Origin of the sequence: Kribbella antibiotica, assembly GCF_004349055.1 — a bacterium.
Lineage (GTDB): Bacteria > Actinomycetota > Actinomycetes > Propionibacteriales > Kribbellaceae > Kribbella > Kribbella antibiotica.
The window spans coordinates 1-40,861 of the sequence record NZ_SMKX01000066.1 but is presented as its reverse complement, the minus strand read 5'-3'; the positions used below and the strand labels follow the sequence as shown (position 1 = coordinate 40,861).

General features: G+C 67.1%; 41 protein-coding genes. 25 read left to right on the top strand and 16 right to left on the bottom strand.

Annotation, left to right across the window (positions count from 1 at the left end; translation table 11 throughout):
- Positions 1-1,076 (bottom strand): glycosyltransferase family 39 protein (locus E1263_RS22325; RefSeq protein WP_132170451.1); only part of this gene is annotated, 1,076 nt, incomplete at its 3' end.
- A gap of 107 nt (positions 1,077-1,183) precedes the next feature.
- Here E1263_RS22325 and E1263_RS22320 point away from each other — a divergent pair.
- The 4 genes from E1263_RS22320 to E1263_RS22305 all read left to right on the top strand — a co-directional run bounded on the left by E1263_RS22320 (position 1,184) and on the right by E1263_RS22305 (position 6,345).
- Complete coding sequence (locus tag E1263_RS22320) at positions 1,184-2,278, top strand: GntR family transcriptional regulator (protein WP_238161411.1); 1,095 nt, start codon at positions 1,184-1,186, stop codon at positions 2,276-2,278.
- Between the two features lie 46 nt (positions 2,279-2,324).
- Positions 2,325-3,911, top strand: coding sequence for a histidine kinase (locus tag E1263_RS22315; RefSeq protein ID WP_132170449.1), 1,587 nt, complete (start codon positions 2,325-2,327; stop codon positions 3,909-3,911).
- Positions 3,908-4,564, top strand: coding sequence for a response regulator (locus tag E1263_RS22310; protein ID WP_132170447.1), 657 nt, complete (start codon positions 3,908-3,910; stop codon positions 4,562-4,564). Before E1263_RS22315 ends, E1263_RS22310 begins: the two co-directional genes overlap by 4 nt.
- A 224-nt stretch (positions 4,565-4,788) precedes the next feature.
- Positions 4,789-6,345 (top strand): MinD/ParA family ATP-binding protein, encoded by a 1,557-nt coding sequence (locus tag E1263_RS22305; protein WP_238161410.1) that lies wholly within the window; start codon positions 4,789-4,791, stop codon positions 6,343-6,345.
- 52 nt (positions 6,346-6,397) lie between these two features.
- On the opposite strand, the gene E1263_RS22300 is transcribed toward E1263_RS22305, so the two are convergent.
- The gene (locus E1263_RS22300) at positions 6,398-7,048 is read right to left on the bottom strand and encodes a DedA family protein (RefSeq protein ID WP_132170443.1); all 651 of its coding nucleotides are present in this window, start codon (positions 7,046-7,048) and stop codon (positions 6,398-6,400) included.
- Between the two features lie 158 nt (positions 7,049-7,206).
- Between E1263_RS22300 and thrS the strand changes: the two genes are divergently transcribed.
- Positions 7,207-9,228, top strand: a complete 2,022-nt coding sequence (gene thrS / locus E1263_RS22295) for a threonine--tRNA ligase (protein WP_132170441.1) — start codon at positions 7,207-7,209, stop codon at positions 9,226-9,228.
- Positions 9,225-9,797, top strand: coding sequence for an HIT family protein (locus E1263_RS22290; protein ID WP_132170439.1), 573 nt, complete (start codon positions 9,225-9,227; stop codon positions 9,795-9,797). The genes thrS and E1263_RS22290 overlap by 4 nt, the downstream gene beginning before the upstream one ends.
- 96 nt (positions 9,798-9,893) lie before the next feature.
- Here E1263_RS22290 and E1263_RS22285 read toward each other — a convergent pair whose 3' ends face one another.
- Positions 9,894-10,175: a hypothetical protein gene (locus E1263_RS22285; protein ID WP_132170437.1), complete on the bottom strand. Its 282-nt coding sequence runs from the start codon at positions 10,173-10,175 to the stop codon at positions 9,894-9,896.
- Between the two features lie 214 nt (positions 10,176-10,389).
- On the opposite strand from E1263_RS22285, the gene E1263_RS22280 reads away from it, so the two are divergent.
- Positions 10,390-11,442, top strand: coding sequence for a hypothetical protein (locus E1263_RS22280; RefSeq protein ID WP_132170435.1), 1,053 nt, complete (start codon positions 10,390-10,392; stop codon positions 11,440-11,442).
- 9 nt (positions 11,443-11,451) lie between these two features.
- Here E1263_RS22280 and E1263_RS22275 read toward each other — a convergent pair whose 3' ends face one another.
- Positions 11,452-12,396 (bottom strand): hypothetical protein, encoded by a 945-nt coding sequence (locus tag E1263_RS22275; RefSeq protein WP_238161409.1) that lies wholly within the window; start codon positions 12,394-12,396, stop codon positions 11,452-11,454.
- A 92-nt stretch (positions 12,397-12,488) separates the two neighbouring features.
- On the opposite strand from E1263_RS22275, the gene pgsA reads away from it, so the two are divergent.
- Both pgsA and E1263_RS22265 read left to right on the top strand, forming a co-directional pair.
- Complete coding sequence (gene pgsA / locus E1263_RS22270; RefSeq protein WP_132170433.1) at positions 12,489-13,151, top strand: phosphatidylinositol phosphate synthase; 663 nt, start codon at positions 12,489-12,491, stop codon at positions 13,149-13,151.
- A gap of 3 nt (positions 13,152-13,154) precedes the next feature.
- Positions 13,155-14,024 carry a phosphatidylinositol mannoside acyltransferase gene (locus tag E1263_RS22265; RefSeq protein ID WP_132170431.1) on the top strand — a complete coding sequence of 290 codons (870 nt, stop codon included), beginning with the start codon at positions 13,155-13,157 and terminating at the stop codon, positions 14,022-14,024.
- Here E1263_RS22265 and E1263_RS22260 read toward each other — a convergent pair whose 3' ends face one another.
- Positions 14,025-14,804 carry an NAD(P)H-dependent oxidoreductase gene (locus tag E1263_RS22260; protein WP_132170429.1) on the bottom strand — a complete coding sequence of 260 codons (780 nt, stop codon included), beginning with the start codon at positions 14,802-14,804 and terminating at the stop codon, positions 14,025-14,027. It abuts the gene before it with no gap.
- A gap of 139 nt (positions 14,805-14,943) precedes the next feature.
- Between E1263_RS22260 and E1263_RS22255 the strand changes: the two genes are divergently transcribed.
- On the top strand, positions 14,944-15,744 hold the full coding sequence (locus tag E1263_RS22255; RefSeq protein ID WP_132170427.1) for a helix-turn-helix transcriptional regulator: 801 nt from the start codon (positions 14,944-14,946) through the stop codon (positions 15,742-15,744).
- Between the two features lie 10 nt (positions 15,745-15,754).
- Positions 15,755-16,849 carry a glycosyltransferase family 4 protein gene (locus E1263_RS22250; protein ID WP_132170425.1) on the top strand — a complete coding sequence of 365 codons (1,095 nt, stop codon included), beginning with the start codon at positions 15,755-15,757 and terminating at the stop codon, positions 16,847-16,849.
- Here E1263_RS22250 and E1263_RS22245 read toward each other — a convergent pair.
- Positions 16,846-17,280 carry an RICIN domain-containing protein gene (locus E1263_RS22245; protein WP_132170423.1) on the bottom strand — a complete coding sequence of 145 codons (435 nt, stop codon included), beginning with the start codon at positions 17,278-17,280 and terminating at the stop codon, positions 16,846-16,848. The two genes, E1263_RS22250 and E1263_RS22245, sit on opposite strands and share 4 nt — an antisense overlap.
- Positions 17,281-17,378: 98 nt before the next feature.
- The gene (locus tag E1263_RS22240; protein ID WP_132170421.1) at positions 17,379-17,786 is read right to left on the bottom strand and encodes an HIT family protein; all 408 of its coding nucleotides are present in this window, start codon (positions 17,784-17,786) and stop codon (positions 17,379-17,381) included.
- A 51-nt stretch (positions 17,787-17,837) separates the two neighbouring features.
- Here E1263_RS22240 and E1263_RS22235 point away from each other — a divergent pair, with 51 nt between their 5' ends.
- Genes E1263_RS22235 through E1263_RS22220 form a run of 4 tightly spaced genes read left to right on the top strand, consistent with a single transcriptional unit; the run spans position 17,838 to position 20,843 of the window.
- On the top strand, positions 17,838-18,272 hold the full coding sequence (locus E1263_RS22235; RefSeq protein WP_132170419.1) for a hypothetical protein: 435 nt from the start codon (positions 17,838-17,840) through the stop codon (positions 18,270-18,272).
- Entirely contained in the window at positions 18,269-18,715 is a 447-nt protein-coding gene (locus tag E1263_RS22230) for a hypothetical protein (protein WP_132170417.1), read from the top strand. The genes E1263_RS22235 and E1263_RS22230 overlap by 4 nt, the downstream gene beginning before the upstream one ends.
- Positions 18,712-19,587, top strand: a complete 876-nt coding sequence (locus tag E1263_RS22225) for a tetratricopeptide repeat protein (protein WP_132170415.1) — start codon at positions 18,712-18,714, stop codon at positions 19,585-19,587. The genes E1263_RS22230 and E1263_RS22225 overlap by 4 nt, the downstream gene beginning before the upstream one ends.
- Entirely contained in the window at positions 19,584-20,843 is a 1,260-nt protein-coding gene (locus E1263_RS22220; RefSeq protein ID WP_132170413.1) for a tetratricopeptide repeat protein, read from the top strand. Before E1263_RS22225 ends, E1263_RS22220 begins: the two co-directional genes overlap by 4 nt.
- 701 nt (positions 20,844-21,544) lie before the next feature.
- On the opposite strand, the gene E1263_RS22215 is transcribed toward E1263_RS22220, so the two are convergent.
- Entirely contained in the window at positions 21,545-23,611 is a 2,067-nt protein-coding gene (locus E1263_RS22215; protein WP_132170411.1) for an elongation factor G-like protein EF-G2, read from the bottom strand.
- Between the two features lie 104 nt (positions 23,612-23,715).
- Here E1263_RS22215 and E1263_RS22210 point away from each other — a divergent pair, with 104 nt between their 5' ends.
- Positions 23,716-25,614: a DUF2207 domain-containing protein gene (locus tag E1263_RS22210; RefSeq protein WP_132170409.1), complete on the top strand. Its 1,899-nt coding sequence runs from the start codon at positions 23,716-23,718 to the stop codon at positions 25,612-25,614.
- Between the two features lie 6 nt (positions 25,615-25,620).
- Positions 25,621-27,462 (top strand): DUF2207 domain-containing protein, encoded by a 1,842-nt coding sequence (locus tag E1263_RS22205; protein ID WP_132170407.1) that lies wholly within the window; start codon positions 25,621-25,623, stop codon positions 27,460-27,462.
- 10 nt (positions 27,463-27,472) lie between these two features.
- Here the strand turns inward: E1263_RS22205 and E1263_RS22200 are convergent, their stop codons facing one another.
- The gene (locus E1263_RS22200) at positions 27,473-29,017 is read right to left on the bottom strand and encodes a glycoside hydrolase family 88 protein (RefSeq protein WP_132170405.1); all 1,545 of its coding nucleotides are present in this window, start codon (positions 29,015-29,017) and stop codon (positions 27,473-27,475) included.
- A 152-nt stretch (positions 29,018-29,169) separates the two neighbouring features.
- Here E1263_RS22200 and E1263_RS22195 point away from each other — a divergent pair, with 152 nt between their 5' ends.
- Positions 29,170-29,658, top strand: coding sequence for a GNAT family N-acetyltransferase (locus E1263_RS22195; RefSeq protein WP_132170403.1), 489 nt, complete (start codon positions 29,170-29,172; stop codon positions 29,656-29,658).
- Between the two features lie 29 nt (positions 29,659-29,687).
- Here E1263_RS22195 and E1263_RS22190 read toward each other — a convergent pair whose 3' ends face one another.
- On the bottom strand, positions 29,688-30,935 hold the full coding sequence (locus E1263_RS22190; RefSeq protein WP_132170401.1) for a hypothetical protein: 1,248 nt from the start codon (positions 30,933-30,935) through the stop codon (positions 29,688-29,690).
- Positions 30,936-31,171: 236 nt separating this feature from the next.
- On the opposite strand from E1263_RS22190, the gene E1263_RS22185 reads away from it, so the two are divergent.
- Positions 31,172-31,708 carry a hypothetical protein gene (locus tag E1263_RS22185; protein ID WP_132170399.1) on the top strand — a complete coding sequence of 179 codons (537 nt, stop codon included), beginning with the start codon at positions 31,172-31,174 and terminating at the stop codon, positions 31,706-31,708.
- 55 nt (positions 31,709-31,763) lie between these two features.
- Positions 31,764-32,399: a mobile mystery protein B gene (locus tag E1263_RS22180; RefSeq protein WP_238161413.1), complete on the top strand. Its 636-nt coding sequence runs from the start codon at positions 31,764-31,766 to the stop codon at positions 32,397-32,399.
- A gap of 78 nt (positions 32,400-32,477) precedes the next feature.
- Here E1263_RS22180 and glnII read toward each other — a convergent pair whose 3' ends face one another.
- Positions 32,478-33,497, bottom strand: coding sequence for a glutamine synthetase (gene glnII / locus E1263_RS22175; protein ID WP_132170395.1), 1,020 nt, complete (start codon positions 33,495-33,497; stop codon positions 32,478-32,480).
- A gap of 110 nt (positions 33,498-33,607) precedes the next feature.
- On the bottom strand, positions 33,608-35,932 hold the full coding sequence (locus E1263_RS22170) for a polysaccharide lyase 8 family protein (RefSeq protein WP_132170393.1): 2,325 nt from the start codon (positions 35,930-35,932) through the stop codon (positions 33,608-33,610).
- A 107-nt stretch (positions 35,933-36,039) separates the two neighbouring features.
- Between E1263_RS22170 and E1263_RS22165 the strand changes: the two genes are divergently transcribed.
- The 4 genes from E1263_RS22165 (at position 36,040) to E1263_RS22150 (ending at position 38,283) form a co-directional block, all read left to right on the top strand.
- Positions 36,040-37,065, top strand: coding sequence for a GntR family transcriptional regulator (locus E1263_RS22165; RefSeq protein ID WP_165956712.1), 1,026 nt, complete (start codon positions 36,040-36,042; stop codon positions 37,063-37,065).
- A 26-nt stretch (positions 37,066-37,091) separates the two neighbouring features.
- Positions 37,092-37,577 carry a TspO/MBR family protein gene (locus E1263_RS22160; protein WP_132170389.1) on the top strand — a complete coding sequence of 162 codons (486 nt, stop codon included), beginning with the start codon at positions 37,092-37,094 and terminating at the stop codon, positions 37,575-37,577.
- Positions 37,578-37,657: 80 nt separating this feature from the next.
- Positions 37,658-37,870 carry a hypothetical protein gene (locus E1263_RS22155; RefSeq protein ID WP_132170387.1) on the top strand — a complete coding sequence of 71 codons (213 nt, stop codon included), beginning with the start codon at positions 37,658-37,660 and terminating at the stop codon, positions 37,868-37,870.
- 53 nt (positions 37,871-37,923) lie between these two features.
- On the top strand, positions 37,924-38,283 hold the full coding sequence (locus E1263_RS22150; protein ID WP_132170385.1) for a VOC family protein: 360 nt from the start codon (positions 37,924-37,926) through the stop codon (positions 38,281-38,283).
- Here E1263_RS22150 and E1263_RS22145 read toward each other — a convergent pair.
- The 4 genes from E1263_RS22145 to E1263_RS22135 all read right to left on the bottom strand — a co-directional run bounded on the left by E1263_RS22145 (position 38,276) and on the right by E1263_RS22135 (position 40,610).
- Positions 38,276-39,181 carry a cyclase family protein gene (locus tag E1263_RS22145; protein WP_132170383.1) on the bottom strand — a complete coding sequence of 302 codons (906 nt, stop codon included), beginning with the start codon at positions 39,179-39,181 and terminating at the stop codon, positions 38,276-38,278. The two genes, E1263_RS22150 and E1263_RS22145, sit on opposite strands and share 8 nt — an antisense overlap.
- Positions 39,182-39,200: 19 nt before the next feature.
- Positions 39,201-39,734: an MOSC domain-containing protein gene (locus tag E1263_RS22140; protein WP_202868994.1), complete on the bottom strand. Its 534-nt coding sequence runs from the start codon at positions 39,732-39,734 to the stop codon at positions 39,201-39,203.
- A 29-nt stretch (positions 39,735-39,763) separates the two neighbouring features.
- Positions 39,764-39,895, bottom strand: coding sequence for an MOSC N-terminal beta barrel domain-containing protein (locus E1263_RS43310; RefSeq protein WP_202868993.1), 132 nt, complete (start codon positions 39,893-39,895; stop codon positions 39,764-39,766).
- Positions 39,896-39,983: 88 nt separating this feature from the next.
- Positions 39,984-40,610, bottom strand: a complete 627-nt coding sequence (locus E1263_RS22135) for an alpha/beta hydrolase (RefSeq protein ID WP_132170381.1) — start codon at positions 40,608-40,610, stop codon at positions 39,984-39,986.
- Positions 40,611-40,647: 37 nt separating this feature from the next.
- Between E1263_RS22135 and E1263_RS22130 the strand changes: the two genes are divergently transcribed.
- A partial coding sequence (locus E1263_RS22130) for an SDR family NAD(P)-dependent oxidoreductase (protein ID WP_272949682.1) occupies positions 40,648-40,861 on the top strand: 214 nt, incomplete at its 3' end.

The window sequence follows — 40,861 nt, the reverse complement described above, 5'->3', positions numbered from 1 at the left end:
AGTTGTTCGCCTTGCTCCTGGTTGACGGGGATGACGAGGTTGACGGCGGAGGTGGGGAGGACGGGGAGGGTGAAGATCGCGGAGGTGACCGCGGTGAAAGCGAGTGCGGTGGCGGCAAGCGGTTTGTGAGTCACCACCCAGGTGAGGGTGGGCTCGGCGCCTGCGGCCATGAGGACGTAGAGGAGCGGTAGGGCGTAGTAGGACTTGCCGCCGGTGGCCAGTACGGCGATACAGAGCACGGGGTAGGCGAGTGCTACTGCTCTTGGCCACTGGAGCTTCCACAGTCTGCGGAAGCCAGCTACCCAGACGGGGAGTAGGAGGGGCGCTAGCTGGAGGACTTGCAGGGGGATGAACATGATGCGGTTCTCGGTGCCGTCGTCTTCGCTGATGCCGGTGGCGACCGTCAGCTGGGGCCAGCCGTGCTGGAACTGCCAGATGACGTTGGGCAGCGCCACCACACCGGCTATGACCAGGCCGGCGGGGAACCACCAGGTGCGGAGCACCGAGCGTGGGCCCACCAACAGGAGTGCCACGAGGAGCGCCGCGACGGGCAGGACGACGAGGTACTTGTTCTCCAGGGCAACTCCCGCGGTTAGGCCGAGTGCTAACCAGTAGCGGGTGTCGTGGGTGCGCAGGAGCTTGACGGCGAAGAGAGCGATCAGCATCCAGGCCAGCAGGTCGAAGGTCGCTGTGGAAACCATGTGGCCCACGCCGGGCAGGAAGCCGGAGACTGCGGCGCACACGGCGGCCACTTGCTGGCCAGAGCGCGCACTGCCGAATTCGCGGGCCAGTAGGGCGATCACGATGACGGTGGCGGCGCTCGCGAGCGTGGCGACTACGCGGAGCCCCATGGGGGTGTTGCCGAAGAGCTCCGTGGAGATGCGCGCCAGCAGCGGCGTTAGGGGCGGCTGATCGACGTACCCCCAATCCAGCTTCTGGCCGGCGACGAGGAAGTAGAGCTCGTCGCGGTGATAGCCGTACCGGCCGGACAGAACAGTCAGTACGACGGCCAGTCCGGCGGCGACTGCGGCGACCGGGCCAGCGGCGAAGGGGGACACGGGGCGTGGGGCGTCCATGGCCGAAATGCTGGCAGCCGGAGAGGGCAAGTACCAGGTTCAACTCCTGGTATGCCTGTGAAGATGCTTTGATATGCCAACCGGACAGCGTGAGGGAGGTCGGTCGGGTGCTGCTTTACGAGGAGATCTGTGCACGGCTGCTCGACCAGATCCGCCGGGGAGCGCTGGGGCCGGGCGATCGGGTCGCGTCGGAGATGGAGCTGGCGGCGGAGTTTCACGTCAGCCGGATCACGTCGAAGCGAGCCCTCGAGGTGCTGCGCGAGGCCGGGCTGGTGGAGCGTGTCCGCGGCAAGGGCACGTTCGTGGTGCAGCAGTTGCCCGATCTGTCCGACTTGACGATGCCGCTCCGCGGCCGGGTGGCGGCACCCCGACGTGAGGCTCGGACGATCGCCCTCGTCGTACCGGATGTCTCGGACTCCTACGGCCTCGAGCTGATGTGCGCGATCGAGGAGCGGTGTGCGGAGCACGAAACGCACTTGATCGTACGGCGGACGCACGGCCGGCAGGTCGATGAGGAGAAGGCCGTGGATTCGCTGGTCGCGACCGGCGAGGTGGACGGGCTGATCGTGTTCCCGGTGCACGGGGACTTCTACAACGCGAGCCTGTTGCGCCAGGTGCTCGACGGCTATCCGATCGTGCTCGTCGACCGGCACCTGTCGGGGATCCCGGTCGCCGCGGTGCACACCGACAACGTCGAAGCGGCCCGCGCGCTGACCACGCAGCTGCTCGACCAGGGTCATGAGCACATCGCGTTCGTCTCGCCGCCGGCCGTCAACACCTCGTCGATCGAGGAGCGGCTCGACGGGTTCCGCTCGGCCTTTCAGGGGCGTGGGCAGGCCTACGAGCTGACCGACCTGCGCAGCACGCTGCCCGGCTCGATGGAGAGCGTTCAGGGCGACATCGACGCGATTCGCGCGTTCCGCGACCAGTTTCCCGAGGTGACGGCGTACTTCGCGTGTGAGTACAACCTGGCCCGGATGACGGATCGGGCGCTCGGCGGCGAGCGCGTGGTCGCGTGTTTCGACTCTCCGGGGGACTCGATCGGTGGTCCGCCGTACCTGCATGTGCGGCAGAACCAGCGCGAGATGGGCCGGATGGCGGTGGATCTGCTGATCGCGCGGTTGAGCGGTGAAACGGTGCCGAACCTGAGCTATGTGCCGTTCGAGATCGTTGATGCCGAGAGCAACAGATCGAGGACCTGACTTTCGGCAGTGCTGCGCGGACCGGCGGCTGTGTAGCGTCGGTGCAATGAAATGGCGGCGCTGGGGTGATGTCGGCCTGTGGGTCGCGCTGAGCTTGCCCGTGCTCGCGGAGAGCGGTGCTCGGGACGATCCCTGGTGGATGCGGATTGCGTGCCTGCTGACGGTGGGTGCGGCGGTGGTGTTGCGGCGGCGTCGGCCGTTGCTGGCGCTGGCGCTCGTTTCTTGGGCAGAGAGCGCGATCTTGGCGTTCTCGATGGGGACTCGGGCCGGCGTCCCGATCGCGTTGGTGTTCGCGATCATCGTGCTGAGCTATTTGGCCGGGCGGCGTGAGACGCAGCTCAAGCACTTCGTGATGTTGTGCAGCTGGACGTTGCTCGGGGAGTTGGCGCTCTCGCTGGTCGTGCAGCCGGAGGTTCCGAAAACGGAGTCCGTGCTGACTTGGCTGCTCGTGTTGTTGCTGGCGCTGTTGCTGGTCGCGCTGCCCTGGCTGATCGGGCGGTATCGCGCGCAGCAGGCGCTGCTGGAGTCGGCGGGCTGGGAACGCGCTGAGCGGATCGAGCGCGAGCAGCGGATGGCTGTTGCGCAAGAACGCCTCAGAGAGCGCTCTCGGATCGCTCAGGACATGCACGACTCGGTCGGCCACGAGCTGAGCTTGATCGCATTGCGGGCTGCGGCATTGGAGCTCGATCCGGCGCTGGGTGACGAGCAACGACAGGCGGCGAGTTCGCTGCGGGAAGCGGCGGCGACGGCGACTGAGCGGTTGGGCGAGATCATCGGCGTACTGCGAGAGGCCGAGGCCACGACCGTCCCGCGGGACGAGTCGGTGGCAGCCTTGGTCGAGCGTGCGGCCGCGTCAGGGCTCGAGGTCGAGTTGGTCGAGGAAGGCGATGCCGAGCTGGCGCCGATGGTCGACCGGGCCGTGCATCGGGTGGTGCAGGAGTCGCTGACGAACGCGAGTAAGCACGCGCCCGGGGGAGCGGTCTCCGTGACCGTGCTCCGCGAGGACGAAGTCGTCGTGACTGTGGTCGACACCGGCGCGCAACGGCCGGTCCCGGCGCCGCTCCCGTCGAGCGGTCGCGGACTGGACGGTCTGCGAGAGCGCGTCCGGCTCGTAGGCGGAAGCCTGTACGCCGGTCCACGCGCGACCGGCGGATTCGAAGTACGAGCGACCATCCCGCGGGCAGGTGGTCGCCCCGAGCACGCAGCGGACGACAAACCGGGTGAGCTCTCCGGTGTAGCTGGTGAGCGGGATCAGGTCCGGCGGACTGCGCGGCGGGGGCTGGTGACGGCAGTCGTGGTGCCGTTGGGGTTGGGGGCAGTGATCGGGGTGGTTGCTTTGGGCTACTACCTCGTGACCGGGTACAGCTCGATCCTGCGGCCCGCCCAGTACGGCGAACTCACGCTCGGGCAGGCGGAGAGCGACGTACGCCGGGCGCTTCCGGCGATGGAGATGATCGATGCGCCGACGGAATCGTTCGTGCCACCGGCCGGTTGGTCGTGCCGGTATTACCGGCCGGCCGAGCCGTTCTCGATCACCTTTGCGTACCGGCTGTGTTTTGCGGGTGGGGTGCTGGTGGACAAGGCAGCTGTGCAGACCGGTTCGGTGCAACCAACTCCAGAGAGCACGAGATGACGATCAGAGTTCTGCTGGCCGATGACGAGCTGATGGTTCGGGCCGGCGTCCGGGCGATTCTTGCGACCGATGACGCCATCGAGGTGGTGGCTGAGGCGGGTGACGGGGTGGAGGCGGTCGAGCTTGCCCGCAAGCATCGGCCCGATGTCGCCGTACTGGATATCCGGATGCCGCGGATGGACGGGCTCGAAGCCGGTGCTGAGATCCGGCGGACCGTGCCGGAGACAGCGGTCGTGATGCTGACGACGTTCTCGGAGGACGCCTACATCGCCAGGGCATTGGGGGATGGCGCGAGTGGGTTCCTGCTGAAGTCCGGGGATCCACGGGAGTTGATCGCGGGGCTGAAGGCTGTCGCGGAAGGCGCCGCCTATCTGTCGCCGCGTGTTGCGCAACGGGTGATTGCCGAGCTGAGCGGCGGATCGATGGCGCGAGCCACGGCGGCCAAAGAGCAGGTCGATGTCCTGAGCCCGCGGGAACGCGAGGTGCTCGCGCTGGTTGGCGCAGGGCTGTCGAACGCCGAGATCGCCCGGCGACTGTTCCTGGTCGAGGGAACCGTGAAGGCTTATGTCAGTGCGATCCTGCTCCGGCTGGCCGTGAAGAACCGGGTGCAGGCCGCGATCGTTGCTTATGAAGCCGGTTTGGTGACGCATTGATCGCTGCGCGTGGCAGGAACCTGCGACGCTCCGGGTCGTGACATGGGATGGACACCGGGTCATGGGATAGTGGGACTTCCCGGGGACCTCACCTCCGGATCGACACCAAACCTGTGGGGCGCACCGCCGCCCCTTGCACAGAATCGGGGACCCAGGTCGTGACCGACTCGCACAACTCCGGACAACACAAAGACCGGGAAGCGGCGGCGGCCGAGGTCCGGAGAATGTGGCAACCGACGCCTTCCTGGACCCAGCCGGACGAGCCCGCCACCGACGAGGAGACTCAGACGGCGGAGGAGACCCCGGACGCGCTGTCCGAGGAGTTCCCCGGCGACTCGTGGTCCCGTCCCGCGGCCCAGTCCGTTCCGGGCCAGCCTGCTCCCTGGGAGAAGCAAACCCCTGCCGTGAGCCCGACCCCGGAGCCGCAGCCGACGCCTGCCCCGGCCAAGCCGTCTACTCCGTCGTGGACGCAGCCGGCCGCCGAGTCCGGCGCTTCCTGGACCCAGCCTGTTGCGGAGAAGCCTGACTTCGACGACGAGAGCGTTGACGACGTCAAGGCGACCGACGAGGTGGCCCCGACCGTTCACGGCAGCCACGCTGCGCCGACAGCCGACGTACCGGCTGCTCCTGCGCATGACTCCGGTCCGGCCGGTGCGCCGGAGCCGGTGCCCACTCCTGTGTTCGGTGGTCAGTCGTTCAGTGTCTCCCCGCCGCCCTTCGGTCAGGCCGCGCCGAGCACTCCGCCTGCGCAAGCTCCCCAGCAGGGTGGCCAGCCGCTGTCACCGGCCGCTCAGCACTTCTTCCCGCAGGGTGTCCCGGGGCAGAACGTGCCGCAGCAGCAGCGCGAGGTCTCGTACCGGACCGACGAGCTGATGCAGGCGCTGCCCCTCCCGCGGGAGGCTCCGGCCGAGCGCGGTGTCCGTAGCGTCCTACGGCTTCGCCCGGGCACCTCCGAGCGCTCGGATCGCATCGCGCGGGCGACCGCGGCGACTGCCTTCCGGCGTCCGGTCACGATCGTTGTGGCCAACCCCAAGGGCGGCTCGGGCAAGACCCCGACCACGCTGCTGCTGGCGGGTGCGCTCGGTCAGGCACGCGGTGGCGGTGTCGTGGCCTGGGACAACAATGAGCTCCGCGGCAACATGCACCTGCGCACGCACGACACGAACGCGCGCTCCACGGTGACCGACATGCTGCAGGCGATGGCCATGCTGACCCAGCCGGATGCCCGGCTCGGCGACGTCGCGGCGTACCTGCGGCACCAGGTCTCCGGCCAGTACGACGTTCTGACGTCGGCGACCACGACGTATGCGCAGATCGAGGCGAAGGACTTCGACCAGATCCACCGCCTGCTGAGCCGCTTCTACAAGGTGCTCGTCATCGACACCGGCAACAACGAGGGCTCCAGCAACTGGCGCGAGGCGATGAAGGCGGCCGACGCCCTCGTCATCCCGATCAAGTGGAAGAGCCTGTCCTGTGCGGCCGCCGTACAGATGCTGGAGGAGCTGGACAACCAGGGTCCCGAGGCGCAGCGGCTGATCCGGCGCGCGATCATCGCGGTCTCGAACGGTCCCGGCGACATCAACCGCGAGGTGGAGAAGCAGCTCCGGCCGTACTTCGAGTCCCGCGCGGCCGCGGTCGTCGACATCCCCACCGACCAGCACATCGCCGCTGAAGGTGCTCTCGATCACTCCGCTCTGCAGCCTGCCACCCGTCGCGCCGGCCTGGAGTTGGCCGCTCGGGTGTCGGAGCAGATCTCGATCGCGCTCAACGTCCCGCGCTAACTGAACGAACAAAGCGCCCCGGCTCATCACGAGCCGGGGCGCTTCTTTCGTTCTAGGCCTTCTCACCCACAAGTTCAGGCTCAAGCTCAGCCTCGACCACAGGTTGACGCTTGCGGCGGTAGTGGCGGACGACCTCGACGATCAACGTCACCCCGAGGGCCAGCCCGATGCCGAGGACGACGCCCTTGAGCGGGTTGTCCTCGAAGGCCTTGCCGCCGATGTAGCCGACCAGGCTGCAGTAGATACCCCAGGTGATAGCTGCCAGGGCCGCGTACGGCGTGAAGCGGCGGAGCGGATAGCGGACGCTGCCCATGGTGAGCGTGACGGCGGTGCGGCCGCCGGGGATGTAGCGCGCGACGATCAGGACCAGGCCGCCGCGGTCGGCGAGCGCTCGTCTGGACCACATGATGGCGGTATGGCGTTTGGTGCCGGGCTTGACGCGGTCGAGCATCCGGCCGCCGGCACCGCGGCCCAGCAGGTAGGACAGGTGGTCGCCGACGAAGGCGCCGAGGGCGGCGACGACGATGACGACGTACAGGTTGGGTTGGCCGATCGAGGCGGCGAAGACGCCGGCCGTGATGACCAGGGTCTCGCTCGGGACCGCGGGGAAGAAGCCGTCCAGCGCGGCGAACCCCCAGACCGCCAGGTAGATCCACCAGGAGGACATGAGTTCTTCGGCGAAGTGCAGCAGGGCGTCGGCCATGAGACGACGGTACGAAGGACAGACCCCTGCCCACATCGGACGACAGACCTGACTGACCCCCTACTTTCGTCAGGGGTCGGCGTCATCCAATAAAGCCCGGCGCCGATACCATTCGTGCGGGACCGGCAGTGGGCCGGTCGTCAGGCGAGGAGTTCACCGTGTCGGAAGTCAAGGTCCATCTGGTCGGCGTCGAGGGCGAGGCTGAGCGGAGTGTGACCGAGACGACGACGATCGGGGAGCTGTTCGCCGAGCTGTTCGGTCAGGACCGCTCCGCCATCGCCGCGAAGGTCAACGGCGAGCTGCGCGATTTGTCCAAGGTGATCGAGGACGGCGACGAGATCGAGCCGGTCAAGGCTGCCTCGGACGACGGCCGCGCGATCATCCGGCACTCGACCGCGCACGTGCTGGCGCAGGCGGTGCAGGAGCTGTTCCCATCGGCGAAGCTCGGCATCGGCCCGCCGGTCGAGAACGGTTTCTACTACGACTTCGATGTCGAGACCCCGTTCACCCCGGACGACCTCGGCAAGCTCGAGAAGAAGATGCAGCAGATCATCAAGGAGCGGCAGCGGTTCAGCCGCCGGGTGGTCTCCGACGACGACGCGCGCAGCGAGCTTTCCGCCGAGCCGTACAAGCTTGAGCTGATCGGCATCAAGGGTTCAGCGGCTGAGGCCGCCGAGGGTGCCAGTGTTGAGGTCGGTAGCGGCGAGCTGACGATCTACGACAACATCCGGCGCGACGACACCGTCGCCTGGAAGGACCTGTGCCGCGGCCCGCACGTTCCGGCGACCGGCTACTTGGGCAACTTCAAGCTGATGCGGACGGCAGCGGCGTACTGGCGTGGATCTGAGAAGAACCCGCAGCTGCAGCGCATCTACGGTACGGCGTGGGAGTCGCGCGACGAGCTGAAGGCATACCTGACCCGTTTGGAGGAGGCCGCCAAGCGCGACCACCGCAAGCTGGGCACGGAGCTCGACCTGTTCAGCTTTCCCGACGAGATCGGCTCCGGCCTCGCGGTCTTCCACCCCAAGGGCGGCCTGCTGCGCAAGGTGATGGAGGACTACTCCCGCCAGCGTCACGTCGAGGACGGCTACGAGTTCGTCTACTCGCCGCACATCACCAAGGGACAGCTGTTCGAGAAGTCGGGCCACCTGGACTGGTACGCCGACGGCATGTACCCGCCCATGCACCTCGACGAGGAGCGTGGCGCGGACGGGCAGATCCGCAAGCAGGGCCAGGACTACTACCTGAAGCCCATGAACTGCCCGATGCACAACCTGATCTTCGCCGCGCGGGGCCGCTCGTACCGCGAGCTGCCGTTGCGGCTGTTCGAGTTCGGCACCGTGTACCGGCTGGAGAAGTCCGGTGTCATCCACGGCATGACCCGGGCCCGCGGCTTCACCCAGGACGATGCGCACATCTACTGCACGCGTGAGCAGATGCGTGACGAGCTCAAGAACCTGCTGACCTTCGTGCTCGGTCTGCTGGCTGACTACGGTCTGGACGACTTCTACCTGGAGCTGTCCACGAAGAACCCGGAGAAGTTCGTCGGGTCCGACGAGGTCTGGGAAGAGGCGACCAACACGCTGCGCGAGGTTGCCGAGGGCTCCGGCCTGGAGCTGGTCCCGGACCCGGGCGGCGCCGCGTTCTACGGCCCGAAGATCTCGGTGCAGGCCCGCGACGCGATCGGCCGCACCTGGCAGATGTCGACGATCCAGCTGGACTTCAACCTGCCGGAGCGGTTCGAGCTGGAGTACACCGCGCCGGACGGTTCGCGTCAGCGCCCGGTGATGATCCACCGCGCGCTGTTCGGCTCGATCGAGCGGTTCGTCGCGGTCCTGGTCGAGCACTACGCCGGCGTCTTCCCGCCGTGGCTCGCCCCGGTTCAGGTGACCGGCATCCCGATCACCGACGGCCACGTCGACTACCTGTACGACGTCGCCAAGCAGCTGAAGTCGCAGGGGATCCGCATCGAGGTCGACGGTTCGGACGAGCGGATGCAGAAGAAGATCCGCAACGCGCAGAAGTCGAAGGTGCCGTTCATGCTCATAGCGGGTGACGAGGACATGGCCGCCGGCTCGGTCTCCTTCCGCTACCGCGACGGCACGCAGAAGAACGGCGTACCGGTCGCGGATGCGATCGCCGAGATCGTCGAGGCCGTCGCAAAGCGCGTGCAGGTATGACGGAGACCCCGGAGTCGCCGTACCAGCCTGAGGAGCTGGTGCGGCAGGACGGGGTCGGGGTGGCCGATCCGTTCCTGCGGCTGTGGACGCCGCATCGGATGGCCTATATCGAGGGCGAGAATAAGCCCACGAGCAAGGACGCCGGTTCGGGCTGCCCGTTCTGCCGGCTGCCGGGGGAGCCCGATGCCGACGCGTTGATCGTGCATCGGGCCGAGGCGGCGTACGCCGTACTGAATCTGTATCCGTACAACCCGGGGCACCTGATGCTGGTGCCGTTCCGGCACGTGGCCGACTACACCGAGCTGACGCCGGCTGAGGTGTCGGACATCTCGGCGTTGACGCAGCAGGCGATGCTGGCGGTCCGGGCAGTGTCAGATGCGCATGGGTTCAACATCGGTATGAATCAGGGCGAGATCGCCGGGGCGGGGATCGCTGGTCACCTGCATCAGCATGTCGTGCCGCGCTGGTCCGGCGACGCGAACTTCATGCCGGTAATCGGCCAGACCAAGGTGTTGCCGCAGTTGCTCGCCGACACCCGCGCGCTACTGGCAAAGGCCTGGCCAAGCTAACCGGGCGAGGTTGGCCTTTGTGGTACTTCACTGCCGCTCGGTGGCAGTGAAGTACCACAAAGAACGTCGATGGCCAGGTGAAGATGGGCCGCCGGCTCAGTGCACCCAGATTGCGCCGTTGTCGTACTCGATGCACTCGGTATGATCGCGTTCGCATGGCCAGATATCAGCCGTATCGATCCATTTGATCGTGGCCCGCTCGCCGCTCCCGTGGACAGCGAGCAGGTCCTCGAGCGATGCCCACTGCGACGTTGCCAGGGGTTGGCCGGGCCAGTGCACGGCGAGTTGCCCGCTCGACCAAACGATGCCCTCAGCAACGATTCCGGCCTCGTGTTGCACAAGCCAGAACCGGCGCGGCGGTGCACTTGAGATTGACATAGGTGTTCCCCAGAGGTGTGGACGGCGAGTGGAACGGCCAGGGCGACAGGGCAGGGGAGACGGCGCACCGCCCTGCGCGCTCGGGGCTCACCTGCCGCCCTGGCCTGCCCCCAACTCTGCTGGCAAGCACGCAACGGAACCACCGAGGCAACCGATGATCATTTCCGCCACACCTCCCCGTCAGGCAGGGACATTTCGTGGCACCATGATTACCGTGAGTACCAATCCAGCGGTCCGGCCGAGCGCGGGCGGGAGCATGCGCCAGGAGCGACGGCAGTGGGCCGCCGAGTTACGTGGCCAGGGATCCACCTGGGCTGAGATAGCAGATGCATTCGCCGACCGGTACGGCGTCAATCGGCGGGTCGCGTTCCGCCTGGTTCGGGATTGGAGCCAGCGCGATGCCGCGGACCGGTGGAACCACCGGTGGCCCGCCGATCCGAAGACTTTCAAGAACTTCTCGTACTGGGAGCAGTGGCCGGCGTCGAGTGGATACGCACCTTCGCTCGACGTGCTGTCCAGGCTCGCCGAACTCTATGACTGCTCGATCGCTGACCTGGTCGCAGATTGCGCCGACTTCCGCTCAGCCGACCCGAACCACCACGCCACGTCGCAACTGGCGAATCTAGCGGTCGGCCTCGCCCCTCCGGCTGACGAGGACGCCGGGCGCCGCGTCGCCGACGAGGTTGAGAACACGAGTCCCGAAGTACTGGGGCGTACTGTTGCGGCCTGGCTCAGCAAGGCCGATCCGCGACTGGGCCGGCGCAGTCTGCTCACGAAGTTGTCCGCTGCGCTCGCGTTCGCCGCAGCAACGCCGACGGTCGCCGCCGCGGCGGCCGACGAGCCGACACCGATGTCAGCCAACCAGCATGATCTGAGCGGCATCTGGCACTCGCGATACATGTACTACTCGTCCGGCAGACAAGGCGAACTCGCCTGCGAGCACTACATCGTCCTTCGGCAGCGAGGTGACCAGTTGGTCGGTGAGAACGTTCCGGCCCGCAACGACTCACTGGTCCGGCTCGATCTCACACTGCGCGGGACTGTTGCAACCGGCACTTGGTCTGAACGCACGAGCACCGACGGCTACTACCACGGTCGCGAATACCACGGCGCCATTCAGTTGGTCATCGACCCGATGGGCAAGGCGATGACCGGCCGCTGGGTGGGGGTCGACAGGCAGTTCACTGTCGGCAGCAACGTGTGGGAACTCCAATGGATTGACACCGCCTCCGCCACGACCCAACGCGAGTACCGCAACCTCGTCTAAACCGGGTCTTTACCTCAGGAACAGCGGCTTCATCGGGTCGACGATGTCCGACAGCGCGGTGAGGCTGACCTCTCGTGGCGGACTGGTGAGCGCCGTTACCCGTACGACGCGGCGGCCGACTCGGAAGACGAGTTCGCCTTCTTCGGGGAGGTAGTAGCCGGGGCGACCGATCGGGGCGCTGCGGGGTGGTGGGACGCGCTCGGTTTCGGGGATGCTCGGCTGGTCGAAGGCCTCGACGATCGAGACGGTGGCGTCCGATGTGCCCCAGATGCAGGTCAGGGCGCCGTGCACCCGGTAGTCCCGTCGCAACTGCGCGGCGGCGCCGATGAATTTCTCGGCGGTTGAGTTCGACAGCTGACAGGTCGGGTCGGTTTGGCGGGCAGCCCGCAACACAGCCGGTACGGCGTCCTTCGCGGCCAGCGCGATGATGACGGCCTTGGCGCGGTCGACGCCGTCGGCCCGGCCTTGGTCGATTCCGCCGGCCGGGGTGACGCGGACGGCGTGGTCGGCGGTGATGAAGACGATTCGGGACTCGGTGATCTGCGCCTCGGGTCCGAGCTCGGACAACGGGGAGATGTGTCCGGCGCCGTTCAGCAGGCGGCCGAGAGAGTCGGGCTGGCGGGGGAGAGCGCTCACTCCGATCGTGACCGAGCGTCCTTCGACGAGCAGGGTGCAGAGATCGAGTGCGGGGAGACCGCCGTCGTTCCAGGCGCCCGGGTTCGCCGTGACCGGCACGCCGAGACGCACGGTCAGGTCGCGAGCGATCGTCGTACAGGCTTGTGGGCCTGGGGCGCCGGACCGGCCGTCGAGGCCAGTGGGCTGTGGGGGAGCGATTGCAGTCGGCGCACCGGCGGGCGGAGGCGCGACGGAGGGCCGGGGCTGATCGGCGTTGCGGGCGACCGAACAGGCGGGTATCAGCAGTGCGACGAGCACGGCGAACAGGGCGATTCGCATGCTTCACCTCCCAGGCGGATGAGTCCAGGATCACCTCTCGCAGGGTGGCTGTCATCCGATGGTGATCAGGAGCGGCTACGATCACCGACGCCATGCTTAACAGATTCCGGCACTTCTGGACCTTGGTGATCGCGCCGATCGCCAACCTCCTGCTCAAGCTCGGCGTGAGCGCCGACATGGTCACGCTCGTCGGCACCGTTGGGGTGTCCGCCGGAGCGATGATCTTCTTCCCACGCGGTCACCTCTGGGTGGGCGCGCTGGTGATCACCTGTTTCGTCTTCTCCGACCTGATCGACGGCTACATGGCCCGCACCTCGGGTACGTCGTCGAAGTGGGGCTCCTACCTGGACTCCACGCTGGACCGGATCGCCGACGGTGCGATCTTCGGTGCCCTGGTGCTCTTCTATGCCAATGTCAACGCGGGTGACTCGACGCTGATGGCGTCCGTCACGCTGTGGGCGCTGGTGATGGGCGCGGTCACGTCGTACGCGCGGGCCAAGGCCGAGAGCCTCGGGTACAAGGCGAGCGGCGGGCTCGCGGAGCGCGCCGACCGGCTGGTGTTCGTGCTGGTGACGGCGTTCTTCTCGGACCTGTTCAACCTGCCGATCCTGCTCGAGATCGTGATCTGGTACATCGCGGTCGCCAGCACCATCACGGTCGTCCAGCGGTCGCTGTCGGTTCGCAAGCAGGTGCGCGCGAACCCGGAGAGCGCTGGCCTCGACACCCCGCCACCCCCGGCCGACCCGAAGAGCTGACCTGTGGAAGCCGCTCGGCAGCGGGCTGTGGACTTGGCGTTCGCGCTCGCTTGGACCGTCGTACGCCGCCTGCCGGAACGAACTGTGACTTGGTTGTTCCGGCGAGTGGCGGATCGCACCTACCGCGGCAACGGCCGTGGGGTCCAGCGGTTGCGGAGCAATCTCGCGGTCGTCCGGCCCGAGGCGAGTCCGGCTGAGCTGGATGCTTTGACCCAGGCCGGGATGCGGTCCTACCTGCGGTATTGGCAGGAGGCGTTCCGGCTGCCGGACTGGACCGATGAGCAGATCATCGGCCGGGTCCGGACGGTCAACGAGAAGCTCCTCCGGGACGCCCATGCTGCGGGCAAGGGCGTCATCTGCGGGCTGCCGCACCTGGCGAACTACGACCACGCAGGGGCTTGGGCCGGCCGTACGGGGATGCCGGTGTGGACGGTCGCGGAGCGTCTGAAGCCGGAGTCCCTGTTCGACCGGTTCATTGCCTACCGCAAGCAGTTGGGCATGGAGGTGCTTCCACTCACGGGCAGTGACGTGGATGTCACTGCCGTGCTCGCGGAGCAATTGCAGGCCGGTCAGTTCGTCTGCCTGGTCGCCGACCGCGACCTGTCCGAGCGCGGCGTACCGGTCACGTTCTTCGGCCGGCCGTCGCGGATGCCGGTCGGTCCGGCCGCGTTGAGTCTCAAGACCGGCGCCCCCCTGATCCCGGCCACCCTGCACTTCGACGGTCCGGACCTCGTGATCACGTTCCACGATCCGGTCGGGACCGAGGGCGGGGCTGCCGCCATGACTCAGCGCTGCGCCGATGCCTATGCCGAGGGGATCGCTGCGCATCCTGAGGACTGGCACATGCTGCAGCGGATCTTCCTGGACGAGTGATCAGGCCCGCACATGCAGCCCGAAACCGGTCCGGCCTGCGGCTTCCAGCCCCTCCTTCAAATGCAGTGAGGGGATCTCGTAGTCGCCGAAGTTCTGCTTGCGGAACGCGATCGGCTCGGTCGAGTCCAGCGTGAGCAAGCGGTCCGTCCACGCCTTGACGACATCCGGGTAGTTCTCGGCGGACATCCGGTCGGTGCCGTAGAGCACGAACGGCGGCAGCACCTCGATCCCGGGGTAATAGAGGATGCCGTGGTGGATCGGGAACAGCAGATCGTCGATCGGTCCGTTGATCCCGCGCTCGGCGTAGTGCGCCTCCGGGCCGCCAGCCGTCACCGACAGCAAGGCCCGGCGGCCGGCGAGAGTGCCTTCCCCGAAGCGCTCGCCGTACTGGGTGTCGTTGTGCGCACCGACGCCGTACGCGAAGTGGTAGGTGAACACCCGGTCGACCCAGCCCTTGAGGATGGCGGGCATCGCGTACCACCACAGCGGGAACTGGAAGATGATCGTGTCCGCCCACATCAGCTTCTCCTGCTCGGCGCGCACGTCAGGGGTGAGGATGCCGGCGTCGAAGGCCCGGCCGGAGTCGCCGGGGATCTGCAACGGGCTGGAGGCGGCGGCGCCGAAGTCCGCGGCGTCCAGGACAGCTTTCCAGTTCATCGCGTACAGATCACTGACCAGTACGTCGTGCCCTGCGCTCTCGAGCGTGGTCACGGCGAGGTCCTTGAGCGAGCTGTTGAGCGACTTCTGCTCGGGGTGGGCGTAGACGATCAGCGTCTTCATCGGAACTCCTTCGGATCGGATGCCGACGATTCTGCGCAGCGCGGCGCGCGTTGTTCAGGGGCGCGACTTCCATCGGCCGGGACTTCCTGGTGTTGGCAGGGCCACCCTCGCTGGGCCGGGTTCCGGCGATACTGAGGACATGGATGATCTCGCGGGGTTCCTGCGGACCAGGCGGTCCCGGGTCGTTCCGGCCGCGGTCGGGATCGTGACCGACAGTCGCCGCCGGGTCGAGGGGCTGCGCCGCGAGGAGGTCGCCCACCTGTCCGGCGTCAGCGTCGACTACTACATCCGCCTGGAGCAGGGCCGCGCCACGCAGCCCTCCGAGCAGGTGCTCGACGCCTTGGCCCGGGTCCTCGGCCTGGATGAGACCGAGCGTGAGCACCTCGACCGGCTGAGCCGCCAGCCGCGCCGGAAGGCGAAGGCTCCCGGCCGCGAGGTCCGGCCCGAGCTGCTCCGCCTGCTCGACCTGGTCGCCGGCGCCCCCGCACTGATCATGGACCACCGGCTGGAGGTGCTCGCCGGGAACCGGCTGGCCCAACTGCTCTTCGGCCGGCCGATGCCGGGCCTGAACATCGCCCGGCACATTTTCCTTGAGGAGGACGAGCGCGGCCTGTATGCCGAATGGGACGAGTGCACGCTGGACGTGGTCGGTCACCTGCGGTTGTCGGCGGGCCAGTATCCGGACGACCGGCGGTTGGCCGAGCTGATCGGTGAGCTGGCGATCAGCAGTGAGCGCTTCCGCCGGCTGTGGGCCCGCGCCGAGGTGCGCGCTCGTACGCACGGCCGGAAGGCTTATCGGCATCCGCTGGTCGGGCTGCTGGAATTGCACCAGGAGAACCTGGCGCTGCCGGGCGATCCGGGCGTCGAACTGGTCGTGCTGTCCGCGCTTCCGGACAGTCCGGCAGAGGACGGGCTGCGGCTTCTGACCGGCCTCGGGTGACAATCATTCCGTGAGGATCGGCGTGGTGTGCCCGTACTCGCTGGGCATGCCCGGCGGTGTGCAGAACCATGTCCGCGACCTGGCCGAGGCGCTGCTCGACCTCGGCCACGACGTCTCCGTCCTCGCCCCCGCCGACGACCACGAAGCGCCCCCGTACGTCGTTTCCTCCGGACGAGCCATCGGGGTTCCGTACAACGGGTCGATCGCCCGCGTCACTTTCGGGCCGCGGACCGCGGCGCGCGTGAAGAGTTGGCTGGCCGACGGCAACTTCGACGTCGTGCACGTCCATGAGCCGACTACACCGAGTGCGTCGATCATCGCGCTCTGGTCGGGAGGCGGCCCGTTCGTGGCGACCTTCCACACGTGGCAGGTCCGATCCCGGGCGATGAGCGCAGCCTCCAGCCTGCTGCGCCCGGCGCTGGAGAAGATCGACGCGCGGATCGCAGTCTCGGAGAACGCGCGCTCGATGATGGTCCAGCACGTCGGCGGCGAGGCCGTCGTGATCCCGAACGGCCTCTACACGTCACGGTTCAAAGGCAGCCCGCGCCGCGAGTGGCAGGGCGACGGCACGATCAGCTTCCTCGGCCGACTCGACGAGCCGCGCAAGGGTCTCGGCGTCCTGCTGAAGGCCGTGCCGGCGCTCGTCACGGCGCGACCCGGGCTGAAGGTGCTGGTCGCCGGTGCCGGGCAGGCCGATGAGGCGCGGCGGTCGTTGCCGTTCTGGTGCCGCGACAACGTGCTGTTCCTCGGCCTAGTCGACGACGAGGCCCGAGCCGACATGCTCGCCGGCTCAGACGTGTACGTCGCTCCCCACCTGGGCGGCGAGAGTTTCGGCATCGTCCTGCTCGAGGCCATGGCGGCCGGTGCGCCCGTTCTCGCCAGCGACCTGCCCGCCTTCCGCCAGGTCCTGGAAGGCGGCCGGCTCGGCGATCTCATCGAGCCGGGTGACGTCGGCATGCTCACCAACCGCGTGCTGCACCTCCTGGCCGCACCGGCTGACCGCGAACGGCTGCGGTCCGCCGGACTGACCGCCGTACAGGCTTATGACTGGTCGGTGCTGGTGCCTGAGCTGGTGGCGGTCTACGAGTTGGTGGCCCGGCTTTAGGCGCGGCCCCACAGCTGGTAGCGGTTGCCGCTGTTGCAGGGGAGCGTGTAGGCGGCACCGTTGTGGTTGCTGTCCAGACACAGTCCGGTGGCTACGTTGCGGATGAGGCCGGAGCGTTCAAGGACCCACTGCTGGTACGCACCGCCGTTGCAGCCGAGTACATAGGCGCGGCCGGCACTGTTGCTGTCGAGGCATTGGTTGGTGCCGTTGCTCCGGAGGCCGCGGCTGTCGCTGGTCGGGTACCAGGTCTGGTTGGCGCCGTGGTTGCAGGGGAGCGTGTAGAGCGATGTCCCGTTGTTGTCCAGGCAGCGGCCGGTCTGGATGTTCGGGAACGAGTAGTCGAACTGCACACTGGCGTTGGCCGCCGTCGGGGCGACGGTGAGCGCGAGGCCGGCGGTGAGCACTCCGAGCAGGGCACGAGCGAACGGCATGGGTTCTCCTCCGTGAGGTCAGCGCAGTCACGCTAGGGAGACGGCGCGTGCTCCGGCAATGTCATCGTTGAGATCCCGTGGTCAAACCACAGGCTGCCTCAGGCGAGCTGGGCGCCGACCGCCTTGATCGCGTCCATGTCACCCGCGTGCGGCTGCCACGGGAGGACCAGCGGGTCGTTCGGGTAGCGGGGGATGACGTGCAGGTGGGTGTGGAAGACGGTCTGCCAGGCGTCGGGGCCGATGCAGCTCAGCAGGTTGGCGCCGGTGGCACCCTCCAGCCGGTCAACCACGCGGGTGATCAGGGACTGCGCCAGCAGCGTGACGGCGGTGAGGTCTTCGGGGGCGGTCTCGCGCAGGTCGGTGGAGTGCACCCGCGGAATCACCAGCAGGTGACCGGGCGTCGCCGGCGCAATGTCCATGAAGGCAATCGCCCGCTCGTTCTCGCCGACCTGCGTCGACGGAATGTTCCCGGCCACGATCCCGCAGAAGAGACAGTTCTCGCTCATCGGGCCAGGCTATACACTGCGGTCGCCGAAGCTGTCACCCCGAGGAGCCCGATGCCGGACGATGTCGTACGCCCGAGCGCGGCGACCGAGGTGGCGCCTTGGACGCTGCTGCGGTTTGCCTATCTTGCTGTCCTGGGTGGGGTGCTGCCGGTGACCTGGCTTGCGTTCGTGAGCAGCGGGCGGCTGGGGGTTGGCGACGCGAAGCGTGGGCTGATCGTGGTCGTCGGGCTGGTCGGCGTCGTGGCCGAGTTCTTCGCCGTCGGGTTGTTGATGCCGGATGGCGGTGAGTGGTGGAAGGCCCTGCTGCCGATGCGGGTCGTTGCCGTGCTCTGTTACTCCCTGCAGCACCGGATACAGCGGCAGAGCGATCGGTTGTTCCAGCTGAGTGGGCGGGAGTACGGCGTGCAGGTCGGAGCCGGGAACCTGGCCATGGTGGCCATCGGCGTGTTCACGGAGTTGTGCATCGCGGTGGTGGCGAGCTCATGAGTGACGATCTACTGCGGCCGACGATCGGGGATCGCGTCGACCCCACGGTGCGGCCCTGGCGGCTGAACTCGCAGGCGTACGTCGCCTTCTTCGGCGGCGTGATGGCCGCGACGATGATCGCCTGGCTGAACAGCGGCCGGCTCGGGCTCGACCGCGGTAAGCGCTGGCTGATCGTGGGGACCGGTGTCGTCGGGCTCGCTGCGGTGGTGGCGATGTTCGCGCTGCTGAACGCCGACGGGGAGCGCACGCAGAATCTGCGCATCCTCGTGCGGGTTGTCGCGGTGGTGTGCATCCTGCTGCAGATGCGCTGGCAGCGGCCGATGGACCGCGCGTTCCAGTTGCGCGGGGCCGAATACCACTCGATGTGGGTGCTGGGCCCGATCCTCGTACTCGTCTTCGGAATCCTCGAAGCCGTCCTTCTCGCTGTGGTGGTGTTGCTGTGAACGAGCCGACCGAATCCCGGCTGCGGATGGCTGGGCACTGGCTCCAGATCGGCCACCCCGAGCGGACGCTGGACGAGCTTCAGGGACTGTGGGGCGACGCGGCCGTCGACTACCGCGCCTACCTGTTCCGCGGCGCCGCGCTCCACCAACTCGATCGGAACGCGGAAGCGATCGACGTACTGAAGGATGGCCTGGCGGTGCACGGGCCGTTCCTGCCGCTGCTGCAGGTGCTTGGGTCGGCGTTGCGGGCCGAGGGACGGTTACCCGAGGCCGAGGGTGTGTTTCTGCAAGGCTTGAGCCTGGATCCGAACGATCCGGATCTGCTGATCGGGTATGCCCGGGTCTGCCTGACGGCCGGCCAGGCTGAGAAGGCGAGTGCGCTTGTCGAGCGGGCCGCGTCGCACGCGCCGGAGAGCGCTCAGGTCTCGGCCGCTCGGGCCGAAGTTTCCTTTGCGCTCGGCAAGGACCGCGACATGCAGCGGCACAGCAGCGAGGCTCTCTCGCACGATCCCGAGGACCCGCATGCGCGGGCACTGCACGGTACGGCGTCGATGCTGACCGGTGACTCGCGGTCGGGCTACAACTCGTTCGCCTCAGCCGCAGCCTCCCAGCCCGGCGACCAGGACCTGCGCTCGGCCGCCCGCGAAGCGAAGTTGATGAACCACCCGCTGATGCTGCCGCTGCGCCCGTTCCAGCGCCTCAACCCGCTGATCGTCTGGATCGGCGCGGTCGCGATCATCTACGGTCTCCGCGCTGCCGGCCTCGCTCCGCTGTCGTTCGGCTTCGCGATCATTTGGTTCGCGTTCTGCGTCTATTCCTGGGTCGTCCCGCCCTTGGTCCGCCGCTGGCTCAACCGGAAGTGGGGAGCATGAGCAACGAGCGCATCGACGCCCTGCGCAAGGCCGTCGACACGAACCCGGACGACGTACTGCTGCGGCTGGTCCTCGCCGAGTCGCTGGTGACGGCCGAGCAGGTCGAGGAAGCGCTCGACCAGTACGTCGTACTGCTGGACAAGGACGGTTTGCCCGAGGACCAGTTCGTGCCAGTGGGGGAGTTGGCCGCGGCGAACGGGCGACTCGCGCTGCTACGGAGCCTGCTCGAGACGGCGCGGCAGAAGGGCGTGGTCGAGGGGACCGGCCGGTTGCAGCAGCTCGTCGACACGATGATCTCCGAGCGCAGCGGTGTGAAGATCAAGGTCGGTCCGGAGGAGCAGACTCCGTTCGAGGCGGACACTCTGAAGGAGACCACGACCTTCGATCAGGTCGGCGGCATGGAGGAGATCAAGCGGGTCATCCACCGCATGGTCATCCTGCCGCTCAGCCGCCCCGAGCTGTACGAGAAGTACGGCCGCAAGTCTGGCGGCGGCGTGCTGCTGTACGGCCCGCCCGGTTGCGGGAAAACCCTGCTCGCGCGGGCGACCGCGGGGGAGTGCGGTCTGCCGTTCATCAACGTCCGCATCGAGGACGTGATGGACCCCTATATGGGTGTCTCGGAGCGGAATCTGCACGCTGTCTTCGAGCGCGCTCGCGCGAATTCGCCCTGCGTGCTGTTCCTCGACGAGCTGGACGCGCTGGCCTTCGCTCGGCACAAGCACGGTGGTTCTGAGGCGCGCCGGCTGGTCGATGTACTGCTGCAGGAGCTGGATGCGATCGGCTCCGACAATGACGGACTATTGGTGCTGGCAGCAACTAACGCGCCCTGGGATGTTGACGAGGCCATGCTTCGGCCTGGGCGCTTCGATCGCGTCATCTTCGTGCCACCACCGGACGAGCCGGCTCGCGCTGACATCCTGTCGGTGCTGGTCAAGGACGTTCCCGCGACTGGGCTTGACCTGAAGGCGCTCGCTGGGCAGACGCCGATGTTCAGCGGGGCGGATCTTCGGGCTCTGATTGAACGCGGGGTTGACCGGGTTATTGACGAGGCGCTGGCTAATGGCGGCGAACCGCCTTTGGGCATGCACCACCTGGCTGATGTCCTCGGTGCGGTGAAGCCGTCGACGTTGGACTGGCTGCATCGGGCTCGGTCGTATATCGAGTTCGCGAATCAGAGTGAGCGGTACGACGATGTTGCGGCGTACCTGAAGTCGCGGGATGTTCGGCGTCGGTTGAATCGCGACAGCAAGAGCTGAATTTCTGGTACGGCGGTGCATGGTTGGTCGCCGCTCCGGACAAGCCGGGCACGTTGTCTTTGGCTGGTCGCCGCGGCGGCCGCGTTAGAGAAAGAGCTTGGCTGGGCTCGGCGCGGGGCTGAGGTACTGGCGAGGTCGGCGATCGCGTGACCGCCGATTGAGGTGCTCGCTATGGTTGCGGCCGATAGCGAGGGAGCCTGGAAAGTGACGCTCTTCGGTGGTGAAAAGCGCTGGCAAGGAAGCTGAGGGTGACGCCGCGCCCAACTGGCCCTTGCTGCGTCGTTGCATGTGACTTTTTCGGCGCATAGACCCGAAAAATTCACGTGCTATGCGAGGCGTGATCCGGGCGCCCGTTAATTGGTGGATTTTCGTCACCGAGTCCCCACAAATCACCAATTAGCGCCAGCTTACCCGCGTTCCGGTCCGCCGAGGCGTTCAGTGGAAACTTTTTCGCAGATAGCGTCGAGGAATTACCACTGAACGCGAATTGCCCCGACTAGCGCAGATCTTGGGCCTCAGCCATAGCGGGCACCTCAAGCAACCGGCACGCGATCGCCGACCTCGCCAGTACCTCAACCACCCGCCGGGCTCAGCCAAGCTCTTTATGTAACGCGGCCGCCGCGGCGACCAGCCACAGGCGACGTGTCCGGCTTGTCCGGAGCGCCGAGCAACCACCCCGCCGTACCGGACAGGCCGCACCCCTAGCTGTGCTTCGAAGCGGCAGATTCCGGCATCGCCTCATACCGAGCGAACTCCCGCGTAAACGAAGCCGAGCCATGTGAGATCGAGCGGAGGTCGATCGTGTAGCGCGCCATCTCGACCTGCGGCACCTCGGCTTTCACGACAGTACGGTCGTCGCCGACTTTGTCGGTTCCGAGCAACCGGCCGCGGCGACCGGACAGGTCGCTCATCACCGTGCCGACCAGTTCGTCCGGCACTAGGACCGACACCAGGTCGACGGGCTCGAGCAGGCTGACCTTTGTCGCGGCGGCGGCCTCGCGCAGGGCGAGTCCGCCGGCCATTTGGAAGGCCATGTCCGACGAGTCGACACTGTGCGCTTTACCGTCCAGCAGGGTGACCCGGATCCCCACCATCGGGAATCCGGCCGCGCACCCCTTCTCCATCTGCGCGCGCACACCCTTCTCGACGCTCGGAATGAATTGCCTCGGTACGGCGCCTCCCACGACCTTGTCGACGAATTCGAACTCCGATCCGCCGGGGAGCGGTTCCACCTCGATGTGGCAGACGGCGTACTGACCGTGCCCGCCGGATTGCTTCACATGCCGGCCATGGCCTTTCGCTTTACCGCCGAATGTCTCCCGCAGTGGCACGCGCAATTCCACGGTGTCGACGGTGACGCCGTACCGGTTGGCGAGGGCATCCAGTACGACGTCGGAGTGCGCCTCGCCCATGCACCACAGCACGATTTGATGGGTCTCGGGGTTCTGCTCGATGCGTAGTGTCGGGTCCTCGGCAGCGAGCCGTTGCAGGGCGGCGCCGAGTTTGTCCTCGTCGGTTTTGGCGTGGGCCTGGATGGCGATCGGCAGCAGCGGTTCGGGCATCGTCCACGGTTTGAGGAGCAGCGGGTCGCCCTTGTCGGAGAGCGTGTCGCCGGTCTCGGCGCGGGTCAGGCGCCCGATCGCGCACAGGTCGCCCGCGATCACCGCGCCGGCGGGGCGCTGTTGCTTTCCCTGTGGAAACGACAGCGTGCCGATCCGCTCGTCCTCATCGTGGTCGTGATGGGAGTTGCGCTCGCCGAAGAAGGACGTGAAATGGCCCGACACGTGCACTGTCGTGTCGGGCCTGATGGTGCCGGAGAAAACTCGCACCAGGCTGACCCTGCCGACGTACGGGTCTGAGGTCGTCTTCACCACCTCGGCGAGCAGCGGGCCGGTCGGATCACAGGCGAGCGCCTTCCGCGGTACGCCGTGGGGCGTAAACACGTCGGGGAGTCGGTGCTCGGGTGGTGACGGGAACGCGCTGGTCGCGACCTCGAGCAGTTCGTGGGTGCCGACCCCGGAGCCGCTGCAGACCGGGATCACGGGGAAGAACGAGCCCCGCGCGACGGCCCGTTCCAGGTCCTCGATCAACACCTTCTTGTCGATTTCCTCACCATCGAGATAGCGCTCCATCAACGACTCGTCCTCGGACTCCTCGATGATCCCCTCGATCAGCGAACCACGGACCTCCTCGTACGACGCCTCTGTCGCCGAAAGCAATCCGACCAGACCGCCCTCGGTCGGCAGGTAGAGCGGCAGCACCTTGTCGCCGAACGACGCCTGGGCCGCAGCGAGCGCGTTGCCGAAGTTGGCGCGGGCGTGGTCGAGTTTGGTGATCACGACAGCGCGCGGCATCCCGACCTGATCGCACTCCTGCCAGACTGCCTTGGTCGGCTCGTCGACGCCTTCGTTGGCTGCGATCACGAATAGCGCGCAGTCGGCCGCTCGGAGCCCGGCCCGCAGTTCGCCGACGAAATCGGCGTACCCGGGGGTGTCGATCAGGTTCACCTTGACGCCGTCGTACGGGAGTGAGGCCAGAGCGAGCCCGACCGATCGCTGCTGCCGGACCTCGGCGTCGTCGTAGTCGCAGACCGTCGTTCCGTCCAGGACGGTGCCCGGTCTGGTCAGCACGCCGGAGGCCACCAGCAGGGCCTCGACGAGAGTGGTCTTCCCGGACCCGGAAGGTCCGACGAGCACCACGTTGCGAAGGGCGGCCGGGCTGTCCACAGCGGGCGCGGCGCCAAGTGCGGCATGAGTCTTGTCTGCCATGACGGTTCCTCCTGGGCCAACCACCATTCCCCTAACGGTCTCTTTGCACAAGACCATCGGGCGCCTCCCACGTCCGGACCCCGGTGATCGCTAGTGTCGCGAGCATGCGTAAGGCACTCGGGGTCCTCATCAGCCTGTTCGTCACCACGCTGGCGTTAGCCGGCTTCGCCCTGCCCGCCTCGGCGGCCGCGGGGGACGAGGTGCGCGCCTTCACCATCGACTACACAGTCGGTACCGACGGCGTACTGAAGGTGAAGGAGACGATCGCCTACCACTTCGGTAGCACCGGCCGGCACGGGATCTTCCGCACCTTGGTGACCCGCGAGCCGTATGTGGACGCCAAGGGGAACGACACGGGGAAGGACCAGAAGTACGAGGTCTCGAACATCAAGGTCGCCAGCCCGACCAATGCGCCGGACGCGTTCGAGACCGAGACGAAGAAGACGAACGGCGACCGTCAGCAGAGCATCCTGATCAAGATCGGGGACGAGGACAAGACGGTCTCCGGCCGGGAGGCGACGTACGTGATCACGTACGACGTCCGCGGTGCGCTGCGGCATTTCGACGACCACAGCGAGCTGTACTGGGACGCGACCGGTGCCGGCTGGGAAGCGCTGATCAAGACGGTCACCGTCAACGTGTCCGTGCCGGAGAACGTCCAGGACACGGACTGTTTCGCAGGTCCGCGCGGCTCCACCGCTGAGTGCCCGCAGAAGTCGATCGTGGCCGGCAAAGGCGTCTACCAGGCCACCGACCTGTCGCAGGGCGAGCAGTTGACAGTCGTCGCTCGGATCAAGGCCGGCGTGGCTCAGAACGACACACCGATCGTCGTCGACCCACCGACCTGGCTGCAGCGCAACGGCCTGAACATTCCGGCGATCATCGGGTCCGGCATCGTCAGCCTGTTCGCGCTGGTCGTGGCCGCGGTCTACGCGAAGAACGGCAACAAGGACCAGCGGTTCGCCGGGATGCCCCCGGGCACCTTCCCGCCGAACGGCCTCGATGCTGCGTCTGAGAAGAACACGCTGAACGACGACCAGATCCCGGTCGCCTTCGGCCCGCCGAACATCCCGGTGGCCGAGGCCGGTCTGCTGATCGACGCCAAGGCGAACACGACCGAGGTCGCCGCGACGCTGATCGACATGGCGGTCCGCGGTGGCGTTCGCATCGAGAACGACGGCACCGAGCGACGCGCCGTACTGGTCGATCCGAATGTGGCCACCGCGCCGCATGAGCAGGCGCTGATGCTGGGGATGTTCCCGGGCCTGGTGCCCGGTACGTCGCTCAAGCTCGAGCGACGAGCCGTCGGTGACTCGTCGATGGCGGCGACGGCCACCGCGATGCTGAACGCGCTGCGCGACCAGATCGCGGCACGCCAGTGGTACTCCCGGCTGCCGTCCAACATCGGCAGCCGCGGCACTTCGGTCTTCAAGTCCGGCTGGGGCTGCGGCTGCGTCGCGCTGATCGGCCTGTGGATCTTCGGCGGCGGAATCATCGGCACGGTGACCGCCGCCAACACCGGCGGCTTCGGCCGCGCCGTGATCGTCGCCGTACCGGTCGCGGCAGTGATCTTCGCAGTTCTGGCCTGGATCCGCATCCGCACTCGCGGCCAGCGCACCCCGGCCGGGCGCGCGGTCACCGACCAGGTGATCGGCTTCCGGAAGTACCTGGCCACGGCCGAGGCGGACCAGCTTCGCTTCGAAGAGGGCGAAGACATCTTCAGCAAGTACCTGCCGTGGGCGATCGCGTTCAACCTCGCCGACCGTTGGCAGAAGGTGTGCCAGCGACTCGTCGAGTCAGGCCGCCTGACACCCGATCCCTACTGGTACGTCGGTCCGTCGTACTACAGCTCGGGGTGGACAGCAGGCGCGGTGAGCTCGACCGTCGCGCAGACGTTCTCGCCGCCGCCCCAGCCGTCGGGTGGTGGCGGCGGTAGCTCGTCCGGCTTCAGCGGTGGCTCATCAGGTGGCGGTGGCGGTGGAGGCGGCGGCGGTTCCTGGTAGTCGGCCATGCGCAGAGCACTAGCGCTGCTGGCGTGCACGCTGCTGTCAGTGGTCTGGTTCGCCGCGCCGGCTGCGGCGGTACCGGGTGACCGCGTCACCCGGCTTGCGATCGACTACACCGTCACGCCGGACGGTGTGCTGCGGGTGCAGGAGACGATCGACTACCACTTCGCTGAGACCGGTCGGCACGGGATCTACCGCGACCTGGTGATCCGTGAGCCCAATGGCTCCGACAAAGATCAGCGGTACGACGTCTCCAACCTGAAGGTGTCGGACACGTTCACCACGGCCACGACGAAATCCAACGGTGACCGCAACGAGGTGCTGCGGATCAAGATCGGCAGCGCGGACAAGACGCTGCGCACGCAGGACACGTCGTACCGGATCAGTTATGAGGTCCGCGGCGCGCTGCGGCACTTCGCCGACCACAGCGAGCTCTATTGGGACGCCACTGGCTCGCGGTGGGACGCGCTGCTGAGCCAGGTCAACGTCACCGCGACCGTTCCACGCGGCGTGCAACGCGTGCGCTGCCTGGCCGGGCCGACCGGATCGACCCAGCCGTGTACTTCGGCCCGCGTCACTGGCGGCAAGGGCCTGTACGCCGAGTCCGGCGTCGGACGCGGTGAGCAGGTCACGATCGTTGCGGCGATCGCGGCCGGTGCGGTTGTCAACGACGGCCCGATCGTGGTCGACAAGCCCGGATTCCTCGACCGCAACGGGCTGAGCCTGCCCGCGGTGATCGTGTCGGCGCTGACCACGGCCGCCGCCCTCGTCATCCGCAAGCTGTACGTCGTCCGCGATCTCCGGTACGACGGTCTGCCGCCGGGCACCCAGTCGCCGTCGGCGCGGACCGTCAAGGACACCCTGACCGAGGATCAGCTCCCAGTCGCCTTCTCGCCACCGCGCATCCCGGTCGCCGAAGCCGGTCTGCTGCTCGACGCGAAGACCGGCACGACCGAGATCGCGGCGACGCTGATCGATCTCGCCGTTCGCGGCGTGCTCCGGATCGACAACAGCGGCAAGAAACGCAAGGCCGTCCTGCGCCACCCGGAACTTGCGACGGCTCCACACGAGCGGCGCTTGCTGAAGGGCCTGTTTCCCGGGCTCAAGCCAGGTAAGGAGGCGCTGCTCGAGCAGCGGAGGGCCGGCGACAGTTCACTCGCGATGGCCGCGAACCGGACCGTCACTGCGATCTACAAACAGGTCTCCGATCGCGGTTGGTACGTGCGGATGCCGAAACCCTCCAATCTCGGCTCGTCGTCCGTAGGTGTCTGGTTGTTCGTCGGCGTGTTCGGGCTGATCGGTTCGATCATCGGGATCGTTGCGCTCGTGAAGCACGGTTTTCCGAGCTGGACCGGGCCCGTGGCAGCTGTCGGTCTGCCAGTGATCGCCATGCTTTCGTTGTGGATCACCCTGGCCCGCAAGCGCGCCAAGGGACAGCGGAGCGCCGCGGGCCGCGCGGTGACTGACCAGGTGATCGGCTTCCGGAAGTACCTGACGACAGCCGAGGCGGATCAGCTGAAGTTCGAGGAGGGCGAGGACATCTTCAGCAAATACTTGCCCTGGGCCATCATCTTCGGCATTGCCGACCGCTGGCAGCAGGTCTGCCGCCAGCTCGTCGCCGCCGGCCAACTGACACCCGACCCAGGCTGGTACGTCGGTCCGTCGTACTACGACTCGGGCTGGTCGGCCAACCTCGTCACCAATACCGTGGCGAGCACCTTCAGTGATCCGCCCAGCCCGTCGACTAGCAGCAGCAGCGGAGACGGCGGCGGCTCGTCGTCGGGCTTCTCCAGCGACAGCTCCTCAGGTGGAGGCGGCGGCGGAGGTGGCGGCGGCTCCTGGTAACGCGCCGGCCTCAGCTTCGGAGTTGTTCGTTCATGATGAGGAACGCGCCGAGGCCGTGGAAGTCGTTCGTCGCGCGGACGCGGTCGATGTAGTACTGGTAGTTGCCGACGTTGGTGCCGACGCTGATGTCGTTGAGGTTGGTTCGCCCGTCGTTGCCGAGCGAGATCGTTGCCAGGACACCTTGGTAGCCGCGGTCGGCGGTTGCCTTGTACGACGTGTCGACGTACCCGCGTTGGACGGCTCGGGAGATGGCAAAGGTGTACATCGACGAGCAGGAGGTTTCGGTCCAGTTGTCGGTACGGTTGCCCTTGTCAACGACCTGGAACCAGCGGCCGGTCTTGGGGTCTTGGTGTTGCGCGTAGCCCGCTACGAGTTTGCGCAGTACGGCGATGAGGTCGGCTCGGCCGGGCTGGTTGGTGGGGACCACTTCGAGGACGTCGATGACCGCCATTCCGTACCAACCTTCGGCGCGGCACCAGACCTCCGGCGACAGGCCGGTGTTCGGATCCGCCCAGGTTTGCGCGCGAGCCTCGTCGTACGCGTGGCGTAGCAAGCCGCTGGGCTGCTGCAGGTGCTTGGCGTAGGTGAGTAGTTGGGCGACGGTTTCTTTGCTCGTGTACGTCGAGTCGCCGAACTCGCGGCCGTATTCGGCGAGGAAGGGGTCGACCATGAAGACGCCGTCACCCCAGAGTTGGTGCTGGCGGTAGGTCGCGGCGTGCCAGAAGCCTCCGTCGGAGGTGCGCGGGTAGGCGTCGAGCCTGGTGCGGATCTTGCCGGCGGCAACCTTGTAGCGGTTGTCGTTGGTCTCGTGGTGAAGCAGGACGAGGAGGCGGCCGGAGAGCATGCTGTCCAGGTCGTTGAAGCTGTTGTTGATGTTGCCGGATGAGTCGACGAACCTGTCCACCCAGGACTTGATGTAGGCAAGGTACTTGGGGTCGTGGGTGCGTTGGTAGACCAGGTACTGGCCGTAGAGGTAGAGGCCGGTCGGATAGGACCACCCGCCGATCGTGGTCGGGGTGTAGCGAACCATGGTGGAGTCGACCATCGCTTTCGACCAGTCCGTGGTCGCTGTGGTGACGTCTAGGTAGTCCAGGTTCGCGGTGCCGTCGGCGGTGGTCGCTGTGACGCGGATGGTGTTCGAACCGGCGTTGAGATTCGCGGTGGTCACGCGGGTTTTCCAGACCGCCCAGCCGCCGGTGGACGCGTAGGGGACGCTCTTGGCGACCACAGTGCCGTTGACGGTGATGTCTACGGCACGGATGGCGCTGGTGCCGTTCGCGTGGCCGAAAGTGAGGGTTGCGGGGCTGGCCTGGGCGCGGCTGACCTGCCACTGCACGTAGCTGCCGACTGTGTTGCTCGTGTTGACGAAGCCGCTCCCAGAGAAGCCGGTGTGGTTGCTCTCCACCAAGCTTCCGGCCGAGTACGTCGCCGACTCCGCCTCGTACCGGGTCGTTGGACCGGCGTCGGGGGTCTCAGCATCGACGGTCGACGGGGTGCTGAGGAGGGAGAGGGACAGGAGCGCCGCGAGGGCGCGGCGCAGTGTTTGTGCAGGCATCTTGAGCTCCAAAACCGGGGGCGGTCAGAGTTGGATCCAACGCCTCGACTCTGACCGCCGCCGGCAGCTGCGGTCAAGATGCTAATGCGTATTAGTCAAGCGATCTGGGGGAATCTGCGAGAAGCCAAGGCCGACGGGTTTAGTCTGAGGAGATGCCCGATGAGCGCAATCTTCGCGTCGACGTCGCGACCGTCGGCGATCTCGACGACTTGGTCCGCCTCGAGACCAACCTCTTCAATGAGGACGCGGGTTCCCACGACGCCCTCGTCGACATCAGTTGGCCCGACCGCCACGCGCGACAAGACTTCGCCCGATTGATGGCGAACGAATCCGCCCTCGTGCTCGTCGCCAGGTACGACGAGCGAGTCGTCGGACACCTGGTCGGCTACCTGACAGGTCCGTCGCCGACGCGTTTCGACCGCCGTACTGCGGAGATCCGCAGTCTCTACGTCGATGCCTCTGCTCGTTCCGCCGGCGTAGGCCAGGAACTGGTCCGGCACTTCACGAGCTGGGCCCGCTCCCACGCCGCTGCGGCCATCGCGGTCACCGCCTACGCAGCCAACCACTCCGCCCGCACGTTCTACGACAAACTCGGCTTCACCGAGCAAAGCGTCGTACTGCGTGCTGCTATTGATCAGTAGGGCCCGCGACCGACATCACCGGAGTGAGGTCAGGCTTGCTCGTCGGGTTTCTCGTCCTTGCGTTGACGGAGGGCTCGTTCGGTGAGCCGCCCTAGCTTGCCGGTTGCCGATTTGGCGAGGCCGAAGGTTTCGTTGCCTAGGCGGAGGGCTGCGTCGACGCCGTCTGCTCCGGCCTCGCGTGCCTTGTCGGTGACCTCGGTGGCAGCGTCTGTCCAGCGTTTCGCCTGCAGCGACTGGCGATCGTGCTCGATGCCGAGCCGGCCCTGGAAGTCGACGACGGCCGTCGCGACCTTGTTGCTTGAATGCACTACGTCTCGGGAGGCGGTGGGGTGGAGGAGGACTTTGGTGTTGGCGAGGCCGGCGGCCGTGTCCATGCGGGTCATCAGGCGCTCGGTGCTGCTGGTGATGAGTTCCAGCCGCTTGTGACGGGCAGCTCGCAGCCCTAGTCGATGGCGGTCGAGCTCGTCGGGTGATGCGTCCAGGACTCGGTCTAGTTCCAGTACGGCGATCGCGTCTTGGAGCCGGAAACAGTTGGCGAGGACCGCGAGCCATTCCTGGACCTTGGACTCGGCGTCCTTGATGGTCTTGGCGAGCTCACCGACCTTCGCTTCGTTCTCGAGTTTCTCTGCCAGCGCATCGAGTTGCCGCAGGGCGTACACCTGAGTCCGGGCGAGCGCCATCGTCGTGGATTGGACCTTCGACCAGGTGACCTCGGAGACCCGGCCGACCTGCTCCCGGATGGTCATGGCCTCCTCGACGACGAAGTCCACGCTCACCATGTCGGCGAAGACAGCGTCCTTCTGGGCGCGGATCACGTCGTCGACCTTCTTGTCGATGACTGCCAGGTAATCGGTGATGTCGTCCATAGCCTGCTGCATCGCCAGTTGCGCCATGATGCCGGCAGCGCCTGCCAGGAGCGCCGGATTGGCCAGGTGCGCAGCAGGAGCTTTCGCGAATTGGACGAATCCTTTGATCTGGCCGTGGTTGCCCTTGAGCACTCCGGTGCTGAGACCAGTCTTGGAGCTTTCTCGGAGTCCGTGCTTCTGGATGAGCTGTGCCGTCTCCTTGGACAGCTTCACCCAGCGCCCGGAGTTGGCTGCGATCTCGGAACCGGCCTGAGCGACTGTTGCCCCGCCGCTGAGAAGAGAGCTGAGCCGCGGCAGTCCCAGGTCCTTCGACGGGAGGCCCTCGGAGACGAGGAAGCGTTCGACGGCCGCCGGATCGCCGATGACCGCCAGCCCATCGCCGTCACTGATCAGCTGAATGTCGTGGTCCATTGTCAGACAACCTTGAAGTTGAGAGTTTCGGCGGGCTCGACCCGCTTGGTGCCAGACATCGGTGGTCCCCCCACGTGATGCGCCAACGGCTCACGCCGTCCCTTTGAAGAGCCAAGAATGGGGTACGGCGCAAGCCGGCGTCCATAGCAGAGAGTGATCTTCCGCTGGAGGCAAAGTTCGAGTGGGTGACCGAGTAGGCCTGTTATCATTCAGATTGAATGAGAAAGGTGCTGCTGATGCCTGTCCGTAAGTCTGTCCTGAGCGAGCAAGCCCTGCTGGAGGCTGCGCGGGTGCGGGCTCGGCGCGAGCTTGCTGATTTGGATCTGCGTCGGTTTGCGGTGGAGCAGGTGAAGACTGGCCGCAGTCAGGATGCTATTGCTGACGCGCTGGGGACCTCGCAGGCGCAGATTTCACGGTGGGTGGCGGAGGTGGTGGCTCATCCGCGGTCGCTGGCGGTGACGGTTGACGAGTTGGTGAACCGCACGCTGGTTGGTGAGATCTCAGCGCCGGATCTGGTGACTCGGTTGGACGAGGTCAAGGTGGCCTATGTGAACCCGGACAAGCGGCCGCACTCGCCTTGGGCGAAGCTGCGTGATGCGCATCGGAGGGGTGTGCTGAGCGATGCGGATACGCGGCTGATCGCTCGGCGGACGGCTGAGCGCATGGTTCACCGTGTGAATCGGCACATGGACCTTGAAGCGCAACCCGTCAGTGATGGGGCTACTGAGCGCTCCGTGGATGAGGCGACCGAACGGCTGCTCCGGACTCTGTGACACGCGCAGCAACCTGGAGCGAGACGATGACGATGAAGGTGTACTGCCGGTGAGCATGTTCGATCCGCTGAATCAGCCCTACGGAGCGACGCCGGTCGACGAGGACGATCGGCAGTACCTGCTGGATGTTCACCGCGACATCGCGACGATGGCTGAACTCAATGACGCGGAGAGCAGCAACATCGCTGATGCCCGGTTCTGGATTCGGGACGAGGCATTCGAGGTGGCCGAGCTGCTGTCGCTCGGCGTGCAGTGCGACGTTCACCGACGGATGTTCGACCGGGTGTGGGACTGGGCAGGGCGTATTCGCACCCGGGAGCTGAGCATCGGTGTTGAGCCGTACCGGATTCGCGAGGACTGGCCTGGTGCATTGGGCGATGCGAGCTACTGGGTGGAGCACCGGACCTACAGCCCGGCTGAGGTGGTTCTGCGGCTGCATCACCGGACGGTTCAGATCCACCCGTTCCAGAATGGCAATGGCCGGCACGCTCGCATGCTCGCAGAGGAGCTTGCGCTCGGTCTGGGGCTGGAAGAGGACTGTTTCTCCTGGGGAGGACATCTGGGCGTGCCGCTTGAGCAGCAGCGCGCGGCCTACCTCGATTCGCTACGCCGGCTCGACAAGAACCCGGGTGACGTCGAGCCGCTGCTGCAGTTCGCTCTGGATCCGCAGGCCGACGACAGTTGGCCGTGAACTGACCGCGTCGTCGTGTCCTGAGCAGGAACGAGCAAGGCGGCCCACTCGAGAGTGGGCCGCCTTACGTCGTACAGGTCAGACCTGGCCGGCCTTTTCGAGGGCGGCGCAGCAGGTGCCTACCATGAGGCGGGCGACGTTGTAGGGGTCGATGTTGGCGTTGGGGCGACGGTCTTCGATGTAGCCCTTCTTGTCGACCGCTACCTGCCAGGGGATGCGGACCGAGGCGCCGCGGTCGGAGACGCCGTACGAGTAGACGTCGTGGGGGGCGGTCTCGTGGTTGCCGGTGAGGCGCTCTTCGATGCCGTGGCCGTAGCCGGCTACGTGCTCTTCGACCTTGCCGGGGGCGCCGAGGGACTCGCAGGCGGTGATGATGGCGTCGTAGCCTTCGCGCATGGCGCGGGTGGAGAAGTTGGTGTGGGCGCCGGCGCCGTTCCAGTCACCCTTGGCGGGCTTGGCGTCGAGCGTGGCGGCTACGTCGAACTCTTCGGCGATGCGGTAGAGGAGCCAGCGCGCGACCCACAGGTGGTCAGCGACCTCGAGGGGGCCGGCCGGGCCGATCTGGAACTCCCACTGGCCGGGCATGACCTCGGCGTTGATGCCGGAGATCGCCAGGCCGGCGTCGATACAGGCGTCGAGGTGCTTCTCGACGATCTCGCGGCCGAAGACCTCGTCGGCGCCGACGCCGCAGTAGTACGGGCCCTGCGGGGCGGGGAAGCCGACGGCCGGGAAGCCGAGCGGGCGACCCTCCTGGAAGAAGGTGTACTCCTGCTCGATACCGAACCAGGACTCCTGGTCGGCGAACTGCTCGGCGACGGGGGTCAGCGTGGCGCGGTGGTTGGTCGGGTGCGGGGTGCCGTCGACCAGGTAGACCTCGCAGAGGACCAGCTTGTGGTCGCCGCCGCGGATCGGGTCGGGGCAGGTGAAGACGGGCTTGAGGACGCAGTCCGAGTTGTCACCGGGTGCCTGGTTGGTGCTCGAGCCGTCGAAACCCCACTCCGGGAGCTCAGCGCCGTCCGCGAGGATTCTCGTCTTCGAGCGCAGCTTCGCGCTCGGCTCGGTACCGTCGATCCAGATGTACTCGGCCTTGTACGTCAACCGTCCGTCCTCCCTCACAGCGGTGGCCCGGCAGATCCCGGGCCTTCCGCTGTCGACAGTCTCAACAACCCATTGCGCTCCTGTTACTCATTTGTGAACGGCGTGTGACGTCAGGCGCGGATGCGGAGGTTGTGGCTGGTTCCGGCGGTCCCGCCGGTGCTGACAGTGATGTCGAGGCCGGCATTGGTACGGCGAGTGGTCACAGTGTCGCTCGCGGTGAGCACGCGTGCGCCGGGCAGGAGCAGGCGGAGACGGATCGTGTCGGCCCGTTGAGTCGGGTCGGAGAGCGCTATCTCGTGATCACTCCCGCGGCGGCGGATGATCACGGAGAGCGGTGTCTCGGCGATCAGCGAGCCGACGCGGGTCGGCGCCCAGAAGTTGGCGAGGGTGAGACCTGACGCGGAGACGGCTTGGGCGTCGGAGCTGTTGGAGAGGATGCGGACACTGCAGGAACGCGCGATCTGCTGGGTGCGGGCGAGGCTCGCACCGGGTGCGAGCAGATAGCTGTACGACGCATCCACCGGATCGACGCCGTGATCCAGCCACAGGGTGAGATACCGGCGAGTGACCGGCGTGGTGGTCCCGCCGGTGTTGATGTCCCGCCAGGAACCGGTGCGCTCCTCACGCTTGGCCCGTACGGCGGTCGCATGCGGGAACACGTATCCGCCGACCCCTTCGAGATGCGCCCAACGCGCCCGGGGGAGCGCGGCCGTGTCGCCCAAGGCGGGAACAACGGCGGCGCCATCGACGACCAACCCGGAAACACCGTCAGCATGCAGATTGCGGTTCTCGACGACGGTCTCCACGGCATGGCCGCTCGTACCGGTGATACCCGCGCCCAGCGCTACGACGTACTCGTCGAGGCAGAACCAGGACTTGCGCGCCCGCATCGGCGACGACGGCGCTTCGAGGTCCTGCCCGATCGCGGCGTACCCGCCGAGCGTGCTGCCACCGACCCAAGTCGCGCTCAAAGGCCGGGCGGCGCCCCATTCGCCGCCGGCCTTGGCAGGCAGCGGCAGGGTGTCGACGGTGATGCCGGGGAGCCGATAGCGGTCGACGGTCGGCCAGAATGCGTCGGCGTACTGGCCGTTGTCGCCGTCGTACAGATAGGTCATTCCGGAGCCGGTGTGGAAGCCGCAGTTGTTCTCGCCGTTGCCGGCTTCGTAATGCGCGATCCGGGTGCTGGCCATCGAGATCGCGTACGCCCAGCCGCGGCGGCGATGGACAGCGCGGTCCATGCTCGCGAAGAGCGTGTGTCCCGGCGGTTCGGCGGCCGGAGAAACCCCAGAGAGCGATTTCACGAGCGCCACCCGGGGGATCGTTGCCCCGGACAACATGTTGCCGAAGGTAGCGCGCGCGAGCCAGCCGGCGACCGCGGATCGCCAGTGCGCGGCCAGCGCCGGATCGACCCCGTTCGCGAGCCGCAGGATCGCCTCGGCCGCGGTGTAGCCGTCGTCGTGGTCGGTAGCGTTCCAGCGGGAGACAGCCCGACCGCGGACGAAGTCCATCATCCGCAGGTCGTGCACAACCGGCAGGTAGGTCGCGGCCACCGAGTCGAACAGGATCTGGCGCTTCGGATCGGTCACCTCCCAGGGCGATCCGGCGAGCAGCGCCAGGAGCTTGCCGATCCCGTTGAGCAGCACGTGGCCGTACGTCCCCGTGTAGGCGACCCACGTGTGCTGCACGAACGACCCGTCCCGGTAGAACCCGTCGCCAGCCGTCACGTATTGCCACGTGTCGCTCAAACCGTCCCGCGCGTGCACCAACTTGGCTTCGTCGTCGGTCACCAGCGCCCGGACGATGATGGCCTGGCACAGGTCGACCCGGTTCGCCCCGGTCGACAATGCCTTGCGGGCGGGCGGGAACATCCAGTACGGGTCCGGCACGAAGTGGTCGATCGCAGCGCAGTACCGCGCACGTGCCTCGGCCGGGATTTCGTCGTACAGCAAGACCATTGTGGAGGCGAGCGGCCGCGTTGCGCCGATCTCCCACGACCACCAGTTGCCGAATTCGGCGACGCCGGCGCGATAGATCAGTGTGTTCAGAGACTCCAGAGCAGCCAGTACGTCGGCCAGTAGCGCAGCCGACCGGTAGTTCGCCGAACCGGGCGTCGCCCAGGCGGTCGCGAGCTGCTCGAGCCGCACGTAGGAGTTGGCGACCGAGGCGTCCGCACTCAACGGCTGGTCGGTGAAGGCCGCCTTCCGGCCGGCGGACCGGTCGAGCTTGGTCAGCGACGAAACGACCGCAGCGTCGAGTCGCGTCAGCGCGGCTTGATACGCAGGGTCGGCCGGCTCGATGACGTCGCTGCCGGTGAGCGCAGCCGCCCAGCGTGCGCGAAGGGCGGCGAAGTCGGTGGGAGCGGCGGCTGCGGGGCTTGCGACGGTGGCGGCAGCAGCGGTGGCGGTGGTCAGGGCAAGGAAGGTCCGGCGCCTCACAGCGTCTCCTCGGGGTCGGCGGGAGGGACTGTCGAATGAGTTTGAGTTGAATACCGGCCACGGTCAAGAGATTCATAGCAATGACTTTGTGTTCTACGCTCTACGACGTGAGCACTGCAGAGGGGGCCGCGCACGGCCAGAAGGCGCGCCATCTGGCCGACGAACTACGCCGCGGCGTCGCCGAACTGCGGTGGCGCGGGAAGCTCCCGACCGAGCAGCAGTTGGCCGACGAGCAAGGCGTCAGCCTCAGCACGGTCCGGCGAGCTGTCGATCTGCTCGTACAAGACGGGTTGGTCTACCGCCGGCAGGGATCCGGCATGTACATCGCGGATCAGGCCACCGGGCCGCTCGTCGGCGTCGCCGTACCGTCGATGACGTACTACTACCCCCGCATCATCGTCGGGATCGAACGCGAATTGGCCGCGCACGGCGGCCAGATGATGCTGCGCAGCACCGAGTGGGACCCGGTCGAGGAGCGCCGTGCGATCGAGAGCCTGATCGGTGCCGGCGTCGCCGGGCTGATTCTCGCGCCGGACCAGCCCGCGCTCGCCGAGATCGACCTGCCGGTCGTGCTGCTGGAACGTGGTCTCGAGGACCCGGCGACGACGTACGAGTTCGTCGGTACGAACCACGCGGCCGGCGCGCGGTCCGCCGTACGGCATCTGCAGGCGCTCGGTCATACGCGGATCGCGTATCTGGAGCGGACCGGTCAGCACACTGCGCCTCAGGTGCGTGCGGGTCTGGCGGACGACGTCGTACTGACTCGTTCGGCGGAGCGGTGGACGCGGGCGGATGCGGACGGCTTCCTCGACGACCTTCTCGCGGAGGGCGTGACCGGGGTGATCTGTTTCCCTGACCGCGAGGCCAGTCTCTTGCTGACCGCTGCGCTCGCCCGTGGCGTCGCCGTACCGGGGGAGTTGTCGGTGGTGAGCTACGACGACGAGGTGGCGGATCTGTCCGACATACCGCTGACGGCGGTGTCGCCAGCGAAGTTCGAGGTCGGCCGGGTCGCGGTCAACGTGCTCCGCGCGCGGCTCGCCGATCCCGATTCGCCGCGGCAGCAGATCTCGCTGGTCCCGCGGCTGGTCGTGCGCGAGTCCACGGGACCCGCTCGGAATGGGCTTGGGTACTGAATCGCCAAGCGACCTGAGGGAGATTCATGAGTACGGCGACCGGCCGGCATCCCATTCGTCCGGCTGCTGCCCTGGCTGCGTTCGCAGTGGCCACGGCCGCCGCCGCGCTCATCGGCGTACTGGCCGTCACCGATACCAGCACGCAGTACGCAGGCCTGGACCAGCCGGCCTGGGCCCCGCCGAGCTGGCTCTTCGGTCCGGTGTGGACGGTGCTCTACGCGATGATCGCGATCAGTGGGTGGCTGGTCTGGCGGCGTACCGGCTGGTCGCGAGCGCTCGTGCCGTACGCCGTCCAACTGGTGCTGAACGCGATCTGGACCCCACTGTTCTTCGGCGCCGGCCAACGCGGTCCCGCGCTGATCGAGATCGTGCTGCTCTGGCTCGCGATCGGGTGGACGATCTGGACGTTCCGCCCAATTCGCCGTACGGCGGCCTGGCTCCTCGTGCCCTACTGGCTGTGGACCACCTTCGCCACCGCCCTCAACGCCGCCGTCTGGAGCCTGAACCGGTGACGGTGCTCACAGGGCGCCTCGCGTGACATCCGGCCCCTGGCCGACGTCTTCCTGCTAACCAACGCTAGGAGAAGAATCTTATGTGGGCCTTCCTGTCCCGACGTTTCTGGTTGTGGGTTGCTCTCAGCGTCGGTGCTCCGCTGGTGTCCTGGCTGATCGGCAAGGCCAGCGAGCGCCTTGAGTCCCGCAACGGCCCGACCCGGGTCAGCGACACCCTGAAGAAGGCCGGCGGAGTCGTCGGCCGTCAGGCCCGCGGCCCGCTCTCGCGTGGGCGATCCGCCGCTCGTCACTAAACCCCGCAGATTGCGGACGCAGATCGTCCGCAATGCTGGGTACCGTGCCGAGTATGGCGATCGCAAAGTACCCAAGTTTTGTCCTTGACTGCCCCGACCCGGGAGTCCTGGCCCGCTTCTACGGCGAGCTTCTCGGCTGGACCGTGAAAGCTGACGACACCTGGGGCGAGATCCGCCCCGAAGACGGCAGCAGCTGCATCTGCTTCCAAGGTGTCCAAGACTTCAAACCCCCAGCCTGGCCCGGTCAGGACGTCCCGCAGCAAATGCACCTGGACGTCATGGTCGAGGACCTGGACGCCGCCGAGCCCGAGGTCCTGAAACTCGGCGCCACCAAACCGGACCACCAACCCGGCACAACCTTCCGAGTCTTCCTCGACCCAGCCGGCCACCCCTTCTGCCTCTGCGTCAGCTAGTCCTGGCATAGGCGCGGACGGGGAAGGTGCCGAGGCCGGCGACGCGGGGTGCGGTTGCTGTGAAGGTGGCGCCTGTGGGCGGGACCTCGGCGAGGTTGGTGAGGTGTTCGACGATGGCGATGTCGGCGCCCAGCAGGAGGCTGTGGGCTGGGCGGGTGCCGTCGGTCATGTCGTCGATGTTGGCGGCGTCGATGCCGACCAGGACCGCGCCGTTCGCGATCAGCCACTCGGCTCCGTCGCGGGTGAGGAAGTGCGGATTCTCGACGTACTCAGGCGTACCGAAGCGTGCGTCGTCGCCGGTGTGCAACAGCACAGCCTTGCCCCGTACGTCGTAGGTCGCCAGCGCGGCCGTGTCGATCCCGAGTCGCCCGCTGTCCTCCAGCCTGACGACGACCGCGGGCAGATCGGCCGTGCGTTCGAGGCTGAAACCGGTGAGATCGTGTCCATCGGCGTACCGGTGGTACGGGCTGTCCATGTAGGTGCCGGTGTTGGTCACCATCGTGATCAGCCCGATCTCGAAGGTCGTTCCCGGCGCGTAGATCTCGCGCGACGCCTCGCGCGTCAACTGCTTGCCCAGCTCAGGTCCGGGCAGGCCAGGCAGCGTCAGCATGCCGTCGCGGATGACATGACTCAGCTCCACGTACGACGGCTTGCCATCCGACCGGCCTTCGGCACTCGGCCCACCGCGGGTGCCTTTGTGAGCGGCCTCGACGATCTCCAGGTTGTCGAGGCGCACCTCGCCGGCCATCAGCAGACCGAGCGAATCGAGGAAGAGTTCGCCGACCTCGGCCGACGTCACGTCGGCTGACGGTACGTCGACCAGGAAACCGTCGGCTTGCAGGCCGCCGCCGTTCGTGAAGGTGACAGTGGCATCGAAACGAGCGCGATAGCTGGGCATCGGCACATCATCACATCGGTCACGGAACCAGGTACGGCGCCCCAAGGATCCAACCGCCTCGCGGCGGCCGCGGCAGCTCCTCGTCGATGAGCTCCACGGGGTCACCGACGCGAATCGTTCCGCCCTGCGCAACCCAGCAGTTGAGCGCTACCTTGCCCTCGAACGAACGGTGAATCCGCCGCAGGACATCAAGATCCTGTACGCCGGTATCGGGGTCGATCGTCGTCACGATGCACCGTCCACGCAGCGACTCGATCCCGATCACCACGTCGCCGATCCGCAGGGCCTGACCGGGCCAATCCCGTTCCCGCAGATCCGGTACGCCGCCGATGACCAGGTTCGGGCGGAGCCGGCGACCGTCGTACCCGAGTGCTTTGATCCCGCCATCAGTTGCCACAAGCAACGGAAGGATGTCGAACCGTTCCTTACCGTGATGGACGGCCAAGCTGGCGCCCGGACCAGCCGCAGCCGTTACCGCAGCCGCTGCCGCAGCCGACGTCCACTCGTGCCCGTCGACCAGGATTGCTCCATCAGCGGCCGTGGTCGCCGACATCGTCAGCAGACCATGCCGAGTACGGCCCGTCAGTACGCGCTCGGCCGGCGAACGTGGATGACGCGGTCGCCCTGGATGCCGTCATCAGTGAGGACGGCCGCGTCGAGCGGCTCGCCCCGCATCGACTTGATCGGGTACCGCCACAACTCCGCAACCTGCATCGATCTGCCTTTCGCTCGTGTCAGAGAGCAAAGCGGCAGCCGCAGCGGGATTGTTCCGGTCTCCGGAAGATTGACCAGATCGGTCCGCCTAGCTGAACGCCCAAGCGGCCATCAGGGGCAGCTCCTCGCGCCAGAACGGATCGCCGTGGTCGCCCGCACGTTCGGTGATGACCACATCAGCCCCGGCGTCCTTCAGGGCATCGGCCCAGCGCACGGCGTTCTCCTGGAAGAACGGTTCCTTGGTGCCGGCGGTGAAGTAGGCCCGGGGGAGCACGGCCTGCATGTCACCCGGAGGCCGGTAGCCCGCACCTGGCGAGGCGCACAGGATAGCGCCGTACACATCCGGGTGGCGCAGCCCCAAAGCCAACGCCAACTCACCGCTTGCCGAGACCCCGAGGATCGCCGTTCGGCTGGCAGGCAGCGTGATGCCGAAGTGAGCGCGGATGTCGTCCACGAAGAACTTCTCGTGGGCCGCAAACCGTTCCGCGTCAAAGACCGGCGAGTACTCGTGCAGCCGATCCATCTCGTCATCCACCCGGTCAGCCGCGACAAGCATCGTTGGCGGCACCCCAGGCGACTCGTTCAGGAACGCACCCCACTGCGAGATCAGCTGGCCGTCCCCGGCATAGATGATCGCCTCCGCGGGCTCCGACGGGATAAACGCCGTCACCCGCCGCCCGCCGCCGTACGAGAAGGTCTCGGTGATCGTCTCCATCACCGCACGCTAATGGACTTCGGAGCAGAATGCGCGCATGAGCATCTTGGAGAAGTTCTCGTTGGCTGGGCGTACGGCGTTGGTGACGGGCGGGTATCGCGGGCTGGGAAAGGCGTTTGCGACTGGGCTGGCGGAGGCAGGGGCCGACGTGGTGATCGGGGCGCGGGATGTGGCCGCCTCGAAGGCAGCGGCCGCGGAGTTGGCTGCGGCGACCGGGCGGACCGTGGTGGGGGCTGTCTCTTATACACAAC

Coding starts and splice junctions, on each gene's coding strand:
- E1263_RS22300 (WP_132170443.1), bottom strand. CDS start 7,048: ATGGCCGACGCCCTGCTGCACTTCGCCGAAGAACTCATGTCCTCCTGG.
- E1263_RS22150 (WP_132170385.1), top strand. CDS start 37,924: ATGGCGATCGCAAAGTACCCAAGTTTTGTCCTTGACTGCCCCGACCCG.
- E1263_RS22220 (WP_132170413.1), top strand. CDS start 19,584: ATGAGCAACGAGCGCATCGACGCCCTGCGCAAGGCCGTCGACACGAAC.
- E1263_RS22180 (WP_238161413.1), top strand. CDS start 31,764: ATGTTCGATCCGCTGAATCAGCCCTACGGAGCGACGCCGGTCGACGAG.
- E1263_RS22155 (WP_132170387.1), top strand. CDS start 37,658: ATGTGGGCCTTCCTGTCCCGACGTTTCTGGTTGTGGGTTGCTCTCAGC.
- E1263_RS22290 (WP_132170439.1), top strand. CDS start 9,225: ATGACGGAGACCCCGGAGTCGCCGTACCAGCCTGAGGAGCTGGTGCGG.
- E1263_RS22310 (WP_132170447.1), top strand. CDS start 3,908: ATGACGATCAGAGTTCTGCTGGCCGATGACGAGCTGATGGTTCGGGCC.
- E1263_RS22260 (WP_132170429.1), bottom strand. CDS start 14,804: ATGAAGACGCTGATCGTCTACGCCCACCCCGAGCAGAAGTCGCTCAAC.
- E1263_RS22210 (WP_132170409.1), top strand. CDS start 23,716: ATGCGTAAGGCACTCGGGGTCCTCATCAGCCTGTTCGTCACCACGCTG.
- E1263_RS22275 (WP_238161409.1), bottom strand. CDS start 12,396: ATGCGAATCGCCCTGTTCGCCGTGCTCGTCGCACTGCTGATACCCGCC.
- E1263_RS22200 (WP_132170405.1), bottom strand. CDS start 29,017: ATGCCTGCACAAACACTGCGCCGCGCCCTCGCGGCGCTCCTGTCCCTC.
- E1263_RS22135 (WP_132170381.1), bottom strand. CDS start 40,610: ATGGAGACGATCACCGAGACCTTCTCGTACGGCGGCGGGCGGCGGGTG.
- pgsA (WP_132170433.1), top strand. CDS start 12,489: ATGCTTAACAGATTCCGGCACTTCTGGACCTTGGTGATCGCGCCGATC.
- E1263_RS22245 (WP_132170423.1), bottom strand. CDS start 17,280: ATGCCGTTCGCTCGTGCCCTGCTCGGAGTGCTCACCGCCGGCCTCGCG.
- E1263_RS22145 (WP_132170383.1), bottom strand. CDS start 39,181: ATGCCCAGCTATCGCGCTCGTTTCGATGCCACTGTCACCTTCACGAAC.
- E1263_RS22315 (WP_132170449.1), top strand. CDS start 2,325: ATGAAATGGCGGCGCTGGGGTGATGTCGGCCTGTGGGTCGCGCTGAGC.
- E1263_RS22255 (WP_132170427.1), top strand. CDS start 14,944: ATGGATGATCTCGCGGGGTTCCTGCGGACCAGGCGGTCCCGGGTCGTT.
- E1263_RS22215 (WP_132170411.1), bottom strand. CDS start 23,611: ATGGCAGACAAGACTCATGCCGCACTTGGCGCCGCGCCCGCTGTGGAC.
- E1263_RS22195 (WP_132170403.1), top strand. CDS start 29,170: ATGCCCGATGAGCGCAATCTTCGCGTCGACGTCGCGACCGTCGGCGAT.
- E1263_RS22305 (WP_238161410.1), top strand. CDS start 4,789: ATGTGGCAACCGACGCCTTCCTGGACCCAGCCGGACGAGCCCGCCACC.
- E1263_RS22185 (WP_132170399.1), top strand. CDS start 31,172: ATGCCTGTCCGTAAGTCTGTCCTGAGCGAGCAAGCCCTGCTGGAGGCT.
- E1263_RS22240 (WP_132170421.1), bottom strand. CDS start 17,786: ATGAGCGAGAACTGTCTCTTCTGCGGGATCGTGGCCGGGAACATTCCG.
- E1263_RS22205 (WP_132170407.1), top strand. CDS start 25,621: ATGCGCAGAGCACTAGCGCTGCTGGCGTGCACGCTGCTGTCAGTGGTC.
- E1263_RS22235 (WP_132170419.1), top strand. CDS start 17,838: ATGCCGGACGATGTCGTACGCCCGAGCGCGGCGACCGAGGTGGCGCCT.
- E1263_RS22285 (WP_132170437.1), bottom strand. CDS start 10,175: ATGTCAATCTCAAGTGCACCGCCGCGCCGGTTCTGGCTTGTGCAACAC.
- E1263_RS22160 (WP_132170389.1), top strand. CDS start 37,092: ATGAGTACGGCGACCGGCCGGCATCCCATTCGTCCGGCTGCTGCCCTG.
- E1263_RS22140 (WP_202868994.1), bottom strand. CDS start 39,734: ATGTCGGCGACCACGGCCGCTGATGGAGCAATCCTGGTCGACGGGCAC.
- E1263_RS22190 (WP_132170401.1), bottom strand. CDS start 30,935: ATGGACCACGACATTCAGCTGATCAGTGACGGCGATGGGCTGGCGGTC.
- E1263_RS43310 (WP_202868993.1), bottom strand. CDS start 39,895: ATGCAGGTTGCGGAGTTGTGGCGGTACCCGATCAAGTCGATGCGGGGC.
- E1263_RS22230 (WP_132170417.1), top strand. CDS start 18,269: ATGAGTGACGATCTACTGCGGCCGACGATCGGGGATCGCGTCGACCCC.